Origin of the sequence: Sulfitobacter undariae (genome assembly GCF_014196805.1) — a bacterium.
GTDB classification, from domain to species: Bacteria; Pseudomonadota; Alphaproteobacteria; order Rhodobacterales; family Rhodobacteraceae; genus Sulfitobacter; species Sulfitobacter undariae.
The window spans coordinates 337,608-393,920 of the sequence record NZ_JACIEI010000003.1; the positions used below are offsets into that span (position 1 = coordinate 337,608).

Annotated in this window: 54 protein-coding genes and 1 riboswitch (2 of these 55 running past the window's edge); of the genes, 23 read left to right on the plus strand and 31 right to left on the minus strand. The window is 55.3% G+C overall.

The features are described 5' to 3' along the window. Positions 1-386: the 5' portion of a GNAT family N-acetyltransferase gene (locus GGR95_RS07490; protein ID WP_184564387.1), read on the minus strand. The gene continues 439 nt to the left of window position 1, outside the view; 386 of the gene's 825 nt are visible here — the first part of the coding sequence; its start codon is at positions 384-386; its stop codon lies off the left edge, out of view. Between the two features lie 66 nt (positions 387-452). Continuing rightward, on the minus strand, positions 453-1,703 hold the full coding sequence (gene tyrS / locus GGR95_RS07495; RefSeq protein ID WP_184564389.1) for a tyrosine--tRNA ligase: 1,251 nt from the start codon (positions 1,701-1,703) through the stop codon (positions 453-455). Positions 1,704-1,786: 83 nt separating this feature from the next. On the opposite strand from tyrS, the gene GGR95_RS07500 reads away from it, so the two are divergent. After that, positions 1,787-2,890: an anhydro-N-acetylmuramic acid kinase gene (locus tag GGR95_RS07500; protein ID WP_184564391.1), complete on the plus strand. Its 1,104-nt coding sequence runs from the start codon at positions 1,787-1,789 to the stop codon at positions 2,888-2,890. 5 nt (positions 2,891-2,895) lie between these two features. Here GGR95_RS07500 and GGR95_RS07505 read toward each other — a convergent pair whose 3' ends face one another. Both GGR95_RS07505 and GGR95_RS07510 read right to left on the minus strand, forming a co-directional pair. Continuing rightward, positions 2,896-3,237 carry a hypothetical protein gene (locus GGR95_RS07505; protein ID WP_184564393.1) on the minus strand — a complete coding sequence of 114 codons (342 nt, stop codon included), beginning with the start codon at positions 3,235-3,237 and terminating at the stop codon, positions 2,896-2,898. Continuing rightward, the gene (locus GGR95_RS07510; RefSeq protein WP_184564395.1) at positions 3,234-3,767 is read right to left on the minus strand and encodes a GNAT family N-acetyltransferase; all 534 of its coding nucleotides are present in this window, start codon (positions 3,765-3,767) and stop codon (positions 3,234-3,236) included. Before GGR95_RS07510 ends, GGR95_RS07505 begins: the two co-directional genes overlap by 4 nt. A gap of 163 nt (positions 3,768-3,930) precedes the next feature. Here GGR95_RS07510 and GGR95_RS07515 point away from each other — a divergent pair, with 163 nt between their 5' ends. Next, on the plus strand, positions 3,931-4,374 hold the full coding sequence (locus tag GGR95_RS07515; protein ID WP_184564397.1) for a PRC-barrel domain-containing protein: 444 nt from the start codon (positions 3,931-3,933) through the stop codon (positions 4,372-4,374). An 81-nt stretch (positions 4,375-4,455) separates the two neighbouring features. On the opposite strand, the gene eno is transcribed toward GGR95_RS07515, so the two are convergent. Both eno and GGR95_RS07525 read right to left on the minus strand, forming a co-directional pair. Further along, positions 4,456-5,730, minus strand: coding sequence for a phosphopyruvate hydratase (gene eno, locus GGR95_RS07520; RefSeq protein ID WP_184564399.1), 1,275 nt, complete (start codon positions 5,728-5,730; stop codon positions 4,456-4,458). 55 nt (positions 5,731-5,785) lie between these two features. Further along, positions 5,786-6,676 carry a DMT family transporter gene (locus GGR95_RS07525; RefSeq protein WP_184564401.1) on the minus strand — a complete coding sequence of 297 codons (891 nt, stop codon included), beginning with the start codon at positions 6,674-6,676 and terminating at the stop codon, positions 5,786-5,788. Positions 6,677-6,806: 130 nt separating this feature from the next. Between GGR95_RS07525 and GGR95_RS07530 the strand changes: the two genes are divergently transcribed. Further along, positions 6,807-7,856, plus strand: a complete 1,050-nt coding sequence (locus tag GGR95_RS07530; protein WP_184564403.1) for an AbrB family transcriptional regulator — start codon at positions 6,807-6,809, stop codon at positions 7,854-7,856. A 768-nt stretch (positions 7,857-8,624) separates the two neighbouring features. Next, the gene (locus GGR95_RS07535; RefSeq protein ID WP_184564405.1) at positions 8,625-9,950 is read left to right on the plus strand and encodes a DEAD/DEAH box helicase; all 1,326 of its coding nucleotides are present in this window, start codon (positions 8,625-8,627) and stop codon (positions 9,948-9,950) included. A gap of 68 nt (positions 9,951-10,018) precedes the next feature. Here the strand turns inward: GGR95_RS07535 and GGR95_RS07540 are convergent, their stop codons facing one another. From GGR95_RS07540 to mazG, 5 genes are all read right to left on the minus strand, one after another. After that, a complete protein-coding gene (locus tag GGR95_RS07540; protein ID WP_184564407.1) occupies positions 10,019-10,909 on the minus strand; it encodes a tellurite resistance TerB family protein in 891 nt (296 codons plus the stop codon). 111 nt (positions 10,910-11,020) lie between these two features. Beyond that, entirely contained in the window at positions 11,021-12,430 is a 1,410-nt protein-coding gene (locus tag GGR95_RS07545; protein WP_184564409.1) for a protein adenylyltransferase SelO, read from the minus strand. A gap of 12 nt (positions 12,431-12,442) precedes the next feature. Continuing rightward, positions 12,443-12,892, minus strand: coding sequence for a GNAT family N-acetyltransferase (locus GGR95_RS07550; RefSeq protein WP_184564410.1), 450 nt, complete (start codon positions 12,890-12,892; stop codon positions 12,443-12,445). After that, positions 12,889-13,830 carry a nucleoside hydrolase gene (locus GGR95_RS07555; protein WP_184564411.1) on the minus strand — a complete coding sequence of 314 codons (942 nt, stop codon included), beginning with the start codon at positions 13,828-13,830 and terminating at the stop codon, positions 12,889-12,891. The genes GGR95_RS07550 and GGR95_RS07555 overlap by 4 nt, the downstream gene beginning before the upstream one ends. A 164-nt stretch (positions 13,831-13,994) precedes the next feature. Then, complete coding sequence (gene mazG / locus GGR95_RS07560; protein ID WP_184564412.1) at positions 13,995-14,816, minus strand: nucleoside triphosphate pyrophosphohydrolase; 822 nt, start codon at positions 14,814-14,816, stop codon at positions 13,995-13,997. Positions 14,817-14,872: 56 nt separating this feature from the next. Between mazG and GGR95_RS07565 the strand changes: the two genes are divergently transcribed. The 7 genes from GGR95_RS07565 (at position 14,873) to GGR95_RS07595 (ending at position 21,165) form a co-directional block, all read left to right on the plus strand. Then, positions 14,873-16,039, plus strand: coding sequence for a M20 aminoacylase family protein (locus tag GGR95_RS07565; protein ID WP_184564413.1), 1,167 nt, complete (start codon positions 14,873-14,875; stop codon positions 16,037-16,039). Continuing rightward, a complete protein-coding gene (gene speB, locus GGR95_RS07570; protein WP_184564414.1) occupies positions 16,040-17,005 on the plus strand; it encodes an agmatinase in 966 nt (321 codons plus the stop codon). Next, entirely contained in the window at positions 17,002-17,949 is a 948-nt protein-coding gene (gene speB / locus GGR95_RS07575; RefSeq protein WP_184564415.1) for an agmatinase, read from the plus strand. Before speB (GGR95_RS07570) ends, speB (GGR95_RS07575) begins: the two co-directional genes overlap by 4 nt. 30 nt (positions 17,950-17,979) lie before the next feature. Then, positions 17,980-18,387, plus strand: coding sequence for a DUF1499 domain-containing protein (locus GGR95_RS07580; protein ID WP_246423318.1), 408 nt, complete (start codon positions 17,980-17,982; stop codon positions 18,385-18,387). A gap of 81 nt (positions 18,388-18,468) precedes the next feature. Next, a complete protein-coding gene (gene prfA, locus GGR95_RS07585; protein WP_184564419.1) occupies positions 18,469-19,518 on the plus strand; it encodes a peptide chain release factor 1 in 1,050 nt (349 codons plus the stop codon). Then, entirely contained in the window at positions 19,515-20,351 is an 837-nt protein-coding gene (gene prmC / locus GGR95_RS07590; RefSeq protein ID WP_246423319.1) for a peptide chain release factor N(5)-glutamine methyltransferase, read from the plus strand. Before prfA ends, prmC begins: the two co-directional genes overlap by 4 nt. 199 nt (positions 20,352-20,550) lie before the next feature. Then, entirely contained in the window at positions 20,551-21,165 is a 615-nt protein-coding gene (locus GGR95_RS07595) for a DUF4167 domain-containing protein (protein ID WP_184564421.1), read from the plus strand. Between the two features lie 88 nt (positions 21,166-21,253). On the opposite strand, the gene rsmA is transcribed toward GGR95_RS07595, so the two are convergent. Genes rsmA through lptF form a run of 6 tightly spaced genes read right to left on the minus strand, consistent with a single transcriptional unit; the run spans position 21,254 to position 28,620 of the window. Beyond that, positions 21,254-22,096: a 16S rRNA (adenine(1518)-N(6)/adenine(1519)-N(6))-dimethyltransferase RsmA gene (gene rsmA / locus GGR95_RS07600; protein WP_184564423.1), complete on the minus strand. Its 843-nt coding sequence runs from the start codon at positions 22,094-22,096 to the stop codon at positions 21,254-21,256. Beyond that, complete coding sequence (pdxA, locus tag GGR95_RS07605; RefSeq protein ID WP_184564425.1) at positions 22,093-23,055, minus strand: 4-hydroxythreonine-4-phosphate dehydrogenase PdxA; 963 nt, start codon at positions 23,053-23,055, stop codon at positions 22,093-22,095. The genes rsmA and pdxA overlap by 4 nt, the downstream gene beginning before the upstream one ends. After that, positions 23,052-24,269, minus strand: coding sequence for a peptidylprolyl isomerase (locus GGR95_RS07610; protein WP_184564427.1), 1,218 nt, complete (start codon positions 24,267-24,269; stop codon positions 23,052-23,054). The genes pdxA and GGR95_RS07610 overlap by 4 nt, the downstream gene beginning before the upstream one ends. After that, entirely contained in the window at positions 24,257-26,392 is a 2,136-nt protein-coding gene (locus GGR95_RS07615) for an LPS-assembly protein LptD (protein WP_184564429.1), read from the minus strand. The genes GGR95_RS07610 and GGR95_RS07615 overlap by 13 nt, the downstream gene beginning before the upstream one ends. A 3-nt stretch (positions 26,393-26,395) precedes the next feature. Beyond that, positions 26,396-27,493, minus strand: coding sequence for an LPS export ABC transporter permease LptG (gene lptG / locus GGR95_RS07620; protein WP_184564430.1), 1,098 nt, complete (start codon positions 27,491-27,493; stop codon positions 26,396-26,398). Further along, complete coding sequence (gene lptF / locus GGR95_RS07625; RefSeq protein WP_184564432.1) at positions 27,490-28,620, minus strand: LPS export ABC transporter permease LptF; 1,131 nt, start codon at positions 28,618-28,620, stop codon at positions 27,490-27,492. Before lptF ends, lptG begins: the two co-directional genes overlap by 4 nt. Positions 28,621-28,758: 138 nt before the next feature. On the opposite strand from lptF, the gene GGR95_RS07630 reads away from it, so the two are divergent. The 4 genes from GGR95_RS07630 (at position 28,759) to GGR95_RS07645 (ending at position 31,781) form a co-directional block, all read left to right on the plus strand. Beyond that, positions 28,759-30,234, plus strand: coding sequence for a leucyl aminopeptidase (locus GGR95_RS07630; protein WP_184564435.1), 1,476 nt, complete (start codon positions 28,759-28,761; stop codon positions 30,232-30,234). A gap of 33 nt (positions 30,235-30,267) precedes the next feature. Continuing rightward, on the plus strand, positions 30,268-30,726 hold the full coding sequence (locus GGR95_RS07635) for a DNA polymerase III subunit chi (RefSeq protein WP_184564437.1): 459 nt from the start codon (positions 30,268-30,270) through the stop codon (positions 30,724-30,726). A 71-nt stretch (positions 30,727-30,797) separates the two neighbouring features. Continuing rightward, positions 30,798-31,148: a DUF6614 family protein gene (locus GGR95_RS07640; RefSeq protein WP_184564439.1), complete on the plus strand. Its 351-nt coding sequence runs from the start codon at positions 30,798-30,800 to the stop codon at positions 31,146-31,148. 111 nt (positions 31,149-31,259) lie between these two features. Then, positions 31,260-31,781, plus strand: a complete 522-nt coding sequence (locus GGR95_RS07645) for a P-loop NTPase family protein (protein ID WP_184564441.1) — start codon at positions 31,260-31,262, stop codon at positions 31,779-31,781. Between the two features lie 43 nt (positions 31,782-31,824). Here GGR95_RS07645 and GGR95_RS07650 read toward each other — a convergent pair whose 3' ends face one another. The 3 genes from GGR95_RS07650 to GGR95_RS07660 are packed head-to-tail and all read right to left on the minus strand — an operon-like array spanning position 31,825 to position 34,946. Next, the gene (locus GGR95_RS07650) at positions 31,825-32,406 is read right to left on the minus strand and encodes a retropepsin-like aspartic protease family protein (protein WP_184564442.1); all 582 of its coding nucleotides are present in this window, start codon (positions 32,404-32,406) and stop codon (positions 31,825-31,827) included. 42 nt (positions 32,407-32,448) lie between these two features. Further along, positions 32,449-33,087, minus strand: coding sequence for a MarC family protein (locus tag GGR95_RS07655; protein ID WP_184564444.1), 639 nt, complete (start codon positions 33,085-33,087; stop codon positions 32,449-32,451). Further along, positions 33,084-34,946 (minus strand): ABC-F family ATP-binding cassette domain-containing protein, encoded by a 1,863-nt coding sequence (locus GGR95_RS07660; RefSeq protein ID WP_184564446.1) that lies wholly within the window; start codon positions 34,944-34,946, stop codon positions 33,084-33,086. Before GGR95_RS07660 ends, GGR95_RS07655 begins: the two co-directional genes overlap by 4 nt. Positions 34,947-35,050: 104 nt before the next feature. Between GGR95_RS07660 and ndk the strand changes: the two genes are divergently transcribed. Next, positions 35,051-35,473, plus strand: coding sequence for a nucleoside-diphosphate kinase (gene ndk, locus GGR95_RS07665; RefSeq protein ID WP_184564448.1), 423 nt, complete (start codon positions 35,051-35,053; stop codon positions 35,471-35,473). 61 nt (positions 35,474-35,534) lie between these two features. Here ndk and GGR95_RS07670 read toward each other — a convergent pair whose 3' ends face one another. The 4 genes from GGR95_RS07670 to GGR95_RS07685 all read right to left on the minus strand — a co-directional run bounded on the left by GGR95_RS07670 (position 35,535) and on the right by GGR95_RS07685 (position 39,713). After that, positions 35,535-36,764, minus strand: a complete 1,230-nt coding sequence (locus GGR95_RS07670) for a DUF1501 domain-containing protein (protein ID WP_184564450.1) — start codon at positions 36,762-36,764, stop codon at positions 35,535-35,537. Positions 36,765-36,768: 4 nt separating this feature from the next. Then, positions 36,769-38,154 (minus strand): DUF1800 domain-containing protein, encoded by a 1,386-nt coding sequence (locus tag GGR95_RS07675; protein WP_184564452.1) that lies wholly within the window; start codon positions 38,152-38,154, stop codon positions 36,769-36,771. A 120-nt stretch (positions 38,155-38,274) separates the two neighbouring features. Further along, positions 38,275-39,018: a CDP-alcohol phosphatidyltransferase family protein gene (locus GGR95_RS07680; RefSeq protein ID WP_184564454.1), complete on the minus strand. Its 744-nt coding sequence runs from the start codon at positions 39,016-39,018 to the stop codon at positions 38,275-38,277. After that, complete coding sequence (locus tag GGR95_RS07685; RefSeq protein ID WP_184564620.1) at positions 39,015-39,713, minus strand: phosphatidylserine decarboxylase; 699 nt, start codon at positions 39,711-39,713, stop codon at positions 39,015-39,017. Before GGR95_RS07685 ends, GGR95_RS07680 begins: the two co-directional genes overlap by 4 nt. A 154-nt stretch (positions 39,714-39,867) precedes the next feature. On the opposite strand from GGR95_RS07685, the gene GGR95_RS07690 reads away from it, so the two are divergent. Then, on the plus strand, positions 39,868-42,165 hold the full coding sequence (locus GGR95_RS07690; protein ID WP_184564456.1) for an arginine/lysine/ornithine decarboxylase: 2,298 nt from the start codon (positions 39,868-39,870) through the stop codon (positions 42,163-42,165). A gap of 186 nt (positions 42,166-42,351) precedes the next feature. On the opposite strand, the gene GGR95_RS07695 is transcribed toward GGR95_RS07690, so the two are convergent. Then, positions 42,352-44,121 carry a bifunctional helix-turn-helix transcriptional regulator/alpha/beta hydrolase gene (locus GGR95_RS07695; RefSeq protein ID WP_184564458.1) on the minus strand — a complete coding sequence of 590 codons (1,770 nt, stop codon included), beginning with the start codon at positions 44,119-44,121 and terminating at the stop codon, positions 42,352-42,354. A gap of 135 nt (positions 44,122-44,256) precedes the next feature. Next, positions 44,257-45,150 (minus strand): DMT family transporter, encoded by an 894-nt coding sequence (locus GGR95_RS07700; protein ID WP_184564460.1) that lies wholly within the window; start codon positions 45,148-45,150, stop codon positions 44,257-44,259. Between the two features lie 183 nt (positions 45,151-45,333). On the opposite strand from GGR95_RS07700, the gene GGR95_RS07705 reads away from it, so the two are divergent. The 3 genes from GGR95_RS07705 to GGR95_RS07715 all read left to right on the plus strand — a co-directional run bounded on the left by GGR95_RS07705 (position 45,334) and on the right by GGR95_RS07715 (position 48,042). Next, a complete protein-coding gene (locus tag GGR95_RS07705) occupies positions 45,334-46,560 on the plus strand; it encodes a glutathionylspermidine synthase family protein (RefSeq protein WP_184564462.1) in 1,227 nt (408 codons plus the stop codon). Between the two features lie 46 nt (positions 46,561-46,606). Continuing rightward, positions 46,607-47,188 carry a DUF1190 domain-containing protein gene (locus tag GGR95_RS07710; RefSeq protein ID WP_184564464.1) on the plus strand — a complete coding sequence of 194 codons (582 nt, stop codon included), beginning with the start codon at positions 46,607-46,609 and terminating at the stop codon, positions 47,186-47,188. A gap of 188 nt (positions 47,189-47,376) precedes the next feature. Continuing rightward, the gene (locus GGR95_RS07715; protein WP_184564466.1) at positions 47,377-48,042 is read left to right on the plus strand and encodes a L,D-transpeptidase; all 666 of its coding nucleotides are present in this window, start codon (positions 47,377-47,379) and stop codon (positions 48,040-48,042) included. 66 nt (positions 48,043-48,108) lie between these two features. Here the strand turns inward: GGR95_RS07715 and GGR95_RS07720 are convergent, their stop codons facing one another. Next, positions 48,109-48,363, minus strand: a complete 255-nt coding sequence (locus tag GGR95_RS07720; protein ID WP_246423320.1) for a hypothetical protein — start codon at positions 48,361-48,363, stop codon at positions 48,109-48,111. A gap of 232 nt (positions 48,364-48,595) precedes the next feature. Here GGR95_RS07720 and GGR95_RS07725 point away from each other — a divergent pair, with 232 nt between their 5' ends. Beyond that, complete coding sequence (locus GGR95_RS07725; protein ID WP_184564469.1) at positions 48,596-50,227, plus strand: MFS transporter; 1,632 nt, start codon at positions 48,596-48,598, stop codon at positions 50,225-50,227. 187 nt (positions 50,228-50,414) lie between these two features. Further along, positions 50,415-51,341, plus strand: coding sequence for an MYG1 family protein (locus GGR95_RS07730; RefSeq protein ID WP_184564471.1), 927 nt, complete (start codon positions 50,415-50,417; stop codon positions 51,339-51,341). A 35-nt stretch (positions 51,342-51,376) separates the two neighbouring features. Here GGR95_RS07730 and GGR95_RS07735 read toward each other — a convergent pair whose 3' ends face one another. From GGR95_RS07735 to GGR95_RS07750, 4 genes are read right to left on the minus strand one after another with little or no spacing between them, the layout of a single operon-like run. Continuing rightward, on the minus strand, positions 51,377-51,811 hold the full coding sequence (locus GGR95_RS07735) for a pseudoazurin (protein ID WP_184564474.1): 435 nt from the start codon (positions 51,809-51,811) through the stop codon (positions 51,377-51,379). Next, positions 51,808-52,584, minus strand: coding sequence for an ABC transporter ATP-binding protein (locus GGR95_RS07740; RefSeq protein WP_184564475.1), 777 nt, complete (start codon positions 52,582-52,584; stop codon positions 51,808-51,810). Before GGR95_RS07740 ends, GGR95_RS07735 begins: the two co-directional genes overlap by 4 nt. After that, positions 52,581-53,645, minus strand: coding sequence for a FecCD family ABC transporter permease (locus GGR95_RS07745; RefSeq protein WP_184564478.1), 1,065 nt, complete (start codon positions 53,643-53,645; stop codon positions 52,581-52,583). The genes GGR95_RS07740 and GGR95_RS07745 overlap by 4 nt, the downstream gene beginning before the upstream one ends. Then, the gene (locus GGR95_RS07750; protein ID WP_184564480.1) at positions 53,642-54,652 is read right to left on the minus strand and encodes an ABC transporter substrate-binding protein; all 1,011 of its coding nucleotides are present in this window, start codon (positions 54,650-54,652) and stop codon (positions 53,642-53,644) included. The genes GGR95_RS07745 and GGR95_RS07750 overlap by 4 nt, the downstream gene beginning before the upstream one ends. Positions 54,653-54,810: 158 nt before the next feature. Then, a riboswitch (cobalamin riboswitch) is annotated at positions 54,811-55,009 on the minus strand. Positions 55,010-55,154: 145 nt separating this feature from the next. On the opposite strand from GGR95_RS07750, the gene GGR95_RS07755 reads away from it, so the two are divergent. Beyond that, a protein-coding gene (locus GGR95_RS07755; RefSeq protein WP_184564483.1) for a hydantoinase/oxoprolinase family protein crosses the window boundary here: on the plus strand, positions 55,155-56,313 show its 5' portion. Its footprint extends 905 nt past the window's final position; 1,159 of the gene's 2,064 nt are visible here — the first part of the coding sequence; the start codon lies at positions 55,155-55,157; the stop codon falls past the right edge of the window.

Genomic DNA, 56,313 nt, shown 5'->3' on the forward strand with positions numbered 1-56,313 from the left:
AGCGGGCTGGCCTCTGCCTGACCCAACTGGTGCCGCCAGTTTTGGTGCAGGGCAGCGCGGCGGGTCGCCTGTGGGGGCGACAGATTGACGTGGAACACCTTGCGCGCTGCTGCAATTGGTATGACACGGGGCAGGGCGCAGGGACGCTCTGGTGATAGGATCAGCGGCTGGCGTTGCAGGCTTGCTTGGGCCAATTGCGCGGGTAAATCCGGCGGCGGGTCCGCGCGGGGCAGCATCAGTAACGGCACACCCGCAAGGCGACGGCGAAACAGCGTGAGGCCCGAGGGCAAGATCACAGGCGTTTGACCACATAGCATCACTGCGGTTGCAAAAGCACGGTCTTGTAAAAGGGAATGGGCGGGGCGCGCATGGCTGGCATCAAACATGCCGCAACTCTGCGCCAAAGGTGGTTAAGGGGAGCTTAAGCCCCCCTTAGTTTGCACAGCATTAGTTTAGCCCAGTTGCACCAGTGCGTGGCGCTTTTTACCAGCCGACAGTTTGATCGGCGCAGCCAGCGCGGCGGCATCAATCATCAGGCCTGCATCGGTCAGCGGCGCGTCGTTCATACGCGCACCATTCTCTGTAATAAGGCGTTTCGCCTCTTTACCTGATCCCGCAAGGCCCGATTTCACCAAAAGTTGCACGATGGAAATACCATCGCCCAGATCAGCAGCAGACAGCGTCAGCGTTGGCAGATCATCGCCCACGCCACCTTTTTCAAATACTTCACGCGCTGTGGCTTCGGCAGCCTTGGCAGCATCCGCACCGTGCAGCAGGGTTGTGACTTCATTGGCCAAACGGATTTTCGCTTCGTTAATCTCGGCACCTTCCAGCGCGCCAAGGCGGTCACATTCCGCCACAGGCAGTTCTGTATAGAGCTTGAGGAAACGCCCAACGTCGGCATCCGTGGTATTGCGCCAGAATTGCCAGAACTCATAGGGCGACAGCATATCACCGTTCAGCCAGATCGCTCCGCCTTGGGATTTACCCATTTTCTTGCCGTCCGATGTGGTCAGCAAAGGTGAGGTGAGGCCATAAACCTCGCCTTCAATCACGCGGCGGGTGAGGTCGATACCGTTGACGATATTGCCCCATTGGTCTGATCCGCCCATTTGCAGGACGCAGCCATAGCGGCGGTGAAGCTCCATGAAGTCATAGGCTTGCAGGATCATGTAGTTGAATTCGAGGAAGGAGAGCGACTGCTCGCGGTCCAGACGCGATTTCACGGATTCAAATGACAACATGCGGTTGATGCTGAAATGACGCCCGATGTCGCGCAGAAATTCGAGGTAGTTCAGATTGTCCAGCCATTCGGCGTTGTTGAGCATGACCGCATCAGCAGGACCATCGCCATAGGTCAGGTATTTTGCAAATACCTGTTTCATACCCTCGATGTTTTCATCGATTTGCTCAGGTGACAGCAGCGGGCGTTCATCCGCACGGAAAGATGGATCACCCACTTTTGTGGTGCCGCCACCCATCAGGGTGATTGGCTTATTGCCGGATTTCTGCAACCAGCGCAGCATCATGATGTTGAGCAAATGGCCCACATGCAATGATTTGGCAGTTGCATCATAACCGATATAGGCAGGCTGCGCGCCCTTCAGCAGGGCTTCGTCCAGTGCTTGATAATCGGTGCAGTCGGCCAGATAGCCCCGCTCCATCATGACTGAGATGAATTCTGATTTTGGATGGTATGTCATGGCGCTTGCCCTCGGCTTTGATTGCAGGGCATCTATAGGGCGGGCAAAGCCAAAGGAAAAGGCAAGAATATGGGCGGGGCATTATGACAAGGGCGATTGCAAAGACGGGTGTGGTGACGGCGGCGGGGGCAATGTCGGGCACATCGCTGGACGGGGTTGACGTAGCGGTGCTGCGCACGGACGGGCATGACATTACGGATTTCGGGCGCAGTGCTTACCGTGATTACACGCCCGAAGAGCGCAAAGTGATCGCAGCGGGATTTGGCCTGTGGAGCGGTGAAGCCGTTGAGGCCGCCGCTGCTGTGATTGAAGCGGCACATTTGGAGATCCTAGAGGGTTTCAAGGACGTGGACCTGATTGGGTTCCACGGTCAAACGCTGGCCCATGCCCCACGACAGCAAGGCACATTGCAAGTGGGCAACGGGGCGATGCTGGCGGATGAGCTGGGTGTGCCCGTGGTCTGGGACTTCCGCAGCGCAGACGTGCAGTTGGGCGGTGAGGGCGCGCCACTTGCGCCGTTCTTCCACCACGCTTGCGCACGCTATATCGGTGCGGATGCGCCTGTAGCGTTTTTGAATTTGGGCGGCGTGGGGAATATTACTTGGGTTGATCCGTCGATTGACCAGCCGCAGGTTGAGGGGGCGCTTCTGGCCTTTGACACAGGGCCGGCCAATGCACCTGTGAACGATCTGATGCAAGAACGGCTGGGGCTGGCCTATGATAAAGACGGCGCTGTGGCCCGGGGCGGCACGGTGGAAACCGGCGCATTAGAGCTGTTTCTAGCGGAGCCGTATTTTGCAAGAGTACCGCCCAAGTCACTGGACCGGAATGACTTTGCCGAAATGGTCGCTTTGGTACGCGAGTTGTCTAATGCCGATGCCGCCGCCACGTTGACAGCGATGTGCGCCGCAGGTGTGGCCGAAGCCATGCAGCATTGCCCGATCCCGCCCAGCCGCGTTTTGGTTACAGGGGGCGGGCGGCGCAATCCTGTGTTGATGCAGATGCTTGAGGTGTCATTGGATTGCCCCGTGGTCCCGATTGAGGAGGTCGGGTTGGACGGTGACATGCTGGAGGCGCAGGCCTTTGCCTATCTGGCGGTTCGCGTGGCGCGGGGGATGCCCACGTCTTGTGCAGGCACCACGGGTGTCCGTGCGGCGGTGGGCGGTGGCACGGTCAGCGTGCCGTGAGCAAGCTAATCCGGAGCGCGTAAGGGCGTCACAGCACCATCCCAGCACGACATATCAGAGGTGAGGGTGAACTTCGTTTTCGCCCAGCTACGCTCATGCATGCGCAGACAGATCGGATCACCCTGTGCCAATTGTGGGCGAGTGCTGGTTGTTTCGGTTTGATAAGTTTCACGGCTGGAAAGCTCAAAGGTGATGCGCCACAGATCGGGGCCGTCATTCACAGGGGCTGAATTGACAGTGACCACATTGGCAGGCACCAGATCGACGCTGTTTGTGGCTTTCTCAATCAGGGCTAACCCGACAAGCAGTGCAATGCCGGTATAGGCGATGAGGCGTTTATTGTTCATGCGGTGGCCAATGGCGCAAGGGGCGCCTCAAAAAACAGCAAATGCGGCAGGGCGCTGTCGGGGATGTCTTGATAAGGGCCACGCGCTGCAAAGCCCAAGCTGGCATAAAGCGCACGGGCTGGGCCGAGATTGACGGAAGTGTCGAGTACCACGCGGCTAAACCCGTCTGCGCGGGCTTGGTCCATCAATGCTGTCATGATCTTGCGGGCGACGTTATGGCCCCGCGCTTGCGGCGCGACATAGACGCGTTTGATCTCACTTGTGTCTGCGTCCAACGCATGCGACATGGCGCAGCCCACAGGCGCGCCGTCCAATTCAGCCAGCAAGATGACCCCTTGAGGGCGGGCGTGCTCTTGGGCCAGCCTATCCATCAACGCGGTGTATTTGGGGACAGGATAAAATGTCTCGGTAATCTCTGCATCAATTTCAGAGACCTCCAACAGGTGCGAACGGTAATCCCAGCACAGTTTGCGCACAGCATCTAGGTCTTGGGGGGTGGTGGCAGGGCGGATCAGGATTTCCGGCATCATGTGTCCTCACGGTGTTTCGAACCGTAAAACCTTAATTCCGAGATGACTTCAAGCGGGAGGTTGCCGCGATGATGTGGGCAGGCGGGGGAATGTTTTTGTGAAATGATGAAACCAAAACTGCTTTGGGGTGTTGAGTTGATGAACAGACTAAGGAGAATACACTATGACAAACAGCATCATGACACCCCGCGCCTTTGCCCTTGCTTCCGCTATTGCGATCGGCAGCGCGTCAGTCGGTTTTGCGCAGTCGCAACTTGTGCCAGAGCAGTTGATTTCGGCGGAACAGATTGAGGATGGCGCGATTTATGCTCTGGAGGTCACAAAGGACGATCCGACATGGCTAAGTGGCGAAAGCTATACGACCATCGAAGCGGGTTGGAAAAAGGTAGGTGATATTTCCGATGTGCTGTTGGACCAGGACGGTCAGATGGTTGCCGTTCTGGCAGAAATTGGTGGATTTCTGGACATCGGTGACCGTGACGTGATCTTGCCGTTGGATCAGGTGCGCTTTGCCGTGGGCGAGGGGAAAGACTATAACTACGTCACCAACCTGACCGAGGAAGAACTGAAAAACCTGCCCGAGGTGGAAGAAGATATTTGGGATTGATTTGCGCTGAGTTGAGTTACGCAAAGAGAAAGGGAGGGCATAGCGCCCTCCCTTTTTTGTGGTTTGTTGCCAAGGCAATCCTTACTTCAGGATGCTGCGGCCTGCGTATTGTGCTGTCTCGCCCAGTGCTTCTTCGATGCGGATCAACTGGTTGTATTTCGCCAACCGGTCAGAGCGCGCAAGCGAGCCGGTTTTGATCTGGCCACAGTTTGTTGCCACGGCAAGGTCCGCGATGGTCGCGTCTTCTGTCTCACCCGAGCGGTGGGACATCACGTTGGTGAACCCTGCACGGTGCGCCATATCGACGGCTTGCAGTGTTTCGGTCAAGCTGCCGATCTGGTTAACTTTGACCAGCATGGAGTTTGCCGCCTTGCGGGTGATGCCTTCGGCCAGACGGGCGGGGTTGGTCACAAACAGATCGTCACCAACCAATTGCACCTTGTCGCCAATCGCTGCATTCAGGGCGATCCAACCCTCCCAATCATCCTCGGACATGCCGTCTTCGATGCTGATGATCGGATAGTCGGCAACCAGCGCCTTGAGGTAATCCACGTTCTCGGCAGAGGAGAGTGTTTTGCCTTCGCCGCTGAGGACGTAGTTGCCGTCTTTGTAATATTCAGTCGCCGCACAATCGAGAGCGAGGTAAATGTCTTCACCCGGCTTGTAGCCAGCTTTTTCGATAGATTTCATGATGAAATCCAGCGCGTCACGGGTGGATCCGATGTTGGGAGCAAACCCGCCTTCATCGCCAACACCAGTAGCAAGGCCCGCATCTGACAGCTCTTTTTTCAGCGTGTGGAAAACTTCGGCACCCATGCGGATCGCGTCGCGGATGTTGGTCGCCGAGACGGGCATGATCATGAATTCTTGGATGTCGATCGGGTTATCCGCGTGCTCGCCGCCGTTGATGATGTTCATCATCGGTACAGGCAACATACGCGCCGAGGTGCCACCGATGTAACGGTACAGCGGCTGTGTGCAGAAATCAGCAGCGGCTTTGGCAGTGGCCAAGGACACACCAAGGATCGCATTGGCGCCAAGGCGGGCTTTGTTCGGGGTGCCGTCCAGTTCGATCATCATTTCGTCGATGTCGACTTGCTCGGTCGCGTCCATGCCAATCAGCGCATCTGCGATTTCGCCGTTCACGGCTTCGCAAGCGTCTAACACGCCTTTGCCGAAATAGCGTGACGTGTCGCCATCGCGTTTTTCAACGGCTTCATGTGCGCCCGTTGAGGCACCCGACGGCACGGCAGCGCGGCCCATTGTGCCGTCTTCGAGGATCACGTCTACCTCAACAGTGGGGTTGCCCCGACTGTCAAGAATCTCGCGGGCGTGGATGTCGATGATGGTGCTCATGGCAGGCATTCCTTGCGGCAAATCGATGAATTTGCGCCTGTCTTATAGAGGGTCTTCAGGCTTGGGAAGGGCCGCGAGCGGCTTTGCGGCGCTGTTTGCGCTCACGGAGAACGGTATATATCCCAGAGGCCACAATCACGGCCGCGCCAAGCAGTGTCATGATGTCTGGACGCTCTCCGAACAGGCCAACGCCGATGATCATGGCAAAGATCAGGCGGCTATAGCGGAATGGGCTGATAAAGCTGACTTCGCCAATGCGCATGGCGCTGACGATACCGTAATAGGCGACAACGCCAAACAGCAGACAGGCCAGCATCAACAAGGACAGGCGCAGGTCCATCGGCGCAAGGGGCTGTCCGGTGACCAGCAGATAACTGGCGCCAGCGGGGACGATTACCAGAAACCCCAAAAAGCTAAGCTGCATAGACGAAAGGTTTGCAGGAGCGCGGCGGGTTGCAATGTCACGTGTGGCCAGTCCGAATACACCCACTACAGCAAACAGAGATAGCGGCGTGAACCCTTCCATGCCGGGACGGATGATCATCAGAACACCGATAAAGCCGACGCAAATGGCCGACCAGCGGCGCCAGCCGACGGTTTCGCTCAGAAACAGAGCTGCTCCCAAGGTGACAACCAGCGGCGTTGCTTGCAAAATCGCTGATGCGGATGACAGCGGTGTAAACACAATGGCAGAGATAAAGAACACGGTGCCGATGATTTCTCCCATACTGCGGACCAACACTGCAGGGGCCAGCATGCTGCGTTCAAAAACAGGTTTGCCTTGCAACACAACCACGCAGCCGAAAATCAACGCGCCGCCCGCGCCCAACATCAACAGAATCTGGCCGATAGGCACCGCAGTGCCCATCATTTTGATGAAACTGTCTTCGATCGCAAAGCCGAGCATGGCGAGCACCATAAGAATCGCACCGCGCATATTGTCCATGGGAGCGTTTCCTTCTGAGATGTCGCTGTTTTCGGGTTGTGTATGTTGTGACGTTTCAGAATGTCACGATTAAAGCTGTCATGCTCTTTTCAGACTGGTTGCGCAAGAGAGTGGCTGATAGCTGAGTTGTATGATTGCAAATTTCTTTACCTCGCTTTGGGGCCGGACGATGCTGACGTTGGCGGTGGCCTGTGTCGGGGCCATTATCGCATGGGCTATTCGTGCCCCGATGTTCTTGTTGATCGGGCCTGCTTTTGCTGTCAGCCTTGCTGGTTTAATCGGGCTACAGACGCAAATTCATCCGCGGTTTCGCGATGCCTGTTTTGTGGTAATGGGCTTGACCGTAGGCGCAGGCTTTAGCGCCGAGGCCGTGGCGACCATGGGGCGTTGGCCGTTGGCGTTTTTGATGATGGCGGGGCTGACATGGGCGACAATGGCCGCTTGTCGTGCAGTATTGGTGCGCTTCTTTGGGTTTTCGCGGGGCAGTGCCTTGCTTGCGGGCGCGCCGGGACATCTGAGCTTTGTGATCTCTATGGCTGAATCTTCGGGGGCGGATGTCATGCAGATTTCAGTGACACAATCGGTGCGTCTGTTGCTGCTGACCATGGTCGTCCCCTTTATTGTCGTGGCGATGGGCGTCGATCTGAGCGGCGCAATTTTGCAGGCTGGCATCAGCTGGCCAATGTGGCTCTTGGCGGTAATGGTGGTCGCGGCTCTACTCGCGTCGATTGTTTTGGCGCGGTTGAACGTGCCAGCCCCCTTGTTGATCGGTGCGATGTTGGTTGCGGGGATATGGCAGCTTAGCGGTATCCGTTCAGGTGTTATGCCACCAGAGTTGGTTATGCCCGCTTATGTGGCTTTGGGGGCCTTGATCGGCACGCGGTTCGTAAATGTTAAGATGGCGGAGTTACTGCGCAATTTGGGCGCAGGATTTGCGATCACAGGCGTTGCGGTCGTGCTGGCTGGGGCAGGGGCATTTGCCGTTGCATGGGCTATGGGGATGGCCCCCAGCCATGTTTTGCTGGCTTTTGCCCCGGGTGGTCTGGAAACAATGATTGCGATGGGGGTCGTTATGGGCGCAGTTCCAGGTTTTGTGGCGGCGTGCCATATGACACGCCTGATGGTGCTGAGCGTGCTGTTGCCGCTGATGGCGCGCGGCGTTGACGGTTCTGGAAAATAGGGGTGCTATGCCCCCGATCTGAGAAATACCCGCACCTCGCAACAAAGCATGATGCGGGTATTTGATAACGCGCCTCTAGCAGTTTGGTTATCCGCAGAATACGCGAATGACTTTTGATTTGGGATTTGTAACAGATTCAATGTCTGTGCCGCTGTGAACAAAATTCAAACGTGAAGGGGTATCGGTGGCCACTTTCTCACTACGGCCATAGTGACGGGAATCACCAGGGATTTTCAAGCTGTGGGTCGCTTTGGAAGGACCTCCAACGAGGTGTTGAAGCTGGGATGCGCCACATGCATCTGTACGGGCCGGAGTGGCTTGTGACACTGGGCCTGTATTCAAATAGCTGCTAGGGTGGATTTCTTGCGGCCCGTTGCGAACCTCTAAATTGCTCGAGCAGGCGCTTAAAAGCGTCGCGCTAAAGGCAGCGACAAGTACTAGTTTCATGGTTGTATTCCCTAATTAACAAACGTTGCTCGTGTCCGTTTTTACTAAACAAGATATAGCCGGCAGTGAACTGCGTATCATTAGACCAGTTGACTTATTAACGTACAAGCCCCATGTGACACTCAGGGCGCGCCTTCTGCCGCGTGAGCAGGCTGCGGATTCGATCCGCATCGCAAGACCGCCCATTGTTCCCGAAATCACGCGTGGGGCCAGACGCATACCGACAGGGGCAGGGCATTTGGTCCGTTCCTGCGATCCGGTATTGCGCACCACGAAGAGCAGCGCCCGGGGTATGCCCGCGGCGCGGAATATGAGTTATTGATGAGCGATTTTGACATGATGGACCTGCCACGGGCGCTGGTAAAGCGTTTGGCGGCAATGGGTCTTAACGATCCGACACCGATCCAGAAACAAGCAATCCCGCATGGCCTGAATGGCCGTGACGTGATGGGCCTTGCCCAGACCGGTACAGGTAAAACAGCCGCTTTCGGTATCCCGCTGATTGCGCGGATGCTGGAAATGGAAGGGCGTCCAAACCCTAAAACCGTGCGTGGCCTTGTTTTGGCCCCGACCCGCGAACTGGCCACACAGATCAGTGTGAACTTGCGCGCTTTTGCCGAAAGCACACAGATCAAAGTGGCGATGGTTGTGGGTGGTCAAAACATCAACACCCAGATCAAACGTTTGCACCCCGGTGTGGACATTCTGGTCGCAACCCCGGGTCGTTTGCTGGATTTGATGGACCGCCGCGCCGTGCGTCTGGACGAAGCCAAGTTTTTGGTGCTGGATGAAGCCGACCAAATGTTGGACATGGGTTTTATCCATGATCTGCGTAAGATTTCCCAAGTGATCCCGAAGGACCGTCAGACGTTCCTCTTTTCGGCGACCATGCCTAAATTGATGAGCGAGATCGCCAACAGCTATCTTAACAGCCCGATCCGCATCGAAGTTTCCCCTCCGGGTAAAGCGGCGGATAAAGTGACCCAAGAAGTGCATTTCATCGCCAAAGCGGAGAAGAAAAGCCTGCTGATCGAACTGCTCGCCAAGCACAAAGGCGAACGCGCTCTGGTATTCGGCCGCACCAAACATGGCTGTGAAAAGCTGATGAAAGATCTGGTCAAAGAGGGTTTTGACGCTGCGTCTATCCACGGGAACAAATCCCAAGGCCAGCGTGACCGTGCGATTGATGGCTTCAAAAAAGGTGACATCACCGTTCTTGTGGCCACAGATGTTGCGGCGCGGGGCTTGGATATTCCTGATGTTAAGCACGTTTATAACTATGAACTGCCCAACGTGCCTGACAATTATGTGCACCGCATTGGCCGTACGGCACGCGCTGGCAAAGATGGCGCGGCGATTGCATTCTGCGCCCCTGACGAGATGCCCGAACTGATCGACATCCAGAAAGTCATGGGTATTCGTATTCCGGTGGCATCAGGCCGCGTTTGGGAAACCCATGAAATTCCCGCCAAGCCCAAGCAGAACAGCCGTGGTGGCCGTGGCCGCTCGGGTGGCGGTGGTGGCGGCGGGCGTCCGCAAGGGGGCGGTGGTGGCCGTCCTCAGGGGGCAGGCGCTGCAAAACCAGCGGGTGGCGCACCACGTCGCAGACGGCGCACAGGCGCAGGCGGCGGTAGCGCTGCTTCCTAATCCGATCTGAATAAGAAAAGGCGCCCTACAAGGGCGCCTTTTCTAATGTCTTAGTTGAGAGCAGTGCCTTAGGTGTAAAGCGAAGCCACGCCCATTTGTGCATGGATTTCGTTTACCGCTGCAGGCTGAAGGCCATAGGCGGATGCCAGCTTGTGCAGGTACTGGGCCTCTTCTTGCGAATCGAGGTCAATCGCCATCAGGCTCATGGCATAGACCTGCTGGCCCATGCCTTCGGGTGTGTTTGCCACCAGATTGTCGATGTCGACGGGCGCCTGCATCTGTGCTTGAACAAAGGCGGCTTCTTCAGGGTCTACATCACCCAATTGACCCAGCAGCTTTTCTTTCTCGGCTTCGTCAAAGTTACCATCGGATTTGGCCGCTTGGATCATCGCGGACAGCATCAATGCGGCCGCGGCTTCTTGGTCTTGTGACGGCTCAATCGCTGGTTCTGGTGTTTGGTCGAATTGCGAATTCAGAACCGCACCAAAGCTTTGGTCATTTTGTGCAGGGGCTTTGCCCATTGCGCCACCCAAGCTGCCCAGCAAGCCGCCAGCACCAGCTGCGCCAGCCAAACCGCCCAGTAATCCGCCAAGGCCGCCCTGCGCGCTAGCGCCGCTTTGACCGCCGCCAAGGCTTTCGAGCAATCCACCCAAGCCGCCGCTGCCTGTAGCGCCGCCAGCGCCGCCATCGCTGCCAGCGCTGCCGCCGCCCAGAAGGCCGCCCAGTATGTCTTGCAAGCCACCAGCGCCGCCCGCAGTTGCAGTCCCCCCTGTGAGGCCGCCTAACAGGCCGCCCAAACCGCCAGCTTGGCCTGTGCCACCCGTGAGCCCGCCTAGCAAGCCACCAAGGCCGCCAGCTTGGGATGTACCACCTTGCTGGCTATTTTTCATCATAGCGCTGGCGCCTTTGGCAACAGCAACGCCTACAGCCACTTTGGCCAATGTTTTCATCAGGCTCATGAGAGAGCTCCCCTTTGGTTGAATCAGTCTCGCCGCACCTTGGCACATTTTCCTCCAGAGTCGTGGGGGAAATCTGCACGGGCTTGCCCATTGTGGCCGCGAGGTGTCCGGTCAGGTGCCGCAGAACGTCGCGACCACTTGTTCAGATGGGCTGGGTGGCTTGGCCAATTCTGTATCCGAAAGGGTGTAGGGTGTCGCAAGCGCGTTCATCAGGCGGTTGAACGGCGCCATATCCCCTGCGGAGGCGGCTTCGATCATTTGTTCCATCCGATGATTGCGCGGGATCACAGCAGGGTTGGCAGCATCCATAGTGCCGAGGGGATCAGGCTCACTAGCGAGCCGCTCTTTGTGATCCTGCGACCACGCGTCAAAAGCATCTCGGTCAGTGAACTGATTGCGGGCATCCTCGCCAGATAAGGCGCGGAATGTATTGGTGAAATCCGCACCATCCTTCTGCATCAGGTCCAACAGGTTTTGGATCAGGTCGGTATCTTGTTTGGTTGAATTTTGCAGGCCGATTTTTGCACCAAAACGGGCCAGCCACGCGGTCTCGATTTGATCCGGCATGGCGTGTATGATCGCTGTCGCTTCTTCCAAGGCGGCGTCTTGGTCTTGGGCTAATTGCAACAGAGAGGTGGCCAATTGTGCCATGTTCCACATCGCCATATTCGGCTGGTTGCCATAGGCGTATCGACTTTCTCTATCAATTGAAGAAAACACCATACCCATATGAAAAATATCCATAAATGCGCAGGGGCCGTAATCGATCGTTTCGCCCGAGATCGAACAATTGTCGGTGTTCATCACGCCATGGATAAACCCGACAGACATCCATGCGGCGATCAGATCAGCCTGTTTGGCGCAGACAGCCTTCAGTAGGCCCAAAGGACCGTCTGCCTCGGGGTAATGGCGGGCGATGGCGTAATCTGTCAGGGTTTGCAGATCTTCGATTTGGCCGCGATGGGCAAAGATTTGGAAAGTACCCACACGCAAGTGGCTGGAGGCCACACGTGTCAGCACGGCACCCGGTAACATACCTTGTTCTCGCAAGATATCATCGCCAGTGGCCACTGCGGCCAATGCGCGGGTGGTGGGGATGCCAAGGGCGTGCATCGCTTCCGAGATCACATATTCACGCAAGACCGGACCCATCCATGCCCGTCCATCACCACCGCGCGAATAGGGCGTGCGACCTGAACCCTTTAGTTGAATGTCGAAGCGTAAGCCATTGTTTGAGATCACTTCTCCAAGAAGTATGGCGCGGCCATCTCCAAGTCTGGCGTTATAATTCCCAAATTGATGCCCAGAATAAAGCTGTGCCAATGGTGATGCCCCGTCAGGTATCATGTTACCGCTAAAAACTTGCGCTAATTCCAGTGGGTCTGTGTCTGTTATTCCTAATAACTTCGCTAAACTATCGTTGAAAGACAATAGTTTGGGGGAGGTTGTTGGTGTGGGGTTGACCCGCGAGTAAAATCCCTCTGGCAAGGTGGCAAAGCTGTTGTCAAAGGGGATGTGCATCTGGGGCTCCGGTTAAAGGCGTTTGGACATGAATATATAGTTCTCCCGAAGGGAAAATCCCGCACGGCGGTAGAGTTTTATTGCCGCAGCGTTGTTTTTATCTACTTCCAGATGGATGGCGCGCAAACCCGCACCCGCCAATGCCCGTGGCAAGGCGATCAACGCCTCTGATGCGATCCCACGTCCGCGTACGCCGGGGCGGATGTAAAGTTCGTCCACAATCCCATCAAGCCCGCCGAATTCCACGGACCAACTAAAGGTTATCACGATATAGCCGATAGGCGCGCGCGGTGGCCCGATCAAATAGGCACAGCCGTGCGGGATACCGTCCAGCAGTGGCGCGATCCCGGCGCGGCGTGTCTCCTCGGTGGAGGTAATGCCCGCCTCGGCGTGAAAGGCGGTCACCAGCGTGGTCAGCTTGTCCAGATGATCCGGACCGCCAAGGGTGAGCGCTGCGCTCACAACCTTGCCAGACGCTCTGTCAGCAGGGCAAAGAAACCGTCGGCATCCAAATCCCCCATAAAGGTCGCGTTTGGTGTACGGTCGGTGACGCGCCACCAGTCGGCGACGGTCATGCCCATGGTCAATTCGGATTGCGTTTCGATCTCGACGTTGATGTGCCGGCCTTTGAACAGATCGGGGTTGATCATATAGGCAGTCACGCATGGGTCATGCAGCGGCGCACCGTTGGAGCCGTATTTCTCTTTGTCAAAGCGTTCAAAGAAATCCGTCATTTCTGCCACTGCTACACCCACAGGGGTGCCAATGGCGCGGAAGGCGTCATTGCGCTCTTTGGTGACCAGCGCTTTGTGGGTGACATCTAAGGGCATGACAACGATAGGTGCGCCCGACTTAAACACAATATCAGCAGCTTCCGGATCGACGTAAATGTTGAATTCTGCCGTTGGGGTGATGTTGCCACCTTCAAAATAGCCTCCGCCCATCAGAACAATTCCGGCGATGCGTTCGGCGATATCGGGCGCTTTTTGCAGGGCGGTCGCGATGTTTGTCAATGGACCCAAGGGACAAAGTGTGACGGTGCCAGTGTCCTGTTTGCGCAACTGCTCGATGATGAAGTCTACGGCGTGGCCTTCTGCCATGGGCATGGTCGGGTCCGGCAGGCTGGGCCCGTCAAGGCCAGTCTTGCCGTGCACATGTTCAGCAGTTACCAAATCGCGGCCCAGCGGCCTGTCGCAGCCCGCATAGACCGCCATATCGGGGCGGCCTGCCAATTCACATACAATGCGGGCGTTTTTAATGGTCAGGGGCAGTGGCACGTTGCCTGCCACGCAAGTAATGCCCAACACGTCGATATCTTCTGGGCTGGAGAGGGCCAGAAGGATCGCAACGGCGTCGTCCTGACCGGGGTCTGTATCAATGATTATCTTGCGCGGTTGCATGGGTATGTCCTTGGAATAGTGTTTGGCGCACCCTCGCAAGGCAGTGCGGGCTTGTCCAGTCGTCACGGACGCTTGCGCTAGGGCACGCTGATTATGCCGCAAGGCTGAAGCCCTCAAGTGCATCTCGACGAGAATGAGAGCATGCCAGCAGTAGCGTTGTTGCGTTAGGCCTTCGCCGCTTTTTCATCGCGCTTTACGGCATTCCAGAAGGCATCCATTTCGCTCAGGTCGCTTTGTTCGGGCGTTTTACCGATTTCGCGTAATTTTGCTTCGACACCGGCGAAGCGGCGGGTGAATTTGGCATTGGCGGCACGTAGGGCGGCTTCTGGCTCAATCCCCAAATGGCGGCCAAGGTTGGCCATGACAAACATGAGATCGCCGAATTCTTCAAATTGTTCCTCAGGGGTCAAACTATCCCGTGCTTCGACCAGTTCGGCGGCTTCTTCTTGGATTTTGGCAATCACATCGCCGGTATCGGGCCAGTCAAATCCCACACGCGCTGCGCGTTTTTGCAGCTTATATGCACGCAGCAATGCAGGCAGGCCAACGGCCACACCGTCAAGCGCGCCTTGTTGGGCCTTACCGGCACGTTCAGCTGCCTTGATCGCTTCCCAATCGGCGGTTTGTTGTTCGGCGGACTTGTCGCGGTTGGCGTCACCAAAAACATGGGGGTGACGGGCTACCATTTTGTCTGAGATGTTGCGCACAACAGATTGAAAAGAAAACAATCCCTGCTCTTCGCCCATGGCGGTGTGATAGACTGACTGCAACAATAGATCGCCCAGCTCTCCCTCCAGTTCGGCCCAATCGCGGCGCTCAATCGCGTCGGCAACTTCATAAGCCTCTTCAATCGTATAGGGGGCGATGCTGTCGAAATCCTGTTCGATATCCCAAGGACAGCCTGTTTTTTTATCGCGCAAACGGCGCATAATTTCCAACAGGCGTTCAATGCCCGCGTTTTCGTCATTTATCAGATCATGTGCCATTGCGGGTCCTCGCTGTGTGGTGTCAGATAAGGACAACATAACATAGGAGTCCACCCATGCCCGTTCTTAACCGTATCGCTGATTTCGCTGGTGATATGACCGCTTGGCGGCAACATCTGCACACCATCCCCGAGCTGAGCTTTGATTGTCCGAAAACATCGGCGTTTATCAAAGAGCGACTGGAGGAGTTCGGTGTGGATGAGATTCATACAGGCATCGCGCAGACGGGGATTGTGGCGATTATCAACGGGACAGGCGCGGGGCGTACTGTTGGCTTGCGGGCGGATTTTGATGCGCTGCCGATTGAGGAAGAAACTGGCGTCGAATATGCCTCAACCCATGCTGGAAAAATGCATGCCTGTGGCCATGACGGGCATACAGCCATGTTGTTGGGGGCAGCAAAATATCTGGTTGAGACGCGTAATTTTGCGGGCCGTGTTGCGTTGATTTTTCAACCCGCCGAAGAAGACGGTGGCGGGGCGCAGGTTATGTGTGCCGAAGGCATGATGGACCGTTTTGACATCGCTGAAGTCTACGGCATCCACAACATGCCCGGAGAGGAGTTGGGCAACTTCCTGACCACACCGGGCCCGATCATGGCGGCGGTTGATTCCTTTACAATTGAAATCAAAGGCCGGGGTGGCCACGGTGCTATGCCGCATGAGACAGCAGACCCCGTTGTGGCGGCTTGCGGGATCGTGCAAGCGATCCAGACGATCTCAAGCCGTAATGTGCATTCGGGACGTGAAAAAGTAATCTCCGTCACGCAAATTCACACAGGTTCGGCCAGCAACGTCATTCCTGACAGCGCGATGATCAATGGTACAGTGCGTACTTTTGACAAAGACGTGCAAACGCTGATCCGCAAGCGCATGGAAGAAATCGTACAGGGGCAGGCGGCCAGTTATGGTGTGACTGCAGAGCTGGATTACGAAGTAGGCTATCCGGCAACGGTCAATGATGACACAGCGACAGGGTTTGCAGCGTCAATTGCCCGCGAAGTTGTGGGCGATGCCAAGGTCAACGCCGAGACGCCACGGGTCGCCGGAGCAGAAGATTTCTCTTATATGCTAGAAGAACGCCCGGGTGCGTATCTGTTCCTTGGGGCGGGACCGGGGGCTGGTCTGCACCATCCGAAATTCAACTTTAACGATGAGGTTGCCCCGATTGGCGCGTCCTTCTTTGTGCGTCTGGTTGAGCAGATGCAGCCGGTGGTGAAATAAATGGGACTGGAAGACGCAAAAAATCAGGTCGATCAGGCGTTTACGCGGGATGACCTGAAGGGCCATAGTTATGAAAATGCCTTTGGCGGCGCCACATCGTTTTTGCGGCGCAAATACACCAAGGATCTGACAGGCGTTGATATCGCTATCACGGGGGTGCCCTTTGACCAAGCGGTGACCAACCGCACGGGCACACGTCTGGGGCCACGTGCCATCCGTGAAGCAAGCGCTTTGCAACCTTATGATCCGCCTTATGGTTGGGATTTTGATGTGCTGTCAGAGCGTGCAATCGTGGACTACGGCGATCTGGCGTTTGATTATGCCCAAGTGTCGGCGTTTCCCGCAACGTTGACCAATCACATCAAAGGCATTCTGGATGCCGGTGTGGCCAGCGTGGCCTTGGGCGGGGATCACTATATCAGTTTTCCGATCCTCAAAGCATATTATGAGAAATACGGCCCGATGAGCCTGCTGCATTTTGATGCCCATTCCGATACATGGGCAGATGACGATATGGAGCGGATCGACCACGGCACAATGTTCTACAAAGCGATCAAGCTGGGCTATGTTGATCCGAAAACCTCTGTGCAGGTCGGGATACGGACCTACAATGAGGACACAATGGGCGTGACCACAATCGACGCCCGCGAAGTACACGAAGGCGGCACGGCGGCGGCAGTGGAAAAGATCAAAGCGGTGTTGGGCGATAATCCGACATATCTGACCTTTGACATTGATGCGCTGGACCCCGCTTTTGCTCCCGGCACAGGCACACCTGTTTGGGGTGGGTTGGCCAGTTGGCAGGCTGCGGCGATGCTGCGTGATCTGGCGGGGATCAACATCAAAGGTGGCGATATTGTCGAAGTATCACCGCCCTTTGATACCACAGGGGCCACGGCGATTGCAGGCGCGCATGTGGCAACAGAGATTTGCTGTCTACTAGGCGCGAGGATGCGGAAAACATGAGGCAAAAGAACCAACCTATCAGCGGTAATGAACTGGCGCGTTTCTCAGGGCCGGGAACCTTTATGCGGCTGCCTTCGGTGAATGACCTGAAGGGGCTGGATGTGGCGGTGTTGGGTATTCCTATGGATATCGGCACGTCTTGGCGCTCGGGCACGCGGTTCGGCCCCAAGCAAATTCGCGCAGAAAGCGCGATGTTGCGGCCTTATAACCTTGCCACAGGGGCAGCCCCGTTTGACAGTTTGCAGGTGGCCGATATTGGCGATCTGGCGATTAACACATTTTCGCTGAAAGAAAGCCTGTCAATTATCCAAGAGAGCTACGACAGCATTTTGCAGTCGGACGCCATGCCCGTTGCGATGGGCGGCGATCATTCGATCACGCTTCCGATCCTGCGCGCCATGGCCAAACGCCACGGCCCTGTGGCGCTGATCCATGTGGATGCCCATGCGGATGTGAACGACGAGATGTTCGGTGAGAAAGAGACTCATGGCACGGTGTTCCGCCGCGCCTATGAGGAAGGTCTGATCCGGCCTGAGAAGACCTATCAGGTTGGTCTTCGGGGTACGGGCTATGCCGCTACCGATTTCAGCGAAGCAACGGGCTGGGGATTCCAGCAATGGCCCGCTGAGGAGTTGTGGGGGCGCAGCCTAGCGCAGCTGTCGGGTGAAATTCGCCGTGACATCGGCGATACTGCAACTTATGTGACTTTCGACATCGACAGCCTTGATCCTGCCTATGCGCCGGGGACAGGCACGCCAGAAATTGGCGGGCTGACCACACCGCAAGCATTGGAGTTAATCCGAGGGTTGCGTGGTTTGAACATTGTCGGGTGCGATCTGGTCGAAGTTTCACCGCCCTATGACACCTCTGGAAACACCGCGCTGACCGCAGCAAATTTGCTGTACGAGCTGTTGTGTGTACTGCCGGGGGTTGCGTATAGGTGAGCCGATGAAGAAGGTAGAGGGATGCGTAATATGATCTGGATTATTTTGGTGCTGGCAGTTGTGTCAGGCTTGGCTTTTGTACGCCTTGCACCGACAGATATTGAACGCTGGCACAAGCCTTTGGGGAACGCAGAAACCGCCGATGGTGAGGGATGGTCCGCACGGGTTGTACCCGCCACGTCGGGCTTGCTGTCTGATTTGCATCAAGGGATGTTGGCGCTGCCACGCACCGAGCTGATAGCAGGCAGTGTGGGCGAGGGGCGTTTGACCTATATCACACGTTCAAAACTCATCGGGTTCCCAGACTTCACGACACTTGAGGCCGACGGCCAGATGATCAAACTCTACGGTCGTTTGCGGTTCGGGAAATCAGACCTTGGGGTGAACGGCAAGCGTCTGGATACGTTGTTGGAAACGGTCCGCGCCAAACGGTCCTGATCACAGCAAAGCGTTTCATAAACCCAACATAGCATAGTGTGGTACTTGACCAAAGCGGTTTGATCCGTCACTGCCAAGCGCATGATACCAATGGACCGCCTTGCACAAATCACCGCCCGTTTCGAGTACCTCGAAGCGGCCATGTCCACTGCCGGTGGCGATATTTCCAAGCTCGCTAAAGAATACAGCGATCTACGCCCTGTGGTGGAGGAAATCTCATCTTACCGCGTGTTGCTAGATAATCTGGAGGGCGCCAAAGAGATGTTGGCCGATCCCGATATGAAGGACATGGCCCGCGAAGAGATCAGCGATATTGAGGCCGCTCTGCCCGCTGCCGAGGCGTCATTGCAATTGGCACTGCTGCCCAAAGATGAGGCAGATGCGCGGCCCGCGATGTTGGAAATTCGCCCGGGTACAGGCGGTGACGAAGCAGCGTTGTTTGCCGCGGATCTTTTGCGCATGTACCACCGCTATGCTGAATCGCGCGGGTGGAAGCTGGATATCATCGAAGAGCAAACAACCGAATTGGGCGGCATCAAAGAAGTTGTGGCGCATATCACAGGCGAAAACGTTTTTGCGCGCTTGAAGTACGAGAGCGGCGTGCACCGTGTGCAACGTGTGCCCAGCACCGAAAGCGGCGGGCGCATTCACACCTCGGCGGCCACAGTAGCGGTTTTACCCGAAGCGGAAGATGTGGATATCCAGATCGCAACCACGGATATTCGCATTGATACATACCGTAGTTCGGGTGCTGGGGGGCAGCACGTCAATACCACCGATTCCGCCGTGCGGATCACCCATATTCCCACAGGGATTGTTGTCACCAGTTCCGAGAAATCCCAACACCGTAACCGCGAGATTGCGATGCAGGTGCTGAAAACGCGGCTTTATGATGCCGAACGCCAGCGGATTGATACAGAACGTTCGGACAGCCGCGCCAGCCAAGTCGGCAGCGGTGACCGCTCAGAGCGCATTCGCACCTATAACTTCCCCCAAGGGCGGATGACGGATCACCGGATAAACCTGACGCTCTATAAACTGGATGCTGTCATGCAAGGTGATCTGGATGAGATCGTGGATGCGCTTACGGCGGATGCGCAGGCGCAAATGCTGGCGGAGATGGGGCAATGACAACGGCAGCTGTGGCTATGGCTACGGCGACAGCGCAGTTGCGGGCGGCAGATGTGCCTGATCCTGCCCGCGATGCGCGATTGCTTTTGGCGCATGCTGCGTCTGTGGATGCCGCGCGGGTGACCTTGATCGCCCCGGATGATCTAGCCCCCGAAATTGCCGCACGTTATGCCCAGTTGATCACCCTTCGGGCCGAGCGCGTCCCCGTGAGCCACCTTTTAGGGGAACGCGCGTTTTATGGTCGTAACTTTAAGATCAGTCGTGAGGTACTGGACCCGCGCCCTGAAACCGAAAGCTTGATTGAGGCGGCTTTGGCAGAACCGTTTGAACGGGTGCTGGACCTTGGCACCGGATCAGGCTGCATCCTTGTGACGTTGCTGGCAGAGCGGGCCAGTGCAACAGGCGTGGGCGTGGACCTGTCTGAGGGCGCATGTCTACAGGCCAGCGCCAATGCGGTGCTCCACGGTGTGACCGAGCGTGCAGAGGTCCGCCAATCAGATTGGTTTGGCACCGTTGAAGGACGGTTCGATCTGATCGTCAGCAACCCGCCGTATCTGGCGCAATCCGAAATGAAAGACATCGCACCTGAATTGGCTCTGCATGAACCCGCCATGGCGCTAACAGATGGAGCCGATGGGCTGAGCGTTTACCGCCTGATCGCCGCGCAAGCGCAGGGGTACTTGTGCGCCCAAGGCCGTGTTCTAGCGGAAATGGGATGGCAGCAAGGCGCGGATATTCGGGCCATTTTTGAACAGGCTGGATGGGCTAATGTAGTGATTCTGCCGGATATGGACGGGCGTGATCGTGTTATTTGTGCCCAAAACCCTGCATAAGGGCGTATTTATGTGTATTTGGGTTGTTTTCTCTCTTGCCCCACTGGGCCAGAGAAGGGTATGAAATAGGCGTTGCAGCGGTGAATGCTACTTGCGGTCCCGCGCGGCGATATGCCCAACCTAATCTCGTACCGATAGGGTGCGCCACGCGCGCCACGGACCGACCGCATTAACAGCACCAAAAGGCTGACCTTTCTATATGAAACCTCAAAGATCGCGTTCTCGTAACAAGAACAACCGTAACCGCAACTCCGGCAGTAATCAGGGCGGCAACGTTGTTAACCGTGTCTTCGACAGCTCGGGTCCAGAAGGCAAAGTGCGTGGTACGCCCAGTCAGGTGATTGAAAAATACAACCAGCTGGCGCGCGATGCCCAGCTGAGCAATGACCGTGTTGCTATGGAGAGCTTCCAGCAGCATGCAGAGCATTACACACGCCTGTTGAGCGAAGCGCAAAAAGAGGCGGAAGCCAAACGCGAAGAGCAAGAGCGCATCAACCGCGAGCGCCAAACCGAGCGTGACGAACAAGAACGTCAAAACCGTGAACGCCAAGCCGAGCGCGACCGTGAGCGCAACGAGCGCGAAGCGCAGCAGCAAGCCGAGCGTGATGCACAGCCACAACCGGAAGAGCCACAGGTTGAACCGCAAGTGCAGCCTCAGGCCGAACCGCAAGCGGAGCCTGTTGCAGAGGAAGAGACAAGCAATTTGGTGGAAACGCCCGAAAGCAAACCCAAAACCCGCCGCGCACCGCGTCGCAAGCCCAAGCCGAAAGAACCGGCTGCTGAAGGCGCTGAACAGCCCAAGGTTGCGGAATAAATTAAAAAAGCCCCGCACGAGCGGGGCTTTTTTTATGTGCAGGGGTCTGGTCGAACCTCCTAGATGTGAATACCTAGCTGGTACTTTGTCAGGACTTAGCGATCTCACGTGCCAGCGCACAAAATCCTTCCAGTGATATTTGCTCTGCGCGGTCCGTTGGCTTTAGCCCTGCGGCGATCAGGCGGTCCTCGATGTCTGGGGTCGTGCCTTTCAAGGCTGCACGCAGCATCTTGCGGCGCTGGTTGAATGCGGCAGCAACCGTACGCGACAGGATTGCAGCATCAGCAGGAAAGCGCGGCTCGGGCAGGGCGGTCAGGTGGACCACGGCACTGGACACTTTTGGCGGCGGGCTGAAGGCTTCGGGTGGCAGGTTGATCACGATCTTTGCATCGGCGCGCCATTGCGCCAACAGGGCAAGACGCCCGTAAGCCTTGGACCCTGGTGCCGCGACAATGCGTTCTGCGACTTCACGTTGGAACATCAGGGTCAGGCTCTGCCAGAACGGGGGCCATTCAGGCGGGGTTAGCCAGCGCACCAGCAATTCCGTGCCGATGTTATAGGGCAGATTGGCGGCGACGCGGATCGGCGGGGTTAGATGGGCTAGGGGGTTCACCTCTAGTGCGTCCCCGTCGATGACCTGAAGGCGGTCTGGATAGGCGGCGGCAATTTCGGCCAGCGCAGGCATGCAGCGGCTGTCTTTTTCAATTGCCAGCACACGGCGCGCTCCCTCGGCCAGTAATCCACGTGTCAAGCCACCGGGACCGGGGCCAATTTCCAGCACATCACATTGTGTCAAATCCCCCGCTTGGCGGGCAATTTTTGCCGTCAGGTTGAGGTCCAGCAAAAAGTTCTGGCCAAGGGATTTACGTGCTTGAAGGCCATGATCGTCAATTACCTGACGCAAGGAGGGAAGGTTGTCTATTGTGCTCATCTGGTGGCCATCTTGTGGGCCAAACGGATGGCCTCGATCATGCTGGAGGGGTTGGCGATGCCTTGGCCCGCGATATCAAAGGCGGTGCCGTGATCGGGTGAGGTGCGAATAAAGGGCAAGCCAAGCGTCACGTTCACGCCAAGGTCGAAATCCAGTGTTTTAATCGGGATCAGGGCTTGGTCGTGGTACATGGCGATGGCTGCGTCATAGCGGGCGCGGGCGGCGGCGTGAAACATGGTATCGGCGGGCATCGGGCCTTGCAGCGCATACCCCTCGGTCTGCATCTGGCTGATCAGCCCCGCAATCCAAGACAATTCTTCAATGCCCATCGCCCCGCCTTCGCCTGCGTGGGGGTTCAACCCGCTGATGGCGATGCGCGGTTGCGCGATGCCGAACTGTTTTTGCAGGCCAGTATGGGTAATTTCAATTGTCCGGCGCAGGACCTCGGGTGTGAGGGCGGTTGGGACGTCGGACAATGCGATATGGATGGTCGCAGGGACCACGCGCAATTGTTCGGATGCCAACATCATCACGACATCACAGCCACCCGCCAGCGCAGCAAGGTATTCTGTATGACCAGGATAAGCGAAATTGGCTCCGTCTTTGAGCGCCTTTTTATGGATGGGGGCCGTGCAAATCGCAGCGGCCTGATCCGATTGCACCAGATCAACCGCTCGGGCGATCACGTCAATCACTCCCTGCGCGTTCGCGGCGGTTGGGATACCTGTTGTGGCAGTAGCGGCAAAGCGGTGTTCTAGGACGGGCAGGGCACGGGCGCTGACCTGTTGTGTTGCCTGCGCCGCTGAGTGCACCACTTCAAAAGGAACACCTGCAGGCAAGTGGCGGGGGTCACCCAACCAGAGCATGGGGATACTATCCGCAAGAGCCGCCCACGCATGGGCGGCAATCTCGGGTCCGATGCCTGCGGGTTCGCCGCAGGTCACTACAATAGGTTTCATTTGATCGAAATACGAGCTTCGGAGCGCAGTTCAGCCAAAAGACCATCCGCAAAGCTGCTGAGACGGCGCTGGCGCAAGGCTCCGGCTACGTCTTCGCGGCTGACTTCGGCATTTTTTTCTGCGGTACGTCCACAGAGCATCAGGAACACCAACGCATCACCGTTTGACCGTGTTAGCGCAGTCGAGACTTCGCCTCTGTCCAGCTTACTGAGTTCAATCGCAAAGTCCTGCGGCAATTCGGAAGGTTTACGCGTTTCGCGCTCCAGCGCACCTTCGGGTTGGCCTTTGGCAAAAGCATAAAGGTCATCGCAAACGTCAACTTGGGCTTTGAGGTTGGCAGCTTGCTGCAAGGTTGCCTCGGTCCGGCCACCCGCCATGTAATAGGCGGCGTATTCAATTGCAGAGTAGGTTTTAGAGGGTGTGCCTGTTTCCTTGATGTCGCGCAGTTGGAACAGGGCAACCGCGTTTGGAATATTCAAAGGCGCGGTGACTTCGCCCGGCGCAAGCGCAAGGATCAGGGGTTGTAGAACAGGCGGCAGATTGGACAGGTCTTGCCACGGAAGATGGCCGCCAGCCCCACGCGATGCCGTTGCAGAATATTTGCGTGCATAGCTTGAGAATTGAGCAGGAGATGTGCTTTCTGCAATTTCTTCAGCCAGAGCTGATACCCGTGCAGCTTGTGCAGGAGGGGCTGGAATGATGATCTCGGAGACCAGAACGCGGATGTTCGAGGCGCCTGAGTTTTGCGAGGCCAGCGCACGGTCGATCTCGGCTTCGGAGATGCTAACCCGCGACGCATAACGCGCACGGATCAGATCACGCCATGCAACACCGTTGAGGACAAAGTCACGATAGGTTTCAGGCGCAATACCGGCACGGCTCAGCGCGGAGGTGAACTCTGCGCGTGACAAGTTGGCACGGCCTGCAAACTCTTCCAGTGCTTCGTTCATGCCTTCATCGCTCAGCTTCAGGCCGGCATCACGGATGGCTTCGCCGCGCAAACGTTCGTCAACCAAGCTTTGGATCGCGGCTTTGCGTGTTGCACCGCGTGCGTTGAGAACTTTGAGAAAAAGAACCCTTTGTTGGACTTCGAACTCCGTTACAACCGTGTCATTCACAGTTGCCGCAGGAGCGAACATATTTTGCGCGGTCACAGGACCTGCAAGGGTGGTGATCAGGCCAATGGCGGCGAGGGTGGGTGCTATTTTGAACATGAGCGGACGTATCTTTCTGTTCCGGTGTTAGCGGAAAAGCCCCGCAAACCGACGTTAAATCCAAAATCGGTCGAAGGCTCAACGCTTGTTGAGAGTGAAAATTTGCGCTCCACATCGAAGTCTATGGTCACACACTCGTTCTCATAGCGCAAGCCGATGCCAGCAGTCGCAGAAACGTCGTCTGAGACGTTATAGCGCCAATCTGCAGAGGCGGTCCAGAGCGGGTTAACCTTAAAGGTGGCATCAATGCTGAGCTCGGATATTGGTAGGTCGCGGAATTCTTCAGTGTCTTCTTCCAGCCAGACATATGATCCGCCAAAGGTACCACGTTTAAACGTGTATTCTCCGCGCAACTCGATTTTGGACATGTCGAAATCACCCTCGAATAGAGTGCGCGCTGTCAGTATTGTGCCTTTGCCCGAGCTGAGTTGTCCGGCGATTAGAAAATCCGAAGACAAGCCATTTAAACCAGAAGTGGTCGTAAAGTCAGTATCGGATTCGCTGCGGAAGATTTGTCCGACGGTCAGTTGTGCATCCCAGCCTTTGGGGTTGAACCGCGACCAGCCTAGGCCAACGGCGGCGGTCAGACCGCGCTCGCGGCGGTCGGCGCTTGGGAAACGTGACAAGCTGAGCAGGTTGCCTGTATCAAATTCAACCAACGGACTTTCTTCATTGGGTACATTAAGGCGGTCGCCGCCAACCCAGCTTAACTGGACAACAGGTTCCAACACATGGCTGATGCCTGCTGCGGTCTTCTTGGCGAGGGGATAGCGCAGGGTGACAGCGGCTTGGGGTGTTAGCTCCGCTTGCTCTGTTTGATATTCATTGTCTTGGAGGATTTTGAAAGCGTTGAACGTGGCGCCCAATTGGGTATCCACGCGCAGACCTTGATTTAATACGAAACTGCGCAGCCAGTTAACTTCGGCATTCAGACGCGTAACATCGCGCCCATCGGCAACTGAATCATCATCACGCGTCGTGTCGAAGGGCAGATCAGAAATACGGTTGTGGCTATGGGCGGCCAAGGTCGCGCGAATTTCACCCCCTAAAGCTGACGGGAAAAAGCGGCGTTCATATTCGGCGTCCAACACCAATGTCGGGATGGTGTCGTTGTCTTCATCTTCTCGCAGGGATTTGAAGTTGTAAAAGCTACCGCGGATGTATTCGTCACGGCGCGCGCGGCTGACAGTGAGTTCAGACTTCAGGCGGTCGGAGTCGGAGTAGCCATAAGCATCCAGATACCCGTCATCGCTGACGGTCTCGATTGCGAAATTGAGTTTGAAATCGCCGGGCAGGGCAAACAGGCCTGTGCCGAACAGATAGCCGCGTGTTTGCGAGGCCAGCAGATCATCTTTGGTGATGGCGCCCACAAACTCGACCCGTCCGTTGCGGTATGCCTGACGGTATCTAAATTCCAACGTCGTGGTTGAGCTGGACAGATATGGCGTGAGCGTCAGATCGCGTTTGTCGCTGAGCTTGATGAAGTACGGCAGCTTTAGCCCTGTACCCAGCGCAGAGGTCGAGCGGATAGAAGGGGTAAGGAAGCCAGTCGCACGTTCTACCTTAGGGCCAGGCAGACGCAGACGGGGCAGCCAAAATACTGGTACGTTACGGATGCGGAATTGGGCCTCGTCAAAGTAGAGCTGCTGTTCGACCTCATCGTGGATCACCCGTTTTGCACGGATTTGCCACAGCGGCGGCTTGCCATCACCGCAAACACGGCAAGAGGTTACAGCGGTTTTATACAGCTGGTTATAGCGGTCATCGACGCGGTCAATCTGCACGGCAGCCAATTGCAACTGCTGATCTAGCACCAGCCGCGCCCCTTTGAGGATGCCGTTGCGCATATCGGCGTCCAGTTCGGCCGAGTTTGCCAAAATAACCGTGCCATTATCTTCTGTCAGGGTGATCGGCCCCTCGATAGAGAGCGCACCAGTGTCTTGGTTATAACGGATTGCGGTTGCGCGCAGGCGGACATCGTTTTGGAATGCCTCTACGTTTCCAGAGGCAACCAGTTCACGGTCACGTGTGATATAGAGTTGATCCGCAACCAGAAGCGCCGCGTCCTGTGCCGCAGCCCGTAAGGGGAGCAAGGATAAGATGAGGAGAGCAAGAAAGCGCATGGTTCAGCCATCCTCGCGGTGGAGTAACAGGCCAAGGGCCAACATAATGGCGGCAATAGGCGGTGCCCATGCGGCCAGAAGCACGGGTATTTGGCCATTTTCGCCAAGAATCTGCGCAAAGCTGCGGATGAAATACAAACCAAATCCTAACAATACAGCGGAGAGCACCGCAATGCCGGTTCCCCCAGATCTGGTATGCCGCATGGTGAAGGCGCTCGCAACCAGAACCATCGCAATCAGGAACAGCGGGCGGGCCAATTCGGTTTGCATCCAGACTTTGTGACGACGGGGCGAAAATCCCGATTGCTCTAGCTGTTGGATAAACGCAGGGAGCTCATAAATTGAAATTGCGCCCGCTTTACCAAAGCTGTCACGGATGCGGTCCAGCGTCAGCGAAGAAGGGATCATCAGCGTCTCAAAGGTCTCGGCATTGCCTTCCGCGTTGATGCCAACCGTAAGTGGCCATGATTTTGCGTCATGCAGTTCCCAACCGTCATCACTCAATGTGGCACTTTGGGCTTCGATGCGGCGCATGGGATTGCCCTCGGGGGCGTAGGCGATAAATGTGACGTCATAGAGAACCGAGCCGTCGGTATTGGAGCGCCAAGCACGGATCACAGTCTGTCCCTCATCGCCCCCTTGGCGCAGCCACAGCCCTTCTTCCGAGATTGATAGAGCAGAGCCATTGCCGTTGCGATACTGGTCGGTCAGTTGCTCATAGCGTTTAGAGGTTGCGGCAACGAGGGGGTTGAAAACACCCACAATGATCAAGCCAATCAAAAACGCCATAGCAACAGGCGAAACAAGTGTTTTGAGCGCGGGACGTCCTGCGGCGCGGGTTACCACCATTTCCGACGAACGTGCCATGCTGAGAAACAGCACCACGGTGGCCAGAACCATATTCAGCGGCAAGATCCGGTTAATCGTCTGAGGTGTGTTCAGCAGCGCCAATGTGAGCAGGTCACCAAAGCTAAGTACGTCGGCAAAGCTGTTGCGGCTCTCCTCCAAAATACCTGTTAGCAAAATGAGCGTGATCAAGACCGCAGTGATCATCAAAAAGCTGAGTAAAAAACGGCGGGCGAAGTAGAAATGCAGGATCATGTGGCTGCCTTACGTCGTTTGAGCCGTGCAAGCCATGCAGGATTGGCCGCATGCCACAACATCAGCGAGGCAATCAGCAGGCCGATGACCGTAGGGAGGTAGAGGAGCGGCCAAAGCTGTGCGTTGGCATCAACCTGCGAGGACAAAGTGCCGCGCAGCCCGTCGAGGAAAATGAGCAACCCAAAGGCGAGGCCAATCTCGCGCCAGACGCCAAAGCGGGAAAAACCACCAATTAATAAGGTCGCAAACCCGATCAGCGCCGCGGCGATGCAGAACAGTGGGCGGGAAAAGCGGGAGTGGAGTTCTTCGGCGATTTGTCCGGCAGATTTTCCTGATCGCTCGGAGTTGCTAGACCAGTTGGCTAAGAGAGCAAAGGTTGTGGTGTTGCTGATGTTCATGATTTCTTCGACATTCTTACTGACCAACCCTGAAATATCGAAAGAAAAATCCGCGAATTTCGCAGTGGTCAGGCGTTGGCTATTCCGTTCCAGACGTTGGGCCAACCCGTCAACCATAATCAATGTGGTTCCTTCACCGCCGCGTATGAGATAGGCTTGGGAAGCCGTGTATATAATACCCTGATCTGGATTTCGCCTGTCGGATACGAAGACGTCATGAAGCACACCCTCGGCGTCGATAGTGCGGGTGTAAAACGTCACTTGACTGGTCGGATGTAAAAATGTGCCCTCGGTCAGCAGCCGCGAGGTCACGTTTTTGACGATCTCTTGTTCGCGTTCCTTGAGTTGGGATTGGGCCAACGGCACAAGTACGTTGCTGAGCGTCGCCATGAATAGCGCCACACAAATCCCGAAGACCAAAACAGGCCGTGCAAGGCGCCATGGCCCTGTGCCTGTGGCCTGAAGTGCTGTTAGTTCGCTGTCTGTCGTCATGCGGTTGATTACATAAACGGCGGAGGCAAAGGTTGCGATGGGCAGCACTGTGGCAATAAGGCTTGGCAGCCCAAGAGCTGTGAATTCAAGAAACACAAGCGCGGTCTGCCCGTCTCCGATGAGGCGGTCAAACAGTACAACGGCGCGGTTGATCCAGAATATCGACACTAATACCAGTGCGAAAAAACCAAATAGAACCAGCAGTTGCGACAGCATGTAGCGGTCGAACTTGGCCACCCGATTCCCTCCTGTGTGTGTGCTCTGACGGCGTTTGCGCTACATTAACTGAAACTTCAGGCGCATAAAACTGATATCTGGCCTTGGCGGCTGTGGCGGGTTAGGTATTGGGAAATACATAACAAAAGGCATACTCTCATGAGCACACTTACTCCTATTTCCTTTGTCACAACTGATCTTGATGCTGTTGCGGATCATGTTGGTCGCGTGGCTGTATTCGTCGATTCCGAAGGCAAATTGGACACAGGGGCGCGCCGTGTGAACCGTCTGACTAAAGGCGCTGTTGCGCGGATCGTTGAGGGTGAGGGCTGGGCCAAGGTGAAAGAGGGGGACAGTGTTACTGTCGGGTATCCTGCGGGCATGAAGGCGGATGCGGTGGATGTCATACGTCTTGAGCGGAACGCAAAAGGCACAGTAGCACGCAAAGCCGGGGCGACCTTGGCGAAAACACGTGGCGGCAAAGCCGACATGCTGATTTTGGCAGCACAGTTGCGCCACGCCCAAGAGATGGTGTTTGGCCTTGTCATGCGTGACTATGCATTTGAAAATCATAAATCCGCTGACAGCACCCGCACCGGTGCAGTGCAGGTCATGTGTGGCAAACCTGATGAGCTGAAAGAAGCCGTTGCACCGCTGTTGGCTGTGGCCGAGGGCGCGCATATGACCCGTGATCTGGTGAATGAGCCCTCCAACGTGTTGACCACGACCCATTACACCGAGCGCCTCAAAGAAATGGAAAGCCTCGGCCTCAAGGTCGAAGTTCTGGACGAAGCAGCGTTGGAAAAACTGGGCATGCGGACGTTGTTGTCCGTGGGCCAAGGGTCAGAGAGCCCGTCTTATGTGGTCACGATGCGCTGGGACGGGGGCGATAAGGATGCCGCGCCGTTGGCGCTGGTGGGTAAAGGCGTGGTGTTTGATACCGGTGGTATCTCGCTCAAGCCTGCTGCGAATATGGAAAACATGACCATGGACATGGGCGGTTCGGCTGTGGTCGCGGGGGTGATGCGCACATTGGCGCTGCGCGGTGCCAAAGCTAATGTTGTCGGCGTCGTCGGCATCGTCGAGAACATGCCATCTGGCAAAGCCTCGCGGCCCGGTGATGTTGTGACCTCTATGAAAGGCGATACAATTGAGAACATCAACACAGATGCCGAAGGTCGTTTGGTGCTGTGTGATGCGATGTGGTATACGCAAGAGACCTTCAAACCCGCCGCGATGATTGATCTGGCGACATTGACTGGTGCGATTATTGTCGGTCTGGGTAATGAAAATGCGGGTGTCTTTTCCAACAACACACCGTTTTGCAATGCATTCTTGAAATCAGCCGAGGCAGAAGGCGAAGGCGCATGGCGTCTGCCCCTCTCGCAAGCCTATGATGACCTGCTCAAAAGCCGGATTGCCGATATGAAAAACGTCGGGGGCCCCGCAGCGGGCTCAATCACGGCGGCACAGTTTTTGCAGCGTTTTGTAAAAGACGACTGCCCTTGGATTCACCTTGATATCGCAGGGGTTACATCGCTCAAGACCGAAACCGCGTTGGCGCCTGTGGGCGCAACAGGCTGGGGCGTTGCATCGCTAAACCGTTTGATCGCAGACAATTATGAAGCAGTGTGATCCTAACGGTCATCTAGAAGACGGAGAAAACTGATGGGCGCAGTGATGTTCTATCACCTGACACAGCGTCCTTTGCTGGATACGCTGCGCATGTTGGTGGATAAATCGCTGGCCAATGGCTGGCGCGTGTCCGTGCGTGGCACCAACCGTGCTGGCCTTGAGGCGCTGGATGCTGCGCTTTGGCATGGTCCCGAAGCCAGTTTTCTGCCGCATGGGTTGGAGGGGGGCGCACATGACGCCCTCCAGCCTGTGTTGCTGGGGATGCAGGCGGGAAACGTCAACGGCGCGCAATGTGTGATGGCGGTCCATTCGGCAGAAGTATCACCCGAAGACGCTGCCGCGATGGAGCGGGTTTGTATCTTGTTTGACGGATATGACGAAGATCAACTGGCCCATGCGCGGGGGCAGTGGAAAACCCTGACCGCCGCAGGGGTTAGCGCGCAATACTGGTCCGAGGAATCGGGGCGGTGGGAGAAGAAAGCAGAGGCATAGGACGCTCTTGTTAACGCATTGGTAGACCTCTTGTGCAAAAGAGGACGGGCCAAAGCATTCAGGGGTTTGCGATGAATCTGTATCACTGTTCTATTGATCTGCGCGATGACACGAAAGCACTGGGGTTTGCCGCCGCTCTGGAGGTGTGGATGAAACACCTGCAATCCAGTGGCGTTATCCTGTCTTGGCGGTTGTGTCGTCAAAAACTGGGTTTCGGTGCCCCGCGCGCGCGTGATTTTCTGCTCGAAATCGAAGTCGAAAACCTGACGCAACTGGACCAAGCGTTTCGCTTTGCCGCTTCTGGCGATGCCCATGTGGAACGCTTGTATACCACGGTGCATCAAATGGTGGGGGAAGTGGACGTGGCTCTATACCGCCCATTCCCTGATCCTGAACGGGCCGAGAGAATGGCGTTGATCTAAAGCGCAGGCCTATGCCATGAAAATGTTTGGCGTGGGCGCGGTGTGTCATGAAATTGTGAACTTGGAGACTTAAGGGCAGCCAAAGAATGCACTTTGTGAGTATGCACGAACATGGCTGATTTGGAAAATGGCGATTTTGATCGTGTGATCATTGTCGGAAACACAGCCTCTGGAAAGTCGTGGTTGTCTGATCAAATGGCCAGCGTCTTATCGGCACCTATTGTCAGGTTGGATGACGTCCATTGGGTTAATGGCGATTTCACCAAGCGACAAAATCCTGATATGGCTATAGCGCAGATCATTGATACCTCTCAAATGGACCGCTGGATCATTGAAGGGGTTTACGGCTGGCTGATGTCGCCGATTATAGAGCATGCATCCTGCGTTGTTTGGATCGATGTACCGTGGGATACCTGTCAGCAAAACCTGCTATTCAGAGAGCAGGCGCAACGTGGCATTGTTTTGAGCGAAGCTCTCGAACGTTGGGCAAAAGAATACTGGTCACGTAAAACCAGTAGTTCGTATCAAGGGCACCTAGAGTTGTTTTCCGCATTTGGGGGGCCAAAATTCAGGTTGACGTCAAAACGGCACGTCACAAATTTTGTCAATGATGTGGTTTGTACAAAACACTAAAAGGATAATCCATTTCCCCTATCTTAAGTGTGTTGCTCTGTCATCAACGCGTCAGGCGCAATTCCCCGCCGGAAATCTCGATGCGACCCCATTTCTCAAGATATGCCATTCCCAGAAGGGAGCCATCCATTTCGCCGCCATTGACCGAAGCAAAGACATCCGTATCTGTGATGTCACCAAGGCGCACGGTATTCAGGCGGATAGGGGCCGTGCGTACTGTGCCGTTAGCGGTATTCGCTGAGCCGAGGAAATTGAGGCTATCGGGATCGATCCCTACGCGGCGGGCGTCATCAAGGCTCAGCACCATATTGCTTGCTCCTGTGTCCACAACAAAACGGATATTCTCGCCGTTCAGCGCAAGCGTCAGATAATAATGCCCATCTGATTGCCGTGGCACAGAAATTTGCCCTTTGCCCAGTTGTAGCATCTGGTCTGCCGAGGTCTGCCGCTGCACATCGCTCCACAGGCCATACCCTGCGACCACACCAAGGAAAATAAAGCCCCAGATCATCGCCTGTTGCAGCACTTTTCCGATGCCTTCACGGTTGGCGGTAAAAAACCAGCCCATCACGGCGCAGCCGAGCAGCACAAGATAGATTAGGTTTGCGGTTGTATCTCCGTTCATGTCGGCTCCTTTTCTACGCTATCATATAGGCAGTGGGGGATTTTATCCAACCGGAGTCACAAATCCGAATTCAGCCAGACCATCGAGCACAAATTGCACTGAAAGGGCGGCCAGCAACATACCGAAAATACGGGTAAAAACGTTGATAGCAACCTTGCCCACACGTTGCTCGAGATTGCTGGAAAGACGCAGCATGATGTACATCATCATCAAAACAATGGCTAGAATCCCGAAAACGGTGATAAGCCCCTGACCACCGGGTTTTTCGCCCACCAGCAGAATAACCGAGGCAATCGCGCCTGGCCCCGCAATCAGCGGTATGGCAAGTGGAAAGACGCTGGGGTCTTCGTGTGCGGGATCAGGCTCGCTTGAAGTGTCCTCACGGCGTTTTGTACGCCGGTCAAACAGCATATCAAGGGCCGTCAGAAACAGCAAAATGCCACCCGCAACACGAAAGGCGGCCATCGAAATGCCGATGAAATCCAAAATGGATTCGCCTGCCAGCGCAAAAACGACAAGGATCAATCCACCAACCAGAACGGCACGACGGGCGATGCGTTCCCGCTCGACCAAGGTTCTGTCCGGCGTAATAGCAAGAAAAATGGGCGCGATGGCGATGGGGTCAACCACGACCAACAAGGTCACAAAAGCGGTGATCATGTAGGCGGTGTCGATGATCATGCTTGTGCTTTTTCCAGCTTGGACGCAGCATCCATCCAGATGCTTTCAGCGCGCTCCAACGCGGCCATTACCTCTGCGTATTTCTTGTTCCAGACTTCCAATTCACCGACTTTGTCTTTTTCATAAAGCGCGGGATCAGCCAGCTTTTGGGCCAGTTTATCACGCATGTCGTTGATCTTGGTCACCCGCGCTTCAGACGTGCGCACTTCGGATCGCAGTGCAATAATGTCTTCGCGGCTGGCGCGTTTTGGTTTGGGGGCTTCCACTTTCGGGCGTGCATTTTTGCTGACAGGTTTGTCGACGGTCAGCAGCATTTTGCGGTAAGCCTCCAGATCGTCCTCATAGGGTTTCACGGTGCCGTCAGAGACCAGCCAAAGGCGATCCGCAACCATGGACAGCAGGTGCATGTCGTGGCTGACCAGAATAACCGCGCCAGAATACCGCGTCAGCGCCTCAACCAATGCTTCACGCGATTCGATATCAAGGTGGTTTGTCGGTTCATCGAGGATCAGCAGATGGGGTGCATCCAGCGTGGCCAGCAAAAGGGATAGACGTGCTTTTTGGCCACCAGACAAGCGACCTACAGCGGTATCCGCCTGATCAGGCCCAAGACCAAATCCTGCCAGTTGCGCGCGCAATTTGGATTGCATCACGCCAGGGCGGGCGGTCATCATGTGCTGCAAAGGCGTTTCTTCAATAACCAGTTCATCCACCTGATGCTGGGCGAAAAAGCCGATACGCAGCTTGCTGGAATTAGTCACTTTACCATCAAACAGCACCAAACGGTTGGACAGTAGCTTGGACAGCGTTGATTTACCCTGACCGTTTTTGCCCAGCAGGGCGATGCGGTCATCTTGGTCAATGCGCAGGTTCAGGCGCGACAACACGGGGTTACCTGCATCATACCCAGTTGATCCGCCCTCAATGCTGATGATTGGCGGCGACAATTCGTCGGGCTGCGGGAAGGTGAATACCTTGCGCGCGGCTTCCTCTGGTGGTGTGATCGTCACCATTTTTTCAATCGCTTTCATCCGCGATTGTGCCTGTTTCGCTTTAGATGCCTTGGCCTTAAAGCGATCCACAAAGGCCTGCATATGCGCTTTATGGGCTTGCTGTTTTTTCGCGGCAGCAGAAAGCTGCGCCCGTTTTTCAGCACGCATTTTGGCAAATTGATCGTAATTACCTTGGTAATAGGTCAGTTTGCGGTCTTCGAGGTGCAGGATACCGCCGACAGCACGGTTCAGCAGACCACGGTCGTGGCTGATGATGATGACGGTATGCGGGTATTTGGCCAGATAGTTTTCCAGCCACAAAGCGCCCTCGAGATCGAGATAGTTTGTCGGTTCATCAAGCAGCAGCACATCGGGCTGGGCAAATAGAATACCCGCCAACGCCACGCGCATACGCCAGCCGCCTGAAAAGGCAGAGCAGGGCTGCTGTTGGTCGTGGTCATCAAACCCTAGACCTTTGAGAATACTTGCAGCGCGGCCTTCGGCGGACCATGCATCAATATCGGCAAGGCGCGATTGGATGTCTGCAATCCGGCCCGGATCTTTGGCGGTCTCGGCTTCGGTTAGCAGGGCGGCGCGCTCAATATCGCAGGCCAACACTGTGTCGATCAAAGAGGTCTCGGAGGAAGGGACTTCTTGTGCCACACCGCCGATTTTTGCGCGTGAGGGCAGGGATATCTCACCTGCGTCCAGCGCCAATTCGCCGCGAATGATCCGGAAGAGGGTGGTTTTGCCAGCCCCGTTTCGGCCCACAACGCCTACTTTATGACCTTCGGGAATGACGGCACTGGCCTCCTCAAAGAGGGGGCGGCCTTCGACTGAATAGTTGATCTCTGATATACGTAGCATGGTCGGGGTTTGACCGATGTTGGGCCTGCCGTCAATCGCCGCTTTTCATGGGGCAGGTGCCATGTTAGGGAGCGCCCAAATTAACACCATATTGGAGACGACCCATGGCTCTTGAGCGCACATTCTCGATCATCAAACCAGACGCAACAAAACGCAACCTGACCGGTGCGATTGCAAAGAAATTCGAAGACGCAGGTCTGCGCATTGTCGCATCCAAGCGTATCCACTTGTCAAAAGCACAAGCTGGCGAATTCTACAAAGTACATGCTGAGCGCCCTTTCTATGACGAACTGTGCGAATTCATGGCATCCGCGCCAATCGTTTGCCAAGTTCTTGAAGGTGAAAACGCCATCGCGAAAAACCGCGAAGTTATGGGCGCAACCAACCCAGCAGACGCCGAAGCTGGTACAATCCGCGCTGAATTCGCGGAATCAGTTGGTGAAAACTCGGTTCACGGTTCCGACGCACCTGAAACAGCTGCAGAAGAAATCGCGTATTTCTTCTCCGGTCTGGAGTTGGTGGGCTAAGCCTGACTGCTAAAGTTTTTGAAAAGGGGTCGCTTTCGGGCGGCCCCTTTTTTGTGTTTACTCAGATAATGTTGGGGTTTTCGCCCAGATCAAGGCCCGGAAAGATTGTGGTCTCTAAGGTGGATTTTGGCAGACCGAATTGGCTGTGCAGTAGCCATGCCAGCATGCTTCGCAGATCGCGTGTCGGCATTAAATCACGCCGCTGATAGAGTTGGGCCTCATCCACACCTGGCCAATCGCCGTAAATCTTACCACCACGTAGGGCACCGCCTGCCAGAACCATCACACCGCCTGTGCCGTGATCCGTTCCTTTTGATCCGTTTATCCGTGCGGTGCGCCCGAACTCGGTGACGGCTACCACGGTGGTCTTGTTCCAGACATTTTGTGTCACGGTGTCTTGCAATGTCAGTATTGCATCGGACAATCGAGCAAGTGTGCGTGGTAACGTGCGGTCTTGGCTTTGATGGGTGTCCCAGCCGTTGATCGAGAATGCGGCGATGCGGGTTTGTGCGCGCAGCTGTTTGCCGATAAATTCGGCTACCCGCTTCTCAACGCCGCTGTTTTTGCCTTTTGGGGCCTTGCTGGCCATCGACATCATTTCTTCTGGCGTGCCACTCGTGGCGACTTTGTCGCCGTCATTGTCCGCAATTTCTAACGCTTGCGTAAAAGCGGCATCAAACAGGGGATCGTCTGCCATAATTAAGCGGGCAAGCTGGATGGCTTGCGGGCTGAGCGCCAGATCAGCCTCGGGGGACCAGCGTTGGATCAGGGCAGGGCCGCCCAACACCCCCAATGGATCGCGCCCTACAGCATAGGCTGTCGCAGGGCCGCTGTCGGGCAGGTTTTGCAGGACACGGTTTAACCAGCCATCACGCGAGGTCCCGCCGCTCAGGTCTGTCAGCCCAGCTTCTAACAGGTCTTGTCCATCAAAATGACTGCGTTTGTCGCGGTAAGGGGTGGAAACCGCATGGGCGAAACCCAATTGCCCGTTATGCCACAGAGGCATTAGCGGTTTGAGGGCAGGATGCAGGGCAAAATAGCCGTCCAGATCTATGGCGGGGTTTTTGGCATTCATGCCTGCATCGCCGCGAAGCGCTGTGTAGGCGGGGTCACCGTAGGGGCGCACCACGTCAAGCCCGTCCATCCCGCCGCGCAACAAGATCACGACAAGGCGGTTGTCACCAGAGGTGGCAGCAAGGCTGACCGGGGTCAAAAGCGGGCTGGCCGCAAGCGAGCAACCAATGAGGGCAGAGCGGGCCAGAAAATCACGGCGATTGAGGGGAGTTGTCATCTGGTCAGGTCCTTTGAAACGCTGGCGATGCAAGTACGAGACCAACGCCATCGGATGTGCTTTCGGCTGAATCCGCGGCAAATTGCACGGCTGGCGGGATGAAGTCGCCCAATGTGGTTTTCACAAAGTCACGTGAATCAGGGAGGTCGGGCAAAAGCGCCTGAGGAACAGTTATTGCCCATTGCAGCCGTGCCGCGACGCCCTGAGGGGCGATCCATGCACTGTCTTCTTCGGGAAGACCATCTGGCCCATCGGGTTTTTCCCAAACATGACCCATCTGGGCCAGCGGTGTGATAAACAACCGCCGCATTGTTTTTTCATCCAAAGACGCAAGCGTGTCAGCGGGTAGGGCCAATGCGCGCATCGCAGAGGCCATAAAGTGAAAGGCTGGTTTTACATTGGCGCGTTTAGGGGCCCATGCGGCAGGGTGCGATAACATTGCCTTGGTGACCTCAAACAGGTCGCCGCCGGTCTCAAGATAGCGGGTGGTAAGGGCTTCAACCAACGCGGGATCAGGGGTGTCGGATGTGAAATGAACCGCCAGTTTCCATGCAAGATGCCGTGCGGTCGCAGGGTGGCGGGCCAGATCACGCAGGGCGGTTTCAACGTCAACTTTACGTGCTTTGCCGCCGCCGTATGTTTTGCCAAGCACGGTCTCGGACCCCGGTTCGGCGTTGTTCTTGCGGAACTTAAACCGCATGGGGGATTGTTTGGAAATGCCGGTAAACAGCTCTGCCAATTCTCGCACATCGGTTTGGGTATAGGGGCCATTTACACCCAATGTGTGCAGTTCTAGCACTTCGCGGGCGAGGTTTTCGTTTAAGCCCGTGAGCTTTCCACCTTTGGCGGCTGTGCGTGAGTTAGGGCCGACAGATTTGTCCTGATCCAGATAATGCACCATCAGCGGATGCAATGCCGCCGCGATTAGCATGTCTTCGAACAAGCCCGTGATACGCGGACGAATGACGCTCTCCAGATAGGGAGAGGCGGCGCGTCTGATCACGCCTGCTTTGCCTGTGACAGTAAAATGATCCGCCCAGAAAAAGCTGAGACGTTCGCGCAGGGGGGCTTGCGTCCATGTCCAACGGTTCAGATGCTGGCCCATCCAGACGACATGGGCAATGCGGGCTTCCTTGTTCAGAACGCGCCCTGCCTTTTTGGCGGCCAAACCTACCGAAGTCCCTGCGTTTTTGCGTTTTACAGTGCCCAGTCTGTCGGCTTCGGCGACGCGCTTTTGAAATAAATCGAAGGTTTCGATAGGGAAACGTGCAGCAATAGTGTCAGGCTTTTGTAGGCTATCCAACATCTGCGCCACAGAAACAGGTGATGGTACAGCGGGTGAAAGTCCGCAGCCAAACCGAATATCCGCCAAGTGGGGAGTGAATTTCATTTACAAATCCTTGTGGCCTCAGGATTTGAACATAGCATTGATAGGGATGGGAAACATTGGGTTTGTGAAAATCGCGGCGGGGCAATTGGCGAATTGCCGCCGCACAGAGGTTTACGCTGTTTAGCTTTCCAGAGATTTGCGCTGTGCACGGTAGGTGAAGGGCATAGACGCAAGATACAGCAGGTTTACGCAAATTAAGGTGGTCCACGGATAAACCATTAACCCAACTACCAAGATCACCGCACTCATCACCGCATAGGGCAGATGCGCACGTTTGATGCTAGCGTGTTTGATCGACAATGTTGGGACTGTGCTGACCGCAAGAAAACCAATGCAAATGATATAGAGTGCCTGCAACACAGGGAAATTGGCGTTTTCAAACCCGTTTAAATACATAAACACGGGCATCAACGCCAGACAGGCCAGCGCAGGGGCAGGCACGCCGACAAAGTAATCATCCTTTTTCAAGGTTGCGGTTTCGCCATGTAGGGACAAGTTGAACCGCGCTAACCTCAGGGCACAACAGACGGCCAGCACTAATGTCGCCAGCCAGCCGATGCTGGCATAGGCGGTGTTGATGTAGAGGGTGTTATACAACAGCATCCCCGGCACGATGCCGAAGTTAAAGAAATCTGCCAATGTATCCAGTTCAGCGCCGAACGGGCTGGCAGTGTCCAGAAACCGCGCCAGTTTGCCATCGGCGGCATCCAGAAACACCGCCAGCAGAATGCAATAAAGCGCCATTTCGATCCTGCCATCCAAGCTCATCCTCACCGAGGTCATGCCTGCGCAAATGGCAAACACGGTCACGATGCTGGGCACCATATGGCGCAGTTTGATGCGGGAGTTGGCAGGTTCGGTCATTCTGCGATGCCAATGCGTGCAGGGGCGGTGCCCAGCAGGTCTGCAAGGATGGTTTCGCCGCCAACCGCGGTTTGGCCAACGGCGACCTGTGGCGTGATGCCTTGGGGCAGGTAAACGTCCAGACGGCTGCCAAAGCGGATCAGACCAAAGCGGAAACCGGCCTCTACGCTATCGCCTTCTTTGACAAAACACACGATGCGGCGGGCAACCAGACCTGCAATCTGAACAACGCCAATCCGCGCGCCTGAAGGGGTTTCCAAGGTCACGCTGTTCCGCTCATTATGCACAGATGCTTTATCCAGCGAGGCATTGAGAAATTTACCGTGGTGATAGACCACATTGGTGACCTTGCCCGCAATAGGGGCGCGGTTCACGTGGCAGTTAAACACGTTCATGAAGACAGACACACGCGTCAGCGGCGCATCGCCCAGACCCATATCCGCAGGCGGCACGACTTCTTCGATTAGGGATACAACACCATCTGCGGGTGAAATGACCAGCCCCTCTTGCTGTGGGACCATCCGAACAGGGTTTCGGAAAAAGTAGTAACACCAGACGGTTGCGCCAGCGCCCAGCCAGAACAGCGGCTCCCAAATGAAACCTAGCAGCACAGTAATGGCTGCAAAGATCGCAACAAATTTGCGGCCTTCCTTGTGCATGGGTACCGCGACGATCTTGAGCATATTCATGGAGATTCTTTCAGTCTGAACTAAGTAATGCGTGACTTTACTACTGCCGCTGCCAAAACGCCATTGGCGATGCGCATACATAAGTTTAGAATGAAACAGCGGCGGGGCAACGGCAGCTTTGCCACCCTTAATCGCCCGCCAACCGCATCAGGAGTGTTTGATGAAATTCCGTTTCCCGATTGTCATTATTGACGAAGACTTCCGCTCGGATAATTCTTCTGGGCTTGGCATCCGTGCCGTGGCCGAAGCGATTGAGAGTGAAGGTTTTGAGGTGCTGGGCGCCACGACTTATGGCGATCTGTCACAATTCGCGCAGCAGCAGTCGCGCGCCAGCGCCTTTGTTCTGTCAATCGACGACGAAGAGTTCACGGACGGGGACGAGTTGGACCCTGCCGTGGTGAACCTGCGCAATTTCATCGAAGAAGTGCGTTGGAAAAATGCCGATGTGCCGATCTATATATACGGCGAGACAAAAACATCGCGGCACTTGCCCAATGACATTCTGCGCGAGCTGCACGGCTTTATCCATATGTTTGAGGACACGCCCGAATTTGTGGCCCGTCATATCATCCGCGATGCCAAGAAGTACCTTGAGGGCATCCAGCCGCCGTTTTTCAAGGCGTTGCTGGATTACGCAGAAGATGGATCATATTCTTGGCACTGTCCCGGTCACTCTGGCGGGGTGGCGTTTTTGAAAAGCCCGATTGGCCAGATGTACCACCAGTTTTACGGCGAAAACATGCTGCGCGCCGATGTCTGCAACTCGGTCGAGGAATTGGGCCAATTGTTGGACCACAACGGTGCCATCGGCGCGTCCGAGCGCAATGCGGCGCGGATTTTCAACGCGGATCACTGTTTCTTTGTGACCAATGGTACAAGTACCAGCAATAAAATGGTGTGGCATCACACAGTTGCCCCCGGTGATGTGGTTGTGGTGGACCGTAATTGCCATAAATCAATTCTGCACAGCATTATTATGACAGGGGCCATTCCTGTCTTTATGAAGCCGACGCGCAACCATTACGGTATCATCGGTCCGATTCAAAAATCGGAATTCAGCATCGAAGCAATCCGCGAGAAAATTCGCGCCAACCCGCTGCTGGCGCATGTGGATGCTGATACCGTCAAACCCCGTATCATTACGTTGACGCAGTCCACTTATGACGGTGTTTTGTATAACACTGAAATGATCAAAGACATGCTGGACGGGTATATCGACAACCTGCATTTTGACGAAGCATGGCTGCCCCATGCGGCGTTCCATCCGTTTTATGGCAACTTCCATTCGATGGGGCGTAAACGGGAACGGCCAAGCCACTCAGTCACTTACGCGACGCAGTCGATCCACAAACTGCTGGCAGGGATCAGTCAGGCCAGTCAGGTTCTGGTGCAAGATAGCCAAGACACCAAGCTGGACCGCCACCTATTTAACGAAGCCTATCTGATGCATTCCAGTACTAGCCCGCAGTATAGCATCATCGCAAGCTGCGATGTGGCTGCGGCGATGATGGAGCCTCCGGGCGGGCGGGCGTTGGTTGAGGAAAGCATCCTTGAGTCCCTCGATTTCCGCCGTGCCATGCGCAAAGTGGATCAAGAATATGGCGATGACTGGTGGTTCCAAGTCTGGGGGCCAGAGGAATTAGGCGAAGACGGTGTCGACGAGCCAAAAAACTGGGTTTTGAAAAAAACCGATGCCGAAGGTGTACAGCCCGCAGACGGCGAGGAATCGTGGCATGCTTTTGGCGACATGGCACCGGGTTTCAACATGCTGGACCCAATCAAGGCCACGCTGATCACGCCCGGTCTTAATCTGGATGGCAAGTTTGAAGAAACGGGTATTCCCGCATCGATCGTGACAAAGTATTTGGCCGAGCACGGTGTTGTTGTTGAGAAAACTGGGCTTTACAGCTTTTTCATCATGTTCACCATCGGCATCACCAAGGGGCGCTGGAACTCACTTTTGACCGAATTGCAGCAGTTCAAAGATGACTATGATAAAAACCAACCGATGTGGCGCTGCATGCCTGAATTCTGTGCCAAACAACCACGGTATGAAAAGATGGGCCTGCGCGATCTGTGCCAGCATGTGCATACGCTATATGCTAAATACGACGTCGCGATCCTGTCGACAGAGATGTACCTGAGCGATCACACCCCTGAAATGACCCCAAGCGCTGCGTTCTCTTGCATTGCGGCGCGCACAACACAGCGGGTGCCGATTGATGATCTGGAAGGGCGGATCACCACCAGCCTTGTCACGCCTTACCCACCAGGTATCCCATTGCTGATCCCCGGTGAGGTGTTTAATCGTAAGATCGTTGAATATCTCAAGTTTAACCGCGCTTTTGCACGTGAATGCCCAGGGTTTGAGACGGATATTCACGGCCTTGTTCAAGAAGAAGATGATCTGGGACAGGTGCAGTATTTTGCAGACTGCGTTGCAATTGCGGCCCCGTAATATGGGGAGTGTCGATCACTAAATTTGTGTAAATACCTGAACCCAAATACGCCGATGTCGTGGAGTATTTGGGTTCTAGGTCTGAGATGAATAGAAGTTCTCGGTTATTGAATGTACTTTTCTAAATATGACGACCCTATAAAAGCTCTAGGCAGGCGTCATACCCAAGATTGGGTAAAATTAGTTTTAATTAGGAAGTGTTGACAAAACCTTAATGACATCGGGCCAATGCCGAAAGAATATGAGTTGACCTGCGTCTTCGTAAATACGGTAATCAATCCAGTCGTAGTCCCGTTGGAATTCTCGTAGTGTTTCGGGCGGGACATGCGGGTCTTGCATGCCATTCATGAAAATGACCGGCAGACGGCCTTTCAGCGCATGAACATCCGCTGACCAATCGTCGTTTTGACCTTCCAATATGGCGCGTGAAAACCCGTCATGTGCAATGTGGTTCGTCGATAGCGCGACTTCAGAACCCGTTATAATGGCTTCAAAAACCTCGGGGTGTTCGAATGTGGCAACATCGGCAGGTGAATCCCCATACACCGCATGGATGAAGCTGCGTTTGCCAATCTTCCGAGCGAGAAAGAACCCCGCCTTTACCATAAATGGAAGTAGATGTGGGGTGTATTTGGCACCCGCTAGAATGAAACGATGCCATTTGTCCATCCGCTCGTATTGCTCGCGTAGGGTTATGGGGAGGACTCCACCACAGGCTATCAAGGCGGTGAAGCTATCAGGATAATGCCGTGCCAGTTGGAAACCATAGTATGAATCGTTGCCCATCGACACAATCGGGCAGGTTTTAACCCCCTGATCATCAAGGATTTGCATTGTGTCTGCGATAACAGCGTCACCATAGCTGGCTTTTTTAGGTACAAGATCAGATTTTCCATATCCTGAACGTACTGGCACAATTATACGCAGGCCCTTTTGGCTGGCCTCTGCCTCTGCTGAGGCCGGCCAACGCACCAAGCCGTAGTTTAAGGGCAAGAACAAGATTGGCTGACCTTTGGGGTCGCCCAACACCAGATAGTCCAGTCGTCGGCCATCGGGCGTTGTCAGTGTTTGATAATCGCGCGATTCAAGGGAGTCGTAGCCTTTGCTGACCATACGTGGCTCAACTTGGGCATCCATCGTGAGATTGGCCATATCCATGACGGATAGCGCGAGGCGCACTAGTTCAACCTGTGAATGGGTTTCTGTTTTGGAAAGGATCGATTTGACCTGCGCACGGATCGTATCCACGGATCTCCCGCGCTGTTTGGCAATATCGCTTACGGAGCAGCATTCAACCAAGCTCTGGACAACGTCGGCCTCGGCGCCTGTCAGGCTAAAGGCGCGGCGCAGGATATCGTTAAACCCGTCGGGCCACCCGACTTCGCTTGACGCGGCCAATACCAAAGGCGGGCCCGCCACGGTAAGACAGCGTTGTAAGCGAAGCACCACAAAATGCGCTTGTTGCAAGGCGCGGACGCGGAGAACCGTGGTGTCATGTGCCTTGCCGTGCATAAGTGTACTGACAGCGCGGCCAATCGCATCTAGGTCATCGGGGTGCACAGCCAGTTCGGACAGTTTTGAGCCTTTGTTAAGTAACAGACGCTCGATGCCGGCAGAATTGACCCCTTTTACAGTGAGCGTTGCATCGAGGACAAAGGCCGACACTTGGCCAAAGGGGGCAAGAATGGTGTCCATGTCATTGGGGGCCTGTGACAGGTCAACGCGGTCAATGAACTCGCTCGCGCGTTTGAAGTGTCCCGCAATGATAGGATCATCCAACAAACGCGGCGCCGCAAAGTTTGCTTGTGCACGCAAAGGACGCACGGCGCTTTCCCAAACATCCAGTAAGGTTTCAAAACGCTCGGGGTCCAATGCGACATCATACAACCTGTCGATGGCTTCGTTGCGGTCTGCTTCTGACAAGTCAGTTTTATTCTGAGCGCGGCTGGGGTCCATCTCGTGTCCTTACTGAGTATTCTTACACAATAGCGGATAGAAAATTTGCTGGAAGTATGGAAACCCCACCACGTCCCAGCCCTGAGTTGCAAAATCACGACTTTGTTAGCTTTTATGCCGCAACGGCCTTTTGGATTATACTGGCGCGGGTGCCTTGCGGCGCACACTGATCAACAGGCCTATGGTCAAAATCACAATTGCTGCAATGCTGGTCAGGCTCAGGCTTTCGCCTAAAATCAACGCGCCCAGAATAGCACCACCGCCGGGTACAGCGGCAAGAATGGCGGAGGTGTTCCCATTGCCGATGCTGCGCGATGCATGGGCGATGAAAAGCAGGCCGATGAGATTTGGCACAAACCCTTGATAGATCGCTTGCAGCATGAGCGGCCCAAGGGGGGCATCTGCAATGCCAGAGGGCAGCCAGAGTGCCCAGATCGGCAGATAGATCACCGCGTTTACGATTGTGCCACAAAAGATAATTTGCATCGCGCCCAGTTGCCAACGCTCGGACAAGATGACGTAAGATGAGAAAAAGACAGCACCAATGACAAAAAGGATATCGCCAATCCATGCGTCTGCGTTGCTGGCGGCGCTTGCGTCCCATGCTAAAACCACTGCCGAAGCAAGGATCATCGCCGCGCCGATCATCTGTTTGAGGCTGGGCATGATGCGTAAAGCAACAACCGCGAAAAGGATGCTGAGCAGGGGTAAGATCCCGTTCATGAAAATCCCGCCATGGGCCGCAGGCGCGTAAAGAAAGCCAGAGAAGACTGCCAGAATATAGACAGGTCCCAGAATAAACGCGATCACAGCGATTTGCCCCAGACGCAACCCGCGCCATGGTTTGTAATACAGGCACAAGGGCAGGGCGATCAGGCTGGCCAAACCGTACCGCATGGCCGCGAGATCATAGATGGTTAGCCCGCTGTCTTTGGCGACCCGACTGACGATCAGCCAGAAAGACCAAACCAGAACGATGCTCCATGCGGCCGCATAGCCTGTTGCAGGAGAAGGAGAGCTATGGGCCATTGAAAATCTCGCTGTATGAAATGCGCTGGGGAAAAGTCTTGTGACATGAGTAGGTTCAGGAGACCTCTGTGGCAAGGGCGCACCGCAGGTTGGGTTTGTTTCGCTGCGACACCGAGGGCTAAACTATGGCTGGCTGCGGGGCGCGAAATCCAGTAAATGAACACAAAACAGGGAGGCGATGCCATGCAGAAAATAGATTTGCCAGAGCGGCCGGATTGGCGTGCATATGCGCAAGAGGTGGGGTTTACCTTTGCCGATATGCATGGCGAACCCTATTGGGATGAAACCTCGGCCTATGCGTTTTCACTTGAGCAGATCGAGAACGACATCGAAGACCCGGCAACCGAACTGCATGAAATGTGCCGTGAGGCAGTTGCGCATATCGTGACCAGCGAAGATCTGATGGACCGTTTGGCGATACCTGAAAAACACCGTGATATGATCGCGGCCAGTTGGCGGGACGGTGACCCTGAAATTTACGGTCGGTTTGATTTTGCCTATGATGGCAACGGCCCAGCCAAAATGCTGGAATATAACGCAGATACGCCAACGTCGCTTTATGAAAGCGCAGCGTTTCAGTGGCAATGGCTGGAAGACCAACTGGCCGCAGGGGTGCTGCCCGAAGGATCGGATCAGTTTAACGGTATCCATGAGGCACTGGTTGCGCGGTTTACCGACGTGTTCGAGCCAGAGAGCGACCTGCACTTTACAGCCGTCGCGGGCAACCCCGAGGATTACGGAACGGTTGAGGCCATGGGATGGGCTGCGCGTGAGGCGGGGTTGGGGGCGCATTACTGTGACCTTGATAAAATCGCGCTCAGCGATGACGGGCAGTTTCTGGACGATGAGGACCGCCGCATCGCCGTGTTGTTCAAGCTCTACCCCTGGGAAGACCTACTGCGGGACGACTATGCCGACCACATCACCGGATCGGGGTGCTTGTTCATCGAACCCGCTTGGAAAGCCCTGTTATCCAACAAAGGGCTATTGCCTGTGTTGTGGCAGATGTTTGAAGGCCACCCCAATCTACTGCCTGCCTTCTTTGAACAAGATATTGCAGATGCGATGACAGGGAATGGCACGGCGGCAGTGGATGTTGCCGAAACCTTTGGTCGCGCCGAGGCCCAATTGATCGCTGGCCATGTCCGTAAACCGATTCTGTCGCGGGAAGGGGCCTCCGTTTCGATCCACAAATCGGGTGAGGTTGTTGAGCAATCCACAAATACTGACTACGCCGAACATCCACGTATCATTCAGGCCTATGCGCCTTTGCCTCAGTTTGACGGGTTTCGCCCCGTGATCGGGGCTTGGATTGTGGGGCAGGCCTGTGCCGGTATCGGGGTGCGGGAAGACCGCTCGCGTATCACCCAAGATTTGTCGCGATTTAAGCCGCACTATATTACTGCGTGAAACGTGCTACACGCATATCCAAAGCCGAGTAGAAAGTAGAATTGTCATGACCAAACGCTCCAAAACCGTTGCTATCGCCATTGTCGGGGCAGCCGCCTTTACCCTTGCAGGGTGCCGCGAAGAAAAAGTGGATGCGGCCACCTTCCCAGACTTGGAAAGCTGTATGGCGGAAGCCGACCGTGGGGGCACGTTCACCGTGCAAGATTGTAAAGAATCGGTTGCCGCAGCCGAGACACTGCACGTGGAAGCGGCACCGCGTTATGATAGTGTTGCGGTCTGCGAGGAGCAGCACGGCGCTGGCGCTTGCGGATCAGAGGCGACGCAAACACAGGGCGGATCAGGCAGTATTTTCATGCCACTTTTGGCAGGGTATCTGATTGGCAATATGCTGGGCGGGCGATCTGGTATGTCAGCGGGGCAGCCACTGTATAAAACACCCGATGGTAAATACACCAATGCGGCGCGCACCAACACCTACTCCAGCAACCGTGGCGCAGCCAAGCTGGGGACATCCCAATTCAACAAACCAGCTACCACAGCAGGCAAAACCCCGATGACACGGGCAACAGCCAGTTCGCGGGGCGGCTTTGGCAAATCCTCTAGGGGGCGGTCCAGCTTTGGGGGATAATGAAATTATCGTCGTGCTTGCGGCTGGGCAGGGTAGATCGCTGTGAAACTGTGGGAAATTTCCAAGGGATTCAGTTTGAAAACGAAATTGTTGGCGACTACACGGACATGTGATTGCGCTTATGGAGGCCAATCCTTTACATCTATACGGGATATTGCAAGGTCCGGAATAACTAGGAGCGTTACATTATGTTGACCAAACGTCATTTTATCATTTCTTCGGCGGCGCTGTTTTCAGCCCCGATTACTGTTGGCACAGCGGCGGCGGCAACAACCAACAGAGCAATGTGGGATGCTTGGGATGCCCAAGTGACGCCTGCGGGGTATGATCCGAAAACGACAAACCCTTGGGGTGTAAGGCAGCGGTTTTTGCCGCGCTTGGTGGAAGCCAACCCAAATTTGAGAGCAGGCGACATCCATGTGGATGCGGTTGCGCGCTATCTGTATCACATTCAGGCTGATGGCACTGCGATGCGCTACGGCGTCGCAATCGCGCGTGGCAACCTTTACGAGCCGGGAACGTATTCTATCAAACGTAAGGCAAAATGGCCCACATGGACGCCAACGGCCAACATGATCAGACGCGATCCAGAACTCTATGCACAGCACGCAGGGGGAATGGATGCAGGTCCGTCGAACCCGCTGGGTTCACGTGCATTGTATCTCTTTGTCGGAAATCGTGACACTTACTTGCGTATTCACGGATCACCCAGCCCGCGCTCCATTGGCGGCAGGGCCAGTTCTGGCTGTGTGCGGATGATCATGCCGCACATCAATGATCTATACGAACATGTTAATACGGGCTCGGTGGCAACGCTGTATCCACCAGAAGAGCTGGTCACTGCAAAAAGCTAAGCAGTTAAAGTTAAGACAGTTAGGGATGGGCTTTGCGTTGTAATAACGCAAAGCCCATTTTCATTTTTAGCCGGTTGCAGCTTCTTTTGCCGCGCGGCTGCAAATTGGGTTGCCGGTTTTTGTACGAAGTGGCAGGAAAATCGTTTCAACTGGGCCTCTGTGACGATAGACATAACACCCGTCTGTTTCATCGATTTTGACCGCAGTTAGATCCTGATCTGGGGCTGCAATGGTCAAAATTGACTCGGGCAGCTCTTTGAAAATCCCTTCATCCGGTCCTGCAGTCGTATTTTGTGTATTTGCGCAAGCGGTGACCAGCATAGCGGTGCATCCTGCAATCCAAACCTTAGCGTTCATGAGCCATATCTCCAATAAATCATCGTAAAATGGTAAGCTACTCTAGCTATAAAGTAAAACCAGTCATTCGCCATGTACGCTGGTTTGTTTCACAGTTTTGGTATTCTTGATACAGCAATGAAGCGGCTGGGCTTGTCCGTGCGCAAAAGGGACGATAACAACGAGCGAAAGACATGCTTGAGGACGGGGACACCTAATGCCGCAAAGCACATCAACGCTGACGCTTTTTCGGAACCAGACATTCAGAATGCTCTGGCTGGCAGCTCTTACATCAAATTTTGGCGGGTTGGTTCAGGCGGTTGGCGCGGCGTGGATGATGACCTCGTTGACCGATTCACAAAGCATGGTTGCGCTGGTACAGTCTTCTGTGACGCTTCCGATTATGGTGTTCTCGCTGCTGGCAGGGGTCTTTGCTGACAACTTTGACCGCCGCAAGGTGATGCTGGTGGCGCAGTCATTTATGCTGGTTGTATCGGTCTTGCTGGCATTTATGGCGTTCCAAGGCTTGCTTTCGCCGTGGTTGTTGTTGGGATTCACCTTTCTGATCGGCTGCGGTACGGCGCTGCACAATCCTTCTTGGCAAGCCTCGATGGGGGATATCGTGTCGCGTGATGAACTGTCAGCGGCGGTGTCTCTTAACAGTATGGGATTTAATCTGATGCGCAGCATTGGCCCTGCTGCGGGCGGGGCCATTGTGGCTGTTGCAGGCGCGGCGGCGGCCTTTACGGTGAATGCCCTTAGCTATGTGGGCATCATCACGGCTTTGTGGATATGGCACCCCGTTACGCCCGAACGGCATCTGCCCCGCGAACGCATGGGCAGCGCGTTTTCCGCTGGCTTGCGCTATGTCGCGATGTCTCCCAATCTGTTGAAAGTAATTTTTCGCGGCTTCATGTTCGGGCTGTCTGCAATTGCGATTTTAGCTTTACTACCGCTGATCGTGAAAGAAATGCTGCAAGGTGGTGCCTTGGTTTACGGTGTCTTGCTGGGGTGTTTCGGTATGGGCGCTGTTGGCGGTGCGCTGATGAACGCACGGCTGCGTGCGCGTTTCCAGAATGAGCAGATTGCGCGCGCTGCATTTTTTGTCTTCGCGCTGAGCAGCATCACATTGGGTGTCAGTCAGCATTACCTGTTCAGTGGTGCAGCGCTGTTGTTTGCGGGGGCCAGTTGGGTGCTGGCATTGTCGCTGTTTAATGTCACAGTACAACTGTCAACACCGCGTTGGGTGGTTGGCAGGGCTCTTGCCTTGTACCAAACGGGCGTTTTTGGCGGGATGGCCGGTGGTAGCTGGGCATGGGGCAGCATCGCCGAAAACTTCGGTGCGGATCTGGCAATGTTTATCGCAGCAGGTTTGTTGGTTCTTGGAGGGCTGGCAGGGCTGATGTTTCCGCTGCCAGATTCCGCTGAACTTGACCTTAACCCGCTTAACTCCTTCACAGAGCCGCCTTTGCGGCTTGATCTGAAGCAGCGCAGTGGGCCGATCATGATCATGATTGATTATGAAATTGCGCAAAAGGATGTCACGGCGTTTCTGGCTGTGATGAGCGGACGGCGGCGCATCCGAATTCGTGACGGCGCGCAGCAGTGGACGCTTTTGCGTGATCTTGAAAACCCTGACATCTGGACAGAAACATATCACGTGCCAACATGGATCGAATATGTCCGCCATCACGAACGGCGTACACAAGCCGATGCTGACTCTCATGCTCAGGTGTTGAAGTTGCATTGCGGCAGCGCGCCGCCCAAGGTGCACCGCATGATCGAGCGCCAGGCTATTTCGCTGCGCGATGATACCCCGCTCAAAAGTGATACTGACAAAAATACCTAATTGCGGAAGTGAAGCGCCGTTTGGGCGTATTGCAGGTGGTGAGGGCGCTGATTTGGCCACAATCCTCCTGCTGGGGGCATTCTGACCTTGAATTGCGAGAGTAGTTTTGACAAGGGTCCGTTAAGTGTCGAAAATTACGGCGGAAATGGTCTTTATCTATTCATTTCTTGATCTCTAGGAGTTTTTCATGGCTATCACTCAACTCGTTACACATTCAGGCGGCTTTCACGCTGACGAACTTTTGTCATCGGTTGTCCTTACGCGCCTGTTTCCACAAGCTGAGTTGCTGCGCAGCCGTGACCGGCAGACGATCACGCCCGCGGAAAACAAAATCATCTATGATGTCGGCGGGGCCTTTGATGCCGAAGCACAGATATTCGATCACCACCAGCGTCCCGGCCCTTTGCGTGAAGATGATCAGCCCTATAGCTCCTTTGGTTTGATTTGGGCGCATTACGGGCGTGACTATCTGACTGCGATGGATGTGCCAGCAGGTGACATCGAGGCAATTCACGCCAAGTTTGACGAGAAGTTTGTGTTGCCAATTGATTTGCTGGACAATGGCGCGATGGAACCTTCGGTTGCTGGCCCGTTGTCCATCCTGACACTACCGTCTTTGTTGGGCAGTTTGAAACCTGTGTTTGACGATGCTTCACCTACCGCGGATGATGATGCATTTCTAACGGCCTTGCCGATCGCGCGCAGTTTCGTCGAAGCGCAAATCCGTAATTTTGCCGCCAAAGCGCGCGCGGTTGGGATTGTAGAAGAAGCCATCGCAAACGCGGGCACGTCTGCGATACTGGAACTGCCAATGGGTATGCCGTACCGCTCGGCGTTGGACAAGGCCGAGGCCGATCACATTTTGTTTGTGGTTCACCCGCGCGGTGAAGACTGGACACTAGGGGGTATCAAATTGTCTTCGGAGACCTTTGAACAACGTGCCGACCTGCCGCTTGCTTGGGCAGGTTTGACGGATGCGGATCTGGAAGCCGCCAGCGGCGTTGTAGGGGCCAAATTCTGTCACAACGCGCGCTTTATTGCTGTGGCTAGCACGCGCGAGGCAATTTTAGAGATGGCCGAGCTGGCTGTGCAAGAGGCCCAAAAAGAGAGCTAGGCTGTCATAGCCTAGGCCGCTACATCATTTTTTCTTCACTTTAGCGCTGTTTCAAGAATGGCGCTAAAGCGGTCTTTTGCACGGTTAGGCAAATCATCGGGTAGTGTGTCGCTGGTCGCTGTGTCCACTTCACCCACATCGATGATCATAACCATACCCATCGAAAAATGCGGCGAACATTTAATGCCATAGCGCCCCGATACTGTCAGTTCGGTTGTGAAATCTTCGTTGATTTTGCTTTTGAAAGGCACAGCGCCGTCAGGCAGCATTGTGTCTATTGTCGCAGCGTTATGGCTGGATTGTTCGGGAATAAAGCGGACGCTGTCGCCCTGTGCAATCGCCAGATAAGAGGGCTCGTATTGCATGGCACCGTTTGCGTTGCGGTTATACATCCTGACCTCATGAATTTCTGCGAAGGCAGGCGCGGCAAGCAGGCAGAAGATAAAAGGCAGCGCGCATTTGAGCGTCATATGAGTTCGTCCTCGATGCTATGAAAACGCAAGATGGTGCTATTGTCGGTGGGGTCATGCAACGGCGTGGCACGAACGCGGAATACACTGGCAAGGCGTTCAGGCGTCAGAACGTCGGCAGGGGCGCCGCAAATGATCAGCCGACCGTTATCCATGACCGCCAAGCGATCACAGGTCATTGCTTGGTTCAGGTCATGCAGGGCCATGACCACGGTGACATCTAGGGTGCTGACCAGCCGCAAAAGCGAAAGTTGATAGTGAATATCAAGATGGTTTGTCGGTTCATCCAGCAGCAGCAGTTGGGGGCGTTGTGCCAGTGCACGGGCGATGTGCACCCGCTGGCGCTCTCCGCCAGAAAGCGTATCCCAGCTGTGGTCGATCATTTGCGCCATGCCAACGGCATCTAGGACCTCGTTCACAATGGCTTCATCTTGGGGGCCAAAGGGCGATAAGGCCGAAAGCCAAGGCGTGCGACCCAGTTCAACCACATCACGCACGGTGAGGGCTTCGGATGTTTCGGCCAATTGTTCGACAAAGGCGATGCGTTGCGCCATTTCGCGGCGCGAAAGTGTCTCGGTCGGCTGTCCGTCAAGGAAAACCTGCCCCCGAGGCCGCCGGAGCAACCCTGCCATCAGACGTAAAAGTGTTGATTTTCCAGATCCGTTTGGCCCGATCAGACCCAATGTCTCACCGGGTTGTACATCAAGGGTTATGCCCTCGATGATGGGTTTAGAACTGCGGTTCCATCCGACATCCTGTGTGGTTAGCCTCATGTGCGCTTCCTGTTGCGGATCAGGATCAAGGCAAAGGCAGGCGCACCGACAAGCGCTGTGACAACGCCAATGGGGACAACTTGACCGGGGATCAGCATGCGCGATGTGACATCGGCTGCGATCAAAAACAGGGCACCTGCAAGGGCCGACGCAGGGATCAGGCGTGCATGGCGGGGGCCAACGACAAACCGCATGGCATGGGGGATAACCAGCCCGACAAAGCCGATGGAACCGACAAGGCTCACCATGGTGGCGGTCATCAATGTGGTGGCACCAATCAACATGGCTTGTACACGCCGCACGTTGATCCCGAGTGAGGCTGCAGAGGAACTGCCGAAGGTAAACGCATCCATGGCGCGCATGAACCACATGGCCGTCAGTAACCCGAATACAGCAGCAGGGGCCGCGAGCCAGACATCAGGCCAGCGGACGCCAGATAGATTGCCCAGAAGCCAAAACATGATCCCGCGTGCTTGTTCTGCATTTGCAGATTTGGCGATAAAAAAGGACGTCAGCGCGTTGAAGAGCTGCGAGCCAGCGATGCCCGCCAACACAAGCTGCGCCGAGCCGCCGCCTGCCGCACGCGCCAGCAGCGCGACCAGAACAAAGGCCAGTGTTGCGCCGACAAATGCGCCAGCCGAAATGCCGATCATGCCGCCACCAATGCCCAGAATGGTCACGGCAACGGCACCAGTAGATGCGCCAGCAGATACGCCCAGTAGATAGGGGTCAGCGAGCGCATTGCGCACCAGAGATTGTAAAACAACCCCCGACAACGCAAGCCCCGCGCCACAAGCAGCTGCAACCAAAGTACGCGGCAGGCGGTAGCTCCAGATAATGCCTGCATCTATTGGATCGACGGGATAACCCGCCCCCCAGAGGTTATTGGCCAGCACCATGCCCACTGTGCGCGCTGAAATGGGCATTTCGCCAATAATCACACCCGCTATAATTGCCAGTAACAGTACGGCGACCGCAGGCACACCTCTGACGAGCAGGGTGCGCAATAGCACCCGAGCAGTTTCGCCATTGGCACGCACAGTGGCCGCCGCACTTCTCATTTCAGGCCAAACGAAGCGAGTGCGTCAGCCAGCGTTTCAAGCGCGCTGATGTTGCGGATGGAAGGGTCCATGGAGTGGCCGTCCATGATGACGATGCGGTTATTCTTCACCGCGTCCATCTGGCTGGCTACTGGGTCGGATTTAAGGAATTCCAGCTTTTTCTCAATATCATCCGCTTCAAAACGGCGGCGCTCCATCCTTGCGATGACCAGAACTGAAGGGTTTGCACGTGCAATGGTTTCCCAACTGACTGTGGGCCATTCTTCGTTGCTTTCTACCACGTTACGCAGGCCCAAGGCATTCATCATATAGGCGGGGGCACCGCCCTGACCGGCAACATAGGGATCAATGTCCATCTCGGCAGAGGAGAACCAGAAGGCAGCAGAAGCATCCGGTAAATCCAGCCCTTTGGCCTTGGCAATAGCTGCGGCTTCGCGGGTCTTGAGGGCATCAACCATCTCCTCACCGCGTGCGGGCACATCAAATATCTGGGCCAGTTCTGTCACACCGCGGTAAACGCTATCCATTTTGTAAAGCTGCGTACGGGTACCATCGGACCCTGTGGAGTTGTCTTTGCCGACACAATCTGCAGGCAGGGTATAGGTGGGGATGCCCACATCCATGAACTGTTCGCGCGTGGCAACGATGCCCTGCGCACCCACGTGCCATTCGTATTGCACGGTGACAAGGCCGGGGCGTTTGGCGACTACGGATTCAAAGCTGGGATCGTTATCCGCAAGGCGCTCAACAGAAGCGTTTAGCGTTTCAAATTCTGGCAGGACTTTGGTGAACCAGACTGATGTACCGATTACTTGATCACCAAGGTCCAACGCGTACAATACTTCGGTTGCAGCTTGTCCGATGGTAACCGTGCTTTTGGGGGCATGATCAAAGGTGATATCAACACCGCAGTTCTCCAACGACAGCGGATATGCCGTTTGCGCCTGCGCGGCGCCTGCAAAAAGGCTGGCGGTGATAAGAGGGGTCGTCAGAAGTTTAAAGAGCATAGTCCGTCTCCGGAAATTGATGTGACCGGAAACGAGAAGGGATTGGAACGCCGTCCACATGCCTGTGCAATTGCGCAGGTGCGGTTGTAAGTCGTGTGTAAACACACTGGTTGGCTAGTTTCATCCGACACCTCCCCAGACACCCCGTCCAGGTCACGTTAAGTTACACTGCGTCGGCAGGTCTCCTGACTGACGGGTCAAAAAGTTCTGCAGCCTTCCCATGAAAAAGTGATCACAGTGGCATATTCGCAGTTCTCTCGCCGCCTACAGTTGCGGGGGCAGTTTCGTTACGCCGAAGACAATCGACGACAAATTCCCATTTAATTCCTTGTGGAAACCGACACCCACTTCTCTAAGTAGCCGCGAGTGCCTTTGCAATAGGGAACAGTGCGGACTCTCGGCCCGAAGGCATCCGTCATAAGTCGGGGCTGAGGGATAAAAGCTGTGGAGGGTTTTTCTAAAATAAGTTGACTCAATATAATAAGTACGCACTAATTGAGCCATGATAAAAATTTCTATAGATATTGGCGGCACTTTCACAGATGTCGTCGCGCAAACCGAAGTGGGCCTGACGTCGATCAAAGTATTGACCACACCGGATTCCCCAGACCGCGGCGCGCTTGATGGGGTGGGGCGGCTGCTGTCTGATCTTGGCAAGTCCTATTCAGATATTTCTGCGGTCATTCATGGCACGACCCTTGCCACAAATGCGCTGATTGAGCGGCGCGGCGCCAAGACTGCGTTTATCACAACAGAGGGTTTTCGCGATGTGCTGGATATGCGCTATGAAAAGCGGTTTGAGCAGTATGATCTGAACATTGAAATGCCCACCGCCTTGGTGGCGCGCCCGCTCCGCTTGGGGTTGAAAGAGCGCATACTGGCGGATGGCTCTGTGTTGCACGCGCCGCAAAATGACGAGATAGACGCACTGGCTGCCAAGATCAAAAGCGAAAACGTCGAAGCCGTTGCCATCGGGTTTCTACATTCCTACCGCAACCCCGCGCATGAGGTCTATGTGGCAGAGCGTTTGCAGCAGGCTTTGGGTGCCAATGTTACGATCTGTCAAAGCGCTGATGTCGCCTGTGAAATTCGGGAATATGAGCGGTTTTCTACGGTCTGTGCCAATGCCTACGTTAGGCCGCTCATGTCCAAATATCTTGGGGCGTTGAAGGATGAGCTCAACAGTTTGGGCTTTGCCGGATCGTTCCTGATGATGCTATCTGGCGGCGGTCTAACCACGCTGGAACAAGCCATGCGATTCCCGATCCGTTTGGTTGAAAGTGGCCCCGCAGGCGGGGTTGCATTGGCAGCCCATGTTGCACGCGAAGTAGGTTCACGCAAAACACTGTCGCTTGATATCGGCGGGACTACCGCCAAGATTTGCTTTATTTGTGACGGCAATCCGCAAACCACGCGCCGTTTCGAAGTTGCCCGCGCATGGCGTGATGTTAAAGGCAGCGGTTTGCCCGTGCGTGTCCCAACGGTTGAGTTGGTTGAAATCGGCGCGGGTGGCGGCTCTATGGCTGGGGTCGATACCCTCGGGCGTCTCAAAGTTGGCCCGCGCAGCGCGGGGTCTGATCCAGGCCCCGCTGCATATGGCCGAGGCGGTGCAGATGCGACGATTACGGATGCGCATTTGACGGTTGGCAACATCGCAGCAG

What these genes read in the sequence shown, in the direction of transcription:
- tyrS (WP_184564389.1), bottom strand. Translation starts at nt 1,703, where the DNA reads ATGACATACCATCCAAAATCAGAATTCATCTCAGTCATGATGGAGCGG.
- GGR95_RS07500 (WP_184564391.1), top strand. Translation starts at nt 1,787, where the DNA reads ATGACAAGGGCGATTGCAAAGACGGGTGTGGTGACGGCGGCGGGGGCA.
- GGR95_RS07505 (WP_184564393.1), bottom strand. Translation starts at nt 3,237, where the DNA reads ATGAACAATAAACGCCTCATCGCCTATACCGGCATTGCACTGCTTGTC.
- GGR95_RS07510 (WP_184564395.1), bottom strand. Translation starts at nt 3,767, where the DNA reads ATGATGCCGGAAATCCTGATCCGCCCTGCCACCACCCCCCAAGACCTA.
- GGR95_RS07515 (WP_184564397.1), top strand. Translation starts at nt 3,931, where the DNA reads ATGACAAACAGCATCATGACACCCCGCGCCTTTGCCCTTGCTTCCGCT.
- eno (WP_184564399.1), bottom strand. Translation starts at nt 5,730, where the DNA reads ATGAGCACCATCATCGACATCCACGCCCGCGAGATTCTTGACAGTCGG.
- GGR95_RS07525 (WP_184564401.1), bottom strand. Translation starts at nt 6,676, where the DNA reads ATGGACAATATGCGCGGTGCGATTCTTATGGTGCTCGCCATGCTCGGC.
- GGR95_RS07530 (WP_184564403.1), top strand. Translation starts at nt 6,807, where the DNA reads ATGATTGCAAATTTCTTTACCTCGCTTTGGGGCCGGACGATGCTGACG.
- GGR95_RS07535 (WP_184564405.1), top strand. Translation starts at nt 8,625, where the DNA reads ATGAGCGATTTTGACATGATGGACCTGCCACGGGCGCTGGTAAAGCGT.
- GGR95_RS07540 (WP_184564407.1), bottom strand. Translation starts at nt 10,909, where the DNA reads ATGAGCCTGATGAAAACATTGGCCAAAGTGGCTGTAGGCGTTGCTGTT.
- GGR95_RS07545 (WP_184564409.1), bottom strand. Translation starts at nt 12,430, where the DNA reads ATGCACATCCCCTTTGACAACAGCTTTGCCACCTTGCCAGAGGGATTT.
- GGR95_RS07555 (WP_184564411.1), bottom strand. Translation starts at nt 13,830, where the DNA reads ATGCAACCGCGCAAGATAATCATTGATACAGACCCCGGTCAGGACGAC.
- mazG (WP_184564412.1), bottom strand. Translation starts at nt 14,816, where the DNA reads ATGGCACATGATCTGATAAATGACGAAAACGCGGGCATTGAACGCCTG.
- GGR95_RS07565 (WP_184564413.1), top strand. Translation starts at nt 14,873, where the DNA reads ATGCCCGTTCTTAACCGTATCGCTGATTTCGCTGGTGATATGACCGCT.
- speB (WP_184564414.1), top strand. Translation starts at nt 16,040, where the DNA reads ATGGGACTGGAAGACGCAAAAAATCAGGTCGATCAGGCGTTTACGCGG.
- speB (WP_184564415.1), top strand. Translation starts at nt 17,002, where the DNA reads ATGAGGCAAAAGAACCAACCTATCAGCGGTAATGAACTGGCGCGTTTC.
- GGR95_RS07580 (WP_246423318.1), top strand. Translation starts at nt 17,980, where the DNA reads ATGATCTGGATTATTTTGGTGCTGGCAGTTGTGTCAGGCTTGGCTTTT.
- prfA (WP_184564419.1), top strand. Translation starts at nt 18,469, where the DNA reads ATGATACCAATGGACCGCCTTGCACAAATCACCGCCCGTTTCGAGTAC.
- prmC (WP_246423319.1), top strand. Translation starts at nt 19,515, where the DNA reads ATGACAACGGCAGCTGTGGCTATGGCTACGGCGACAGCGCAGTTGCGG.
- GGR95_RS07595 (WP_184564421.1), top strand. Translation starts at nt 20,551, where the DNA reads ATGAAACCTCAAAGATCGCGTTCTCGTAACAAGAACAACCGTAACCGC.
- rsmA (WP_184564423.1), bottom strand. Translation starts at nt 22,096, where the DNA reads ATGAGCACAATAGACAACCTTCCCTCCTTGCGTCAGGTAATTGACGAT.
- pdxA (WP_184564425.1), bottom strand. Translation starts at nt 23,055, where the DNA reads ATGAAACCTATTGTAGTGACCTGCGGCGAACCCGCAGGCATCGGACCC.
- GGR95_RS07610 (WP_184564427.1), bottom strand. Translation starts at nt 24,269, where the DNA reads ATGTTCAAAATAGCACCCACCCTCGCCGCCATTGGCCTGATCACCACC.
- GGR95_RS07615 (WP_184564429.1), bottom strand. Translation starts at nt 26,392, where the DNA reads ATGCGCTTTCTTGCTCTCCTCATCTTATCCTTGCTCCCCTTACGGGCT.
- lptG (WP_184564430.1), bottom strand. Translation starts at nt 27,493, where the DNA reads ATGATCCTGCATTTCTACTTCGCCCGCCGTTTTTTACTCAGCTTTTTG.
- GGR95_RS07630 (WP_184564435.1), top strand. Translation starts at nt 28,759, where the DNA reads ATGAGCACACTTACTCCTATTTCCTTTGTCACAACTGATCTTGATGCT.
- GGR95_RS07635 (WP_184564437.1), top strand. Translation starts at nt 30,268, where the DNA reads ATGGGCGCAGTGATGTTCTATCACCTGACACAGCGTCCTTTGCTGGAT.
- GGR95_RS07640 (WP_184564439.1), top strand. Translation starts at nt 30,798, where the DNA reads ATGAATCTGTATCACTGTTCTATTGATCTGCGCGATGACACGAAAGCA.
- GGR95_RS07645 (WP_184564441.1), top strand. Translation starts at nt 31,260, where the DNA reads ATGGCTGATTTGGAAAATGGCGATTTTGATCGTGTGATCATTGTCGGA.
- GGR95_RS07650 (WP_184564442.1), bottom strand. Translation starts at nt 32,406, where the DNA reads ATGAACGGAGATACAACCGCAAACCTAATCTATCTTGTGCTGCTCGGC.
- GGR95_RS07655 (WP_184564444.1), bottom strand. Translation starts at nt 33,087, where the DNA reads ATGATCATCGACACCGCCTACATGATCACCGCTTTTGTGACCTTGTTG.
- GGR95_RS07660 (WP_184564446.1), bottom strand. Translation starts at nt 34,946, where the DNA reads ATGCTACGTATATCAGAGATCAACTATTCAGTCGAAGGCCGCCCCCTC.
- ndk (WP_184564448.1), top strand. Translation starts at nt 35,051, where the DNA reads ATGGCTCTTGAGCGCACATTCTCGATCATCAAACCAGACGCAACAAAA.
- GGR95_RS07670 (WP_184564450.1), bottom strand. Translation starts at nt 36,764, where the DNA reads ATGACAACTCCCCTCAATCGCCGTGATTTTCTGGCCCGCTCTGCCCTC.
- GGR95_RS07675 (WP_184564452.1), bottom strand. Translation starts at nt 38,154, where the DNA reads ATGAAATTCACTCCCCACTTGGCGGATATTCGGTTTGGCTGCGGACTT.
- GGR95_RS07680 (WP_184564454.1), bottom strand. Translation starts at nt 39,018, where the DNA reads ATGACCGAACCTGCCAACTCCCGCATCAAACTGCGCCATATGGTGCCC.
- GGR95_RS07690 (WP_184564456.1), top strand. Translation starts at nt 39,868, where the DNA reads ATGAAATTCCGTTTCCCGATTGTCATTATTGACGAAGACTTCCGCTCG.
- GGR95_RS07695 (WP_184564458.1), bottom strand. Translation starts at nt 44,121, where the DNA reads ATGGACCCCAGCCGCGCTCAGAATAAAACTGACTTGTCAGAAGCAGAC.
- GGR95_RS07700 (WP_184564460.1), bottom strand. Translation starts at nt 45,150, where the DNA reads ATGGCCCATAGCTCTCCTTCTCCTGCAACAGGCTATGCGGCCGCATGG.
- GGR95_RS07705 (WP_184564462.1), top strand. Translation starts at nt 45,334, where the DNA reads ATGCAGAAAATAGATTTGCCAGAGCGGCCGGATTGGCGTGCATATGCG.
- GGR95_RS07710 (WP_184564464.1), top strand. Translation starts at nt 46,607, where the DNA reads ATGACCAAACGCTCCAAAACCGTTGCTATCGCCATTGTCGGGGCAGCC.
- GGR95_RS07715 (WP_184564466.1), top strand. Translation starts at nt 47,377, where the DNA reads ATGTTGACCAAACGTCATTTTATCATTTCTTCGGCGGCGCTGTTTTCA.
- GGR95_RS07720 (WP_246423320.1), bottom strand. Translation starts at nt 48,363, where the DNA reads ATGCTGGTCACCGCTTGCGCAAATACACAAAATACGACTGCAGGACCG.
- GGR95_RS07725 (WP_184564469.1), top strand. Translation starts at nt 48,596, where the DNA reads ATGCCGCAAAGCACATCAACGCTGACGCTTTTTCGGAACCAGACATTC.
- GGR95_RS07730 (WP_184564471.1), top strand. Translation starts at nt 50,415, where the DNA reads ATGGCTATCACTCAACTCGTTACACATTCAGGCGGCTTTCACGCTGAC.
- GGR95_RS07735 (WP_184564474.1), bottom strand. Translation starts at nt 51,811, where the DNA reads ATGACGCTCAAATGCGCGCTGCCTTTTATCTTCTGCCTGCTTGCCGCG.
- GGR95_RS07740 (WP_184564475.1), bottom strand. Translation starts at nt 52,584, where the DNA reads ATGAGGCTAACCACACAGGATGTCGGATGGAACCGCAGTTCTAAACCC.
- GGR95_RS07745 (WP_184564478.1), bottom strand. Translation starts at nt 53,645, where the DNA reads ATGAGAAGTGCGGCGGCCACTGTGCGTGCCAATGGCGAAACTGCTCGG.
- GGR95_RS07750 (WP_184564480.1), bottom strand. Translation starts at nt 54,652, where the DNA reads ATGCTCTTTAAACTTCTGACGACCCCTCTTATCACCGCCAGCCTTTTT.